Source organism: Microcoleus sp. AT3-A2 (assembly GCF_036705685.1).
Classification (GTDB): Bacteria; Cyanobacteriota; Cyanobacteriia; order Cyanobacteriales; family Microcoleaceae; genus Microcoleus.
Genome location: NZ_JAUBVF010000012.1, coordinates 57,672 through 115,342, shown reverse-complemented (window position 1 = coordinate 115,342; position 57,671 = coordinate 57,672). Strand labels below are relative to the sequence as shown.

The window sequence follows — 57,671 nt, the reverse complement described above, 5'->3', positions numbered from 1 at the left end:
GATCGTCAAACGCATTTTACAATTAGGTACTTAACCCTCGATCGCAAACAGCAAACAGTGAGCTAAACTCAGAAGTTGCCCCATCATCAAAAAACACGCTTGGTGCGCGCGTGCGAAGCTATCCCGTAGGGAATCGCTCGTACAACTTCATTCCAATTGCTAAGCAGGAGATAATTTTAATGGAACTCACAAGCAATAACACGATCGCGGAAATCTTACAAAGACACAAAGCAGAGTTACTAGCAGACTGGCTCAAAGAACTGCAAAATACCGGGCTGCGGCGGGACGACTTGATGAGAGCCAAAGAATTGCGCTCCGAGTGTCAAGAGTTCCTGCAATTGCTCCACATTGCAGTCGGGCACGGTAATTTTAGCGACATCCAGACACCCGAATGGGAAAATATGCGGGTGTTGCTAGCAGAAGTTTCGCGATCGCGCGTTCAGAGAGGCTTTACTCCTTCAGAGATAGCGAGTTTCATTTTATGCTTCAAAAAGCCATTGTTCGATCGGCTTTGTCATGAACTGACAGAAAACCGCGACGCACTTGTCGAACAACTTTGGCTTTCCACCAGTTTATTAGACCAGCTTGGCCTTTGGGTGACAGAAATTTTTCTCAAAGCTCGCGAAGAAGTCATCGAACGCCAGCAGCAAGAAATGCTCGAATTGTCAACACCCGTAGTCAAACTTTGGCAAGGCATTCTCGCTTTACCCATGATCGGGACTCTCGACAGTGCCCGCACTCAAATAGTAATGGAAACTCTGTTGCAGGAAATCATGGAAACCGGCTCCGAATTTGCGATTTTAGACATTACAGGCGTGCCGACTGTTGACACTTTAGTTGCTCAACATTTATTAAAAACTGTCGCTGCCGCCCGTTTAATGGGTACTGAGTGCATCATCAGTGGCATTCGCCCGCAAATAGCTCAAACCATAGTTCACTTGGGAGTTGACTTGCAGGATATTCTCACAAAAGCGACTTTAGCAGATGCTTTTAAAGTCGCTTTGCAGCGCCAAGGTTTAACTATAAAAAATCTTAAAGAGGAAAGATAAAAATATTTAAATTTGACATGAAACTTTAAGTAAAAATCAACACACAGGTGAATTTGTGGAACGGATACCAATACTTCAAATGGGAGAATTTCTGCTAGTAACAATTCAAGTAGATATGCACGACCGATTGGCAATGACTTTGCAAGACGATCTGACAAACCGCATAGTCAAAACAGGAGTTAAAGGTGTTTTAATAGAAATCTCTTCCCTGGAAATTGTAGATTCCTTTATCGGGCGTATTATCAACAATATCGCTAGTATGTCGCGAATTTTAGATGCGGAAACAGTTGTAGTCGGGATGCAGCCAGCGGTTGCTATTACGCTCGTTGAGTTGGGACTTTCCCTGACAGGAGTTCGCACAGCTTTAAGCGTTGAAAAGGGCATGATTTTGTTAAGAAAATCATTGAGTGTGTCTGTTGACGAGGAAGCGTAAGCAGTCGCTTAATTGTCCCCTGACTGAGGCACAGGCAGTCAAGAAACCTAGTTTGTTTGTAGATACCTTGTTGACAAAGTGAAGATTTCTTAGGACAGGACTTACGCACTCAATGGGGTTAAATCAAGGGTTTGAGATTCCTGCACTATGTTCTCTTTTGAGAGAAAATCGTAGTAAGTGCGTAATTCCTATTAGCAGAAACTAAGTTGATGATCCTAAGTCCTATATTTTGGGGAGAAGTTCTATTTTGGTACAGTAGCCGCCATGTCAAAACGTGAGACACTAGAAATCCGATCGTCATCCGATATAGTCCACGTCCGACAGCAAGTGCGAACTTGGGCTGTAGCAATGGGGTTCGGTTTACTTGACCAAACGAAAATCGTTACCGCAGCCAGCGAACTCGCCCGCAATACTGTAGACTACGGCAAAGGGGGAACTGTAACTCTCGAAACGCTCCAATTAGGAACCCGCAAAGGGCTGAGGCTGATATTTGAAGACAAGGGCCCGGGAATTCCAGACATCGAATTGGCTATGACTGACGGTTATACTTCTAATCACGGTTTGGGTTTGGGGCTCAGTGGTTCCAAGCGATTGATGCACGAATTTGAGATTGTTTCCAAAGTGGGTAAGGGGACTAAAATTGCGATCGTCCGCTGGCGGTGAGTAAGTAATACGATTTGAGAGTTGAGATTTTAGATTACAGCATTTGGGAAGGACTGAAAGCATCCAGGATACAAGCCCCCGGATGAATCCGTGGGCTTAATGCTTCAATTCTAAAATCTAAAATCTAAAATCTAAAATCGATTGAGTGAGGACGATCGGGGTTTGGAGCTTGCGTATAGTTGTATTATTTTTTAAAATTGGTATAAATAGCAACCAGCAAAACCAAGAAGTGATTCTTGGAATGCCACACCATACCCGGAGAGGGTTGGCGTATGGAGGATTTCATTATGAGAACTGGTGACATCCTCCTGCGCCAAATCAAAGATTATGGTGTAGGCTTCCCAAGAATCACTTCCTAGGTTTCCTGGTTGCTCTCTTGCGAGATTTCGCCACTTGCCTAGACTCAGTTGCCTCAGTCCCTGGTAGATCGGCTGCACAGGCGCTTTCGATTCCCGTCTGTCCAACGGTACTAATGAGGCATATTCCTCGGTTTCTGATATTCTGACCTGCTGCCACATCTCTATTCGTTGTGTATCCACAGTGAGGACAGCTATGAACTCTAACACTCAGGTCTTTTTTGACGAACCCGCCACACTCAGGACATTCTTGAGAAGTCCCCCTAGCATCAACTTCGGCAAAGAATTTCCCACGCTTCCAGCACACATACTTAACGATGGTTCTGAATTGTCCAAAAGCAGCGTCAAGCATATGCTTCCCAAACATCCCTTTGGCACTGATGCGGTAATCCAAGTCTTCCATGAAAACCATATCACCAACATCACAAAGGGCATGGGCTTGCTTGAAATGGAAGTCTTTCCTCGTGTTGTCAATTTGATGGTGAAGTCGGGCAACTTTAAGGCGTTGTTTTTCGTAGTTTTTAGACCGCTTACTTTTTCTCTTCAGTCTGCGTTGCAGCACTTTCAGCCTACCTTGCAGACGTTTAAAGAACTTTGGCGGTTTTACAAGAACACCGTCACTTGTTGCCAAGAATTTCTCCAACCCAATATCAACTCCAATGGGATGACCGTAGGGTGTTGGGTCGGGAATGTTGACATCACATTGCAGCGAAATAGATGCGTACCATTTATCGGCTTTCCTCAAGATTCGCACTTGTTTGACCACAAACCCTGTCGGGATAGGTCGATGCAAGTTGAGGGGAATCGCCCCAATCTTGGGCAGTTTAATGTGCAAATTCGTCACCGGATTCTCTTGAAACTGAGGAAACAGCAACGACTTAAACTGCCCATACTTCTTGAATCTGGGGAAGCCGAACCCTCTGTTCTGAAAATATTCCCATCCTCTATGCAACTGCTTAATAGCATGCTGGAGAACTTGAGAAGGAACCTGACTCAACTTGGGAAATTCTTTCTTAGCTTTCGGCAAGTTGTTAAGCTGTTGAATTTCGCCTGGGAACTTTAGCTCCGAAGAAATGATGTACTCTTTCTCCAGAGAGCATCTGTCAATCGGACACTTACGACTGTCACACCAATCTTTTATCTCTCTCAGTGCATAGTTAAATGCGCCTCGACAGATTTCCATCCACTCAATGAGTTGTTGCTCTTGAGCGGAGTCTGGATAGATTCGGTAGCGGTGTGTAAGTGTCAGCATTCCAGTATTATACAGTGTTTACTGGTGAGTAGTGTAGCGTTAAATGTTAATTTAAGGGACATGGAGTCCCATAAAATTAACTTGGGGGAGTCCATGTATCCCACATCAAATCAGAGATTATGGTGTGGGTCTTATAGCTTCCCCAAACCCCCACGAAAAGATAAAAAATGATAGATGCCGTAGCCCTGCCCGTAACAGAAGAAAGTCAAGTGGGAGAAGCGCGCCGAATCGCAGTCGCCCTGGCGGCCGAAGTCGGATTTAACGAGACCGATCGCGGTAAAGTAGCAATTGTTACCACCGAAGCAGCAAAAAACGTGGTCAAGCACGCCTGCGAAGGAGAAATTTTGCTGCGAACATTAAAAACAACGGCAGGATATAGCATTGAAATAGTAGCGCTAGACCGGGGGCAGGGCATGGCAAATGTCGCGCTGTGTCTACGGGACGGTTTTTCTACAGCGGGAAGCCCTGGAACTGGACTGGGGGCAATTAAACGCCTCTCTACTTTTTTTGATATTCATTCTGTACCAAAACTGGGGACAGCCTTATTAGCGCGGCTGGAACCGACCCAAAATAGCCGGGAAGCATCCCAAAACAGCAATTACTTGGAATTAGGGGTCATCCACTTACCGAAAGCAGGAGAGCAAATTTGCGGCGATTCGTGGGCTGCGGAAAATCACTGTGAGAAAAACCTGATTTTAGTTGCAGACGGGCTCGGCTACGGGAATTTGGCCCAGGAAGCGTCTCAGGAAGCAGTGCGGGTATTTGAGGAAAACGCCAAACTCGGGCCGAAAGCAATTTTAGAGAAGGCGCACGCTGCTTTAAAAAATACCAGAGGAGCGGCTGCGGCGATCGCCCAAATAGATCGTACTCAACAAACAATTTGTTTTGCCGGAATTGGCAACATCAGCGGTGTAGTTGTCACAGATAACCAAAGCCGCAGCATGGTTTCCTACAACGGCACAGTTGGACATATGATGCGAAAAGTAGCAGAATTTGTCTATCCTTGGTCGCAGCAGTCCCTACTCATCATGCACTCCGACGGTTTGGCGGCGCAGTGGAATTTAAACCGCTACCCGGGTTTAGCCTCCAGGCATCCTGCTTTAATCGCAGCCGTGCTCTACCGGGACTTCAAACGCACTCGCGATGACATGACAGTTATAGTAGCCAAGGTGAGAGAAGCAGCGTGAGTTACCCAATCCTGACGACGGAAGTCCGTTTTGAACAAGACATCGTACAAGTACGCCAAAGAGCTCGCCAAATTGCTAAAGGGCTGGGATTCGATTCCCAAGTACAAACCCGCATCGCCACAGCAGTTTCCGAAATTGCCCGCAATGCTTTCAAATATGCAGGCGGTGGCAAAGTAGAATTCATTGTGGAAGGGGAATCGCCCCAAATTTTTCGGACTCGGATTTCCGACACCGGGCCGGGAATTGCTGATTTACCGGCTGTGTTAAGCCCCAATTTTCGATCGCAAACCGGCGCGGGACTCGGTTTAGCAGCAGCGAAACGGTTGATGGACGAAGTGAAAATCGACTCGGCGCCCGATCGCGGAACGGCTGTACAATTAATTAAACAGTTTTCCAAAAATATGCCGGCGCTGAGTGCGATCGAACTAAATCAATTAGTTGACAAACTAGCGCGCCAAATTCCCGAAGATCCCTATGCCGAAATTCAGCAGCAAAATCAAGAATTACTACGCACTTTAGACGAACTCCGCCAGCGTCAAGAAGAACTCGTACAATTAAATCAACAACTAGAAGATACCAATCGCGGAGTCGTGGCACTTTACGCTGAATTGAACGATAAGGCCGAATCTCTCCGGCGCGCCAGCGAACTGAAAACCAGCTTTCTCTCCAATATGAGCCATGAGTTTCGCACTCCGCTAACGGCAATTATGAGCCTTTCTGAAATATTGTTAGATCGCCTCGACGGAGAACTTTCAGCCGAACAGGACAAGCAAGTAAATTACATTTATAAATCCGCCGAGTCTCTCGCAGAAATTGTCAACGACTCGTTAGATTTAGCCAAAGTGGAAGCCGGAAAACTAACTGTTCGCTTGGCTGATTTTGAAGTCGAAGATTTGTTCAGCGCCCTGCGAGGAATGATGCGCCCCCTGCTTCCCCAAAACTCTGCTGTTTCTATAATTTTTGAAGATCCTCTGGAACTTCCAATCCTCACAACCGACGAGGGAAAAGTTTCTCAGATTTTACGAAATCTGATTTCTAACGCCCTCAAATTTACCGAAGCAGGTGAAGTTCGAGTTGCTGCGGAAATGGGAGAGGAGGGAACAGTTACTTTTTCAGTAGCAGATACGGGCATCGGCATTGCCCCAGCCGATCAAAGGCGGATTTTTGAAGAATTTGTCCAACTCGAAAACCCCTTGCAGAAGGGCGTCAAAGGCACGGGATTGGGATTGTCTCTATGCAAAAAACTGGCGGAATTTTTGGGGGGAAGCATTAAAATCACAAGTTCACCCGGAGTGGGTTCGACTTTTTTTGTCACACTGCCGATTCTGTATCCGGGAGAGGAAGAAAACCCTTTGGAAATGTCCTCTGCTAAGGGAGATGAAATATCGCCCAAAAGCGCAAATTCTCGTAGCTTGCGGGGTTCCGGGCGATCGCCAGCGGCGGATTCAGCAGCCAAAGTTTTGATTGGGGAGGATGAAGATAGTTTTTCTGTATTTGCTGAAAAACTTGCCACCAATTCATTGTACTGCGATATAGGTCGCCAACGGCGCTGATGGTGGATGCGACTGCTCCTTGAGCAACCACAAGCAATTTTTATCGACATTAGGATACCGAATCTGACCGAATTTGAGGTTTGGGAAGGGTGGAAATGTGATCGAACTACTTGTAAAATACCTACTATCGTGATGAATTCAAAACATTTTGGATTACATCACTTTTTTGCTGTGCGGGATGCTATGCCTGCACGGTGAAAAATATTATTCCGATGCGAAGGGAAACGATATCAGGAATTATAGCTTTTGAGGACTGAAGTCCGATGCTGCGAACATAATTATTTTTTTTCACCGAATTTTATATTGTTCGTAAGAGAGTTAATTTATAGCAGGCAAGATTTATTTAATTTGCAACAGCATTTAACCTTTGTGCTGTAAAATGTATCAGTTCTCAGTTGCCGACTATATAGTAGGGACTTACCGAGGGTCTATTTTCGTGTCGGCGATCGGCTAAAATCCCTGATAAATCTTGTTCTTAGCAAAGTCTCGATTAATAAAAATAATGCAACAGTAGGCGCGTAATCCAAAACCATACAAAATAAGCCATTCCAAATTCCCAAATCTAAAATCTAAAATCTAAAATCTAAAATGGTATGACTTTCATCTCCCTTCAATATGCCCTGTTTCTGTTAGTTTTGTTCGCGGCTTACTGGTTGGTTCCGCTGCGGTGGTGGCGGCTGTTCATCATGTTGGCGGGTAGTTTAATTTTTTACGCTTCGCTGCAAATTTGGTACATTCCTCTGCTGTTAGTCGCTGCTTTGTTTAATTACTGCTTGGGGATGGCGATTGGGGAACCTCTGGATTGGCGGATTGCTAATGAATCTTGGAACCGCCGCCGTTTGTTGCTGCTGTGGATAGGAATCTCGCTGAATGTGTTGCTGCTTCTGGGCTTTAAGTATGTGCCTTTTTTATTGAGTTCGATCGGCACTGTGTTAAATTGGCCTGTAGCTATCGACGGGGCTGACTGGGTGAAAAGTCACGTCATCGCACCCCTGGGATTGAGTTTCTTTTGCTTTGAGTGCATTGCTTATTTGATTGACGTGTACCGAGGCGCGCCTGCTGCTACTTCGCTGCTGCATTTTGCTGCTTATAAGTTGTTTTTTCCCAAACTGATTTCCGGCCCGATTACTCGGTATCACAACTTGATCTATCAACTGAAAACCCAGCAATTTCCGACGCCCGATCGCATTTCGGAGGGACTTTGGACGATCGCCTTTGGTGCAGTAAAAAAAGGTCTTTTCGCAGATAACTTGGGAATTTATGTCGATTTAAGCTTTACCAACTTGCAGCGGGCGGGTAGCGAGGATTTGTGGCTGGCGATTTTTGCTTACGGGCTGCAACTTTATCTCGATTTTAGTGGCTATGTTGACATGGCGCGCGGTACTGCTTTGCTGCTGGGTTGGTATTTGCCACCAAATTTTGATTTTCCTTATTTTAGTGCCAGCATAGCTGATTTTTGGCGACGCTGGCACATGACTTTAGGCGATTGGCTACGCAATTATTTGTATTTTCCTTTGGGCGGTTCGCGAGTCGGTTTGTGGCGCACTTGTCTGAATTTGTCGATCGTCATGTTAATTGCGGGAATTTGGCACGGGGCAGCTTGGGGATTTATTGTGTGGGGGGGTTTACACGGTTTAGCTTTGGCGGTTCACAGGCTGACTGATGTGGCGTTTAAGCGGTTGCGGATCGAGTTTTTGTGGGAAAATCCGATCGGGATTGCGATCGGTTGGCTGTTGACTCAGGCGATGGTTTTTGGTAGTTGGATATTTTTCCGCCTTCCCGATTTAAAGGATTCTGGATGGGCGATTTCGCATTTGTGGGGACACACTGCTGACGTGCAGTTTGCTGAGAAAGTTTATGTAGAAGCTTTGGGTTTAGATAGAGTGAGTTTAGCTTGGATGCTGGCTGCTTTGGCTGTGGCGATGCTGGGGAATTATGCGTTGAGTCGGGGTTTAAAATTGGAGTTAAATTGGCCGATGAAATTGGTGTTAGTGCCGCTTTGTTTGTATGCGGTTTGGGTGTTGGCTCCCGAAGGCGGTTTGCCTTATATTTATTTTGATTTTTAGGGTATTCTAGCAGAAGGAAGAAGGAAGAAGGAAGAAGGAAGAAGGAAGAAGGAAGAAGGAAGAAGGAAGAAGGAAGAAGGAAGAAGGAAGAAAATCAATCGTTTCAGCCATTAACAACGTCCTAACCGTCTTGGCTGTTGCTATATTTGATTTTCCTTTTATTCCCCGTAAGGTGCGCCGAAGTGATTCCCCGCTTTGGCGCGCGGTGCCCACCCTAGAAATCACAGTCAACAGTCAACAGTCAACAGTCAACAGTCAACAATCATATCGAGGAGTGCACCCTACAACTGATAAGAGCACCAGTCACTCCAGCTACCGACATAAAGTTTAGCATCGGGAATCCCAGCGATTTCTAAAGACAGTAAATTAACGCAAGCCGTCACCCCGGAACCGCAATAAACGATGATTTCTTCCGCTTTTTCTAATTCCGTCCACCGCTGTTTTTGTTCGGATGCCGATCGCACTTTTCCAGTTTCATCCGTCACCCCTTGCCAAGGATAGTTAACCGCACCCGGAATGTGACCTGCAATGGGGTCTATCGGCTCCCGCAAACCTTCATATCTCTCACTTTCTCGCGAATCAACCAAAACCTCTCCCGGCAAGTCTTTACGCTCTTTTACCGCCTCAATATCTACCGCCAAATTCTGCTGCAATTGAGCAACAAATTTACCCTCGCGGGGTTCTGGCAAAATATTTGTTACCGGATATCCCCCCGCTTTCCAGCGGCTGAAACCCCCGTCTAACAAAGCGACTTTGCTGTGTCCCATATATCGCAGCAGCCACCATAAACGAGAGGCAAAAGCCAGTCGCGAATCGTCATAGGCGACGACTAAAGTTTCAGGTGAATTAATGCCGATCGCGCTCAATTTATCAGCTAATTCTTCAATATTTGGCAGCGGATGTCTACCGCCGTGTTTACCCACTGAACTCGCGAGATCCCGGTTTAAATCCAAATAGAAAGCTCCGGGAATGTGACCTTCTTGATATTGTTTTTGTCCCAATTCAGGGTCGGCAAGGGAAAACCGACAGTCAATAATTACAACTTGCGGATTGTCGGTATTGGTGGCTAACCATTCAGGAGAAACGATGAAGTTGTTGTCAGTCATAATTATTAAAGTCTATATTTTAACATCTATCGGGAAGGAGATTTTTTCTCTGGTTCTGCTTTTTCGGAAGCAGGTTTTTTAGGAGTTGCTTTTTCCGAAGTTTCTTTAGGCGAATTGGATTTTTTAGGAGTTGCTTTTTCCGAAGTTTCTTTGGTAGAATTGGATTTTTTAGGAGTTGCTTTTTCCGAAGGTGATTTTTCGGCGGGTGCGGGAGTTGGAGTTGGCAGAGGGGGAGTTACTGCTGCTTCTTGAGCGTAAAGCAGATATTTCTGATACTCGATTACTTTTGATTGAGCTAGTTGATGGTTGGGGCTAGAGACTGGTACTCTTCTCATTAATGAGACGGCTTCTTGCCAACGATCGATAACTGTACTCCAATCTTCCTTGGTTTTTGCCGATCGCCCCAATTCTGCTGCTTTGAGTGCGCTGTTAACGGCTTCTCGAAAAGTATCTGGTATAGTATCCGGTGCAGTTGCTAAATTTGCTGTTTCCTCGGGATTATTCCCCGCAGTTGCTGCTGGCTGGTTCAAAATTTTACCGACAAACGCCACCACCGCGATCGCCAACATACCCGTTACTAGCCCGACTACAATGAAAGTCGATCGCAGTCGGTTCTCAAATGCAGCAAGTTCCGACGGTTTTTCCTCCTCAAAATTGTTCTCCATCTCTGTGCGATCGTCCATATTAACAACAGCAGTATTTGGTACAGCTTCTCCTGCAAAGCTCTGTGGTTCAAAATTGCTGTTCTCCAAACTAAACTCTTGACTCCAAGCAGCAGCAATCTGACCGTTTTCTCGGCCTTCAACCTTCACTTTGCGAATCGAATCCGGCTGCAAATTTGTCAGCTCGGTGCGAACCAAATCAACTAATGTATTTTCTATGGGTACTTGCTCGGCCTCAAGAATTACATCCAAACAATCGCCGTCGAGATTCGCGGAGGCTGTGATGCCTTCAGATTGCAACTGGCTGTTTAGCCAAGATGCGATCGCAGTGGCGAGATTTCCCTGCTTGGCAAGTTCCTGAAAATTAAGCTCTGTCATAGCTGGACACCTGATAACGCAGAAGATAAAAGGTAAAAGGCAGAAAAAATGAAAAAGTCAGAAAGAGTTTTTTGGAGTTGAAAACACAATAACTGAAATTCAACAAATAGTATAATGTATCGTGGCAAATCCAAGCCCAAAGATGCAAATTATCACTCTCGCTACCCCTCGCATCCCTTGGGAAAAGACTTCAGTCCTTTCTACGAACCGAACTCAGGTTTGCAGTACAGCCAAAAATCTTCTCGCTGAGCCGCCAAATACCGCTGCTTCAACCTGGTAATTGATACCGGGCGCGCAAGCAAGTCCAGATACCGCAACGGCGTTAAGTTGAACCGCAAGCATCGCCCCTACAACCAGCATCCGCCTGGAAAAATCCTCGATCGCGCGGATGCGAGATTTGAGATTAAAAAATTGTGCGATCGCAGTGCCATCGGCGGACAGCGAGTGATATCATCAGTTAGTCAATATTCAAGTTTTTATAGCAAATAACTCGATCGCACAATGGTAGCAATAGCAATTTTAGCTGCTGGACGCGGCACGCGCATGAAATCTGACTTGCCTAAAGTTCTACACGAATTGGGCGGTCGATCGCTAGTTGAGCGAGTCCTCCAAAGTTGTCAAGAAATTCAAATTACCAGGCGACTTGTCATCGTCGGTTATCGAGGCGAACTCGTTAAAGAATCCCTGATTCGAGGTCAAGAATTATCAGGGAAAAATCCTCAATCTCCTCCCCTAGAATTTGTCGAACAAACTGAACAATTGGGAACAGGTCATGCCATCCAACAATTGCTGCCTCACTTAGAGGGATTTCAAGGAGACTTGCTGGTATTAAATGGGGATGTACCTTTGCTGAGGGCAGAAACTCTCAAACAATTGATGGTAATTCACAAACAGCACCAAAACTCTGCTACTTTATTGACAGCTAATTTGCCCAATCCTCAAGGGTACGGCCGAGTATTTACCGACAGTCAAAACTTAGTCCAGCAAATTGTCGAAGACCGCGACTGCACACAAGCTCAAAAGCAAAATCACCGAATTAATGCAGGTGTTTACTGTTTTCACTGGCCGGACTTAGAGAAAATTTTGCCAGAATTGAAGGCAGACAATGACCAAAAAGAATATTACCTAACTGATACGGTAAATTTCCTCAGTCCGGTGATGGCGGTGGATGTGGAAGATTATCAAGAAATATTGGGAATTAACGATCGCAAACATTTAGCTACAGCTTGCGATATTTTACAAACGCGGGTAAAGGACAAGTGGATGACGGCGGGAGTGACGCTGCTAGATCCCAACAGCATTACGATCGACGATACCGTAGAGTTGCAGCCGGATGTGGTAATTGAACCGCAAACTCACTTGCGGGGAAATACTTCGATCGCCTCTGGGAGTCGCATCGGCCCCGGCAGTTTGATCGAAAACAGTCAAATTGCAGAAAACGTGACTGTGCTTTATTCGGTGGTTTCTGACAGTATGGTTGCTGAAAATGCGCGAATTGGCCCTTACGCACACTTGCGGGGACACGCAGAAATTGGGTCGAACTGTCGCGTCGGCAATTTTGTAGAATTGAAAAATACTCAAATAGGCGATCGAACTAATGTCGCTCACTTGTCTTATTTAGGCGACGCGACTTTGGGGGAAAAAGTCAACATCGGTGCAGGGACAATTACGGCGAATTATGACGGAAAAAACAAGCACAAAACTCAAATAGGCGATCGGAGTAAAACGGGTTCTAACAGCGTGCTGGTTGCACCGATAACTGTGGGGAAAGATGTTAGTGTAGCGGCGGGTTCTGTGGTGACAGAAGATGTGCCGAATGATTGTTTAGTAATTGCCCGTTCCCGGCAAGTTGTCAAACCAGGTTGGAAGTTGAAAGAACCTAAAAAGTGAACGATTGTTCTCTTTTTATATGATGAGTTTCTACCCGCGAGTTTAGCACTCGATACCAAAGAAACCGGCTTTTTATAACTGGGGCGATCGCACTCTAGAAGAGATTTCAGTGAAAAACCCGGTTTCTGCGTAAGTTTCCAACCTTGAGAAATCGGGTGGATCGCGATCGGCTATTTTTGGTTATTTTGTTGGTGCAGATAGTTGTTAATCGCTTTAGCGATTTTTGCTTGCTGGTATGGGTTCATCGTGCGGGGTAGGGAGATGCGAGAGCCTCCACAAACTAACAATCTGATTTCGTACCAAGTGTCATTATCCCGATCTTTTGTTCGATCGACTTCCACGCCATAAATCTCGCACAGAGAGTATTCCATTACTTTACGTGCCAACAAACCCCGCTGTTTAACAGTCAAGGTGTTTAAAGTTCCATCGAAGCTGTAGGTTTCATTATTTCTCAAGACGATCACTGCGATTGCTGTAAGCAAAAATATGCCTCCTGTCCATCCCAACCAGCGATCTTCTTGGCTTAAGCGCAGCAATCGATCTTTTGCATTTTTAACATAAAAATTGATATCCGAAGCAACAGCGTCTTGGGTTCCCCAATTAGTGGAGTTAGCAGTGAAAGGAACATTGCCAATAGAAGTCAAAAGTACAACTCTGGTTTTATAGCCGCATCTTTCAACTTTAGCTCCCCGCAAAGAAGCAAGCTCAATTTCTTTGATGTTCGACCCCAGTAAATTCGATCGCACCAACTGGCAATTTCCTTGTTTTGCCTGCAATCGCTGGCAACTCAAGGTTGCTGCATGATAGTCGAAAGTCACCGATATCAGTCCAACTGCCATGAATAAACAACTAGGGAGCCAAAAATCAAATATGCTTTTAGTCTGAATTATTAATTCACTTGCTGTTTGCTTGATTATTTTCATTTATCTCCCCCTTAAATTCCAAAAATGATGTTGCAGAGCGCCTTACTAACCCCGATTAGCCGAATTGTTAACTTATATATTATTTGAAGTCGTCCTCTGCCATGACCCTTTTATTTTAGTAATAGGTTAGCACTAAAATTCCTGACCGACAACAAATGTCGCGAGTTTACCGTCGGCTTAGTTTAAGATAGCTTTCCATGATTTAAAACACATGAATCTTAAAAATATATTAATTATGTTATGTGGAATAAAACGTTAGCTTCGTGCTCCGTAGGGAAGTAATCACCCAGGTGAGTACAGGTTTACATTTGGTTACATTATCAGTTTTATTTGCGCCTACTTAATTATCGTTAGTTATTAACTTGGGCGATTCCCTACATGATAGCTACGATTCACGGACTTGCACGGCAAATACATTGCTAAGCGTGCGATTATCGCTAATCGATATATAGCTGCGAATCAAGTCAGCCATTTTGTACTGTTCTGTTAGTGAATAGCTTCTTAAACAGATGATATCGCCCCCGAACATCCACAAATGAACATAATAGCTACGATTTCCCTCGCTATCTCTTATTTCCTCTAATTCCACCGCAGAAATCTCGCGAGTTGAGCATTCGGTAACATTATGAAGCCACACACCCCGTCGTTTAATGGTCATTTTGCTAAAAGTTTTATCAAAAATATATGTTTCATCTATCGCCCCGTCCAATAAAGACAGAGAAAACAACAGAAATATGCCTCCACCTATCCAATTTGACGCTAAAATAATCTGCAATAGTCCAATGACGATGAATGGAGAAATTAATAGCAAACCATCCCAGGCGCTGGCAGTTTTAATTGTTAGTTTAGTTGGTGTTTGTTTGAGAATTTTCATGAGTTTAGTTATTGAGTTTAAAAACGAGGTTAATTACTTATATATCCGCTGTCTGCAATTTTTAAGGCACGGATTATTATTTGACACTGCTTTGGACGATCGCACTTTTGGTGTTGTCAACAGCCTTGACAGCATAAGCATCGCCCGGACGTAGCTGTAAAGCTCTGTTAAAATTGATTAAAGCGGTTTGATAGTCTCCCTGTCCGTAGTAGATATAGCCGAGTTTCATAGATTGTTTGAAGTCAGAATTTTGAGCAGCAACATGAGTAGAATTAGGGTCAGCAACAGGTGCTGCAGGAGCAGGAGCTGGCTCGGCTGCAGGAAATGACTCGAAAGCCGGAGATAACTCTTGATAGGGTGATGGAGAAGTGTTGAAATCCGAAGGAAAAGCAGAGGGAAATTGCTCGTTATATCCCTGCTCTAAATTAGATCCAGAGTCAGAGATTTTTACAAAGTTTTTGCCATAAAATACTGAAGTAGTAATGCCTCCCAATACAAACATTAGCAATCCAGCACATTGAATTAAAAAGGTTTTTCTGATTTTTTCATTACTCCAATTTTTGATATAAAAAACTAAGGATGCAAAAGGGACAAGCAAGTAAAGCACTCCCCAAATAGTTTCCTCTCCAAAAGCTTGAACTAACCCCCAAAAATAGCCAACAAGACTTAAAACTAAACCTAAAATGAAAAATAAGGCGATCGCAATACCAGGCATTTTCTCTTTCTCCCATTAATGTAGAATTATTTAGCACACTGTAAAGGTAAGGATTCCGGCACATTTTTAACCTGACACTATTTCCCCTGTTTGCTGTGTTAAAAATAGATTAGCGGTGACAACAGTTCGATCGCGCACAGCGAATGTTAGGATTTAGGTTAGGATTTTGACTAGGAACTCGATCGCGACTGCCGCAAATGATACCCTTTACCCTCGATCGACCCGAAGAACCATTTGCACGCGCAAGCAAAGGCTGGGACATCCAAAAGCTTTATACCGACTTGGCAAATGCCAAACAAGAATTCGCCCCCCACACCAGAAGAGGGCTGACACCCGTAGAAAAGCGGCATCTCTGTGGCTTGTTGTGCGGCTACAGCCCAGCCGAAATTGCGGTTTTTCTCAACAAACAAATCAAAGGTGTAGAAGTTGATTTGTCAAAAACTTTGTACCGATACATAGAAGTATTGACAAATCGGCCGCGAAATGACCTCAAAAATTGGAGAGATGCGATCGACTGGCTGGAAATAGCCGGGTATAAAACGCAGCCAAAAACCTCAACCGGCGCCTTTTTAAAAGCTACTCTCCACCATTCAGACAGGATTTTGTCTGCAGCTATCAGTCCCGACGGACAATTACTCGCAACGGGTTCAGAGGACAGTACAGTGAAAATTTGGAGTTTGCACAGCGGGGAACTGCGGCAGACGATTTTCGGACATTCAACAGCCGTGTTGCTAGTTGCTTTCAGTCCCGCCAGCAAAACGCTGCTGACACGATCGCGCGCGGGTACAGTCAAACTCTGGAACCTGCAAAACGGCCAACTCCTGAAGCGTTTGGCAGACGTACACCGCCACGAATCCGTCGCTGTCAGCCCCGACTGGCAAATTTTGGCGATCGGCACCACCTGCGGCACAATCAAGCTTCAGCACCTCAACAGCGGCCAACTGCTGCAAATTTTGGAAGGCTACCAAGGGGATGACATAAGTGCGATCGCCCTGAGTCCCAACGGCAAAATGCTAGTAGCCAGCGGCCTCAATGCAGCCAGCGGTTTCTGTCGCGCCACAGTCACTTTGTGGGAATTGCCGGGAGGCGAAGTGAGGCGAACATTTGGTAGCGAAAATTATGTAGCGATTTCTTCCGATAGCCAAATTCTTGTCAGTCATGGCGGCCAAACTATCAAACTGTGGAATTTGCAAACAGGCGAATTATTGCATTCGCTGCAAACAGGAATTCGCATCACTTCCGCCGCCGCAATTAGCCCTGATGGGAAATACTTTGCAGTGGGGTGTTTTGACGGCACTGTTAGACTTTGGAATCTTCGCGGCGAATTACTGCACACTTTAGATGGACATTCTAGCCCTGTGTCTGCGGTGGCGATCGGGCTTTTGGGCGAAACTATCGTCAGCGGCGGAGAGAATGGTACTGTTAAACTTTGGCAACTGCGGATTTAAGAATATCGATTCCGGTTGCACCGTCCGTGCTTGTTGACTGTTGACTGTTGAGTGATGACTGTTGACTGTTGAGTGATGACTGTTGACTGTTGACTGATGGCTGATGACTGATGACTGATGACTGATGACTGATGACTGATGACTGTCGGATTTGATATCAAACTAATGCCGATCGAGATACCCGACTTGTTCAAAAAGTCGGGTATCTGAACCACATACTGACAATTTCGATCGCCCTTTTAAGCAATAAAAATCAGCGTTCCCTTGCTCATTTCCAAAGTATCGCCCATTTGCATACCATTGTGAAAAGCACCCAAAATAACCTCGCTAGTTTTGCCGAAAGCGATCGCCCCGCTAGCATCAATTCCAATTGCGCCAAAATCCCGTTGACGTTCGTCAGCTTCAGTAAAAGAACGCTCAAAAGCAGCTTTCAAACTCAAACCATCCGTTACCCGAATCACAATTCGCGCGGCCAAACACTCGTCCATAATGTGCTCGCCAATCCCCGTACAGCTTACCGCCGCACTTTGGGCTGCGTAATTTCCCGCCGGCATCGCCGAGTCACTAACCCGCCCAATCCGCTCAAAACCCTTGCCACCAGTCGAAGTCGCAGCAGCCAAGCGTCCATGCACATCCAAAGCTACGACTCCGATCGTACCCATACCGGCCGGTTCGGCAACCACGTCAGCCATTGCTTTGCTAAAATTGCCTTGGCGTTCCTGCATCCACTCGTGCAAACGCAAATCCGTCATCGGATCGTAAATCGGCAATTGAAGTTCTCGCAGCAATTCCGCCGAACCAAAATCAGAGAGAACTCGATCGTCCGAATGCTGCAAAAATTGAGCAAGTTCGATCGGATGTTGAACGCGAGAAACATTAATCGCCCCGCTGAAACGCTGCATCAAACCGTCCATTAGCGAAGCACTCATCCGAATTTGACCGTCCGACTGCACTACAGAACCAGTACCGGCATTGAATCGCGGGTCATCTTCCAACAATTGGCAGCCCCGCACCACTGCATCTACGGCACTTGCACCGTCTTTCAGCAGCGGATAAACTTCCTCCAAAACATCGTAAAGCGATTTCCGCACCGCCTCAATTCCGCCTTTACTATGTAGAGAACTGCCCGCACCGCCGTGAATAACTAGCTTTGGTTGCACTTGTTGCGATGCCATAATTTATAACCTAATAACCTAAAATTTTTCCTTTGCAATCTTAGCTTTGATCGAGCAACTTGCCCTACATTCTTAATCTTGAGCCGCCAAACGGCGGCGACGACAACGTTCGGAGCAGTATTTGACCTCATCCCAGCAGTCGGCCCATTTTTTGCGCCAAGTAAAAGGTCGATCGCACACCGGGCACATTTTTGTCGGTAAATCAGATTTCGATCGTTGCTTGGCCATGTTAATTTGGACATTACATTAGTTAGTGATTAAATTTTAATCAAAACAAACAAAACAACCAATTTCTGCCTAACACCTCCCCAAATAAAAATGCTCGAAACGGCCGACGCCAACATCCGAATAGTTTTAGTCGAACCGGCAGGCCCATTGAATGTCGGTTCTGTTGCCCGCGTCATGAAAAATATGGGTTTGCACCAATTAGTTTTGGTAAATCCCCAGTGCGATCATTTAGGGGAAGAAGCCCGACTGATGGCTGTTCGCGCCGCCGACATATTGGAAACGGCTAAAGTAGTCGAGAGTTTGCCCGCTGCTTTGGTTGGGTGTGTCAGAGCGATCGCAACTACAGGAGATGATTGTCGATCGTTGCCAACACAACTAGAAGAACCCGCAGATGCCTTGCCTTGGCTCCTAGAAGCCCCCAGCGCCCTAATTTTCGGCCGAGAAGACTGCGGCTTAACCAATGCCGAATTAAACCGCGCTCAACGCCTGATCCGCATTCCCAGTAGCGATGCCTACACATCCCTAAATCTCGCCCAAGCCGTCGCTATCTGCTGTTACGAACTATACCGGGAAGAAGGAAGAAGGAAGAAGGAAGAAGGAAGAGGGAAGAAGGAAGAAGGAAGAAGGAAGAAGGAAGAGGGAAGAAGGAAGAAGGAAGAAGGAAGAAGGAAGAAGGAAGAAGGAAGAGGGAAGGAAGAAGAAGATGCCTCGTTCCCAGGCTCAGCCTGGGAAGGCATATCCAGAGGCTCTGCCTCTTCAATACCCGATGCCACAGATAATTTATCAACTTGTTACCAAGAAAAACTTGCCACCCGCCAGACAGAAAATCCCTCAATTCCCCTCGCCAGTGCTCCCTTGGAAAATTTAGAGGGATATTACCAGCAACTAGAAACGCTGTTACTCAAAATAGGATATTTGCAGCAGCACACAGCAGCAAGCCGGATGGAAAAATTTCGGCGTTTGTACAACAGGGCTTATCCGACAGTGGATGAAGTCGCCATGCTGCGGGGTGTCCTCCGCCAAACAGAATGGGCAATCAAAACTTACCCACGAGAGGCAAATTCTGATACTCTGGATGGGGCGTTACCGGAAAATCCAACGGATAGCTAGCAGAAATGCTGATAATTGGGGATGTGAGATTGAGGATTTTTTTCACAGAGAACTTTCCTTCACCCACTTGTCACCTTCATAACAGAGTTTCTTGACTAAAAACCTAAGCTTTGCGATAATTTGCGAGCAATAAACCCGGTTGCTGATACCATGCAGCGTCTGGGGTAAATCTAAAATCTAAAATCTAAAATCTAAAATTGATTGGCTGACAAGCTGAAAAATCTTAAACTTGAACTTTACATTAGTGATGAAGGAGTAAGACGTGGCAGAGCGGTTTCCCAAAGGATCGATATTATCGGTGATATCCTCGTCGATATCCTCTCCCAACTCCGGCTCAAAGCAGCCTAAGTCCGGCAAAGCAAGTCAGTCTGGCAACTCGGGCCGCCGCCGTCCTCCCCAACCGCAAAACGGCAACCCAGAAATTCGATCGCCCGAACCTGCAACTTTGCCACCGCAACAGGGCCGGGGTAGCAGAAATGGAGCCAATTCTCCCACATCTTCGGAAGAATTTACTACGCAAGACTTTTTATCCGATCCTCGATCGGCAATTAACCCCAGAAAACCCAGAACCAGCAAAACTCCGCAATCGAAGACTCGCCAACCAAGCAAAAAAGGCCTCGCTGCTGTCGATATGTTCGAGTTTCCCGATCCGACTCTGGAGCGGGAAAATGTGAGTTCGATCGCCAGCAATCCCAACAGCCAGCTCCCAACTGCCACTCAGCCTGCAACCCGTGGAAGTCGTTCCAGTTCGCCCCCAGTTCGCATTTCAGACACGGTAATCTCCGCAGATACCAAAAAACCCCCCGTGCCTAAACCGCGCCCAAAAGCGAGTCAGAGACCAGGTAAACGCTCTGCACCTCGGAGCGTGCCGCCGTTGGTGTATGCTACTCGCTTGCTGATTTTGGGAGTTGGGATAGCGGTGATTTGCGGTACGCTGCTGTCGGTGGTGAATGCCGTCAGTCGAGCATCCACGGTAGCGACAGAAGAACCAACCACCGCAGGGCAGAAAAACCCAGCCGATAGCGCATCTGCGGCATCCGCAACCCCAGAAGTGCTACAACTCAATCAAGAATTAGGAGCTTTGAAAACCCAAGTTCAGGTTTTAGCAACAGAAAATCCTAGTTTGACAGCCGGAATATTTCTAGTCGATTTAGATACTGGAAGCTACCTAAATTTTAATGGCGATACTGCTTTTGCTTCAGCTAGCACGATTAAAGTGCCAATTTTAGTAGCTTTTTTCCAAGCAGTAGATGAGGGCAAAGTGCAGTTAGATCAGATGCTGACGCTGAAGCCCGAACACATTGTCGGCGGTTCTGGGGATATGCAAGACCAGGCTCCTGGCAAGAAGTATTCGGCTTTGGAAGTTGCCCAAAAGATGATTGTTGTCAGTGACAATACGGCGACAAATATGATGATTGAGTTGTTGGGAGGTGCTGAGGTGTTGAATCAGCATTTTGCCAATTGGGGTTTGAGTACGACGGTTCTGCGTAATAAGTTGCCAGATTTGGAGGGAACTAATACTACCAGTCCGAAGGATTTGATTAATATCATAGCCCAGGTCGATCGAGGTAATGTGGTATCGGTGAAATCGCGCGATCGCATTTTGCAAATCATGCGCCAAACTAAAAATGATTCTTTGCTGCCGAAAGGTTTAGGCGAAGGTTCAATTATTGCTCACAAAACCGGCAACATTGATACAATTCTTGCGGATGCGGGTATGGTGGATTTGCCGAACGGTAAGCGTTATTTGGTGGCGGTGATGGTGAAGCATCCGCCGGAAACAGAGAAGCCAGCTCAAACATTGATTCGGGATATTTCTCGGATGAGTTACCGCTATTTGTACGGTGGGGAAACGCCAGCCGATTCACAAGTTCAAATTAAAAATTGAAAATTCAACCGGGTTTTTTCCGGCTAGTGTTGTAGACTTTATCAAACTATAAATCAGTTTGTATTATGAAACTCAACATCCGCCTTGCTTGTCTAGTAGCGCTCTCAACTTTAGCCGTTGGAGTCTTCCCTACCTTGAGTAATGCTAATCCTGCTCCAGATTTTGAGACGGACGGCGTGAGAGTGATCAACAATAATATCGAACTCAATCGGGCGAAAAACTTAGCCCGTCAAGCAGCAGAAATTGCTAATGGGGGTTTAGGCAACTATCGAGCTGAACCTTCTATGCACGGTACTTCTAAGGAATCGCCGTTTGTTGACAATGGCGATGGAACTTGGACTTTTACTTTTAAGGGTAACAAGCCTGGTTCGTCTGTCTATACTGTAGAAACGGTTGTTACGGTTTCTCAAGATGGCCGAATCAGAGTTGATTATAATGGGCGAATCCGCGAGTCAAGTGGAATTTAACAATACTTCGGACTTATATCAATTCCGGTTACACTCCTTATGATGGGGAGTGGGGGAATGTGGAATTGTTGACTTTGACTTTATCATTCCCATGCAACGGGAAACGATATGAACTTGTGAAATAGCGATCGCCCGATTAGAGAAATCCTTGATTAAGCTTTCGGAGCGGGTGATTCTCGCAACATTCTTTCGCTACTGAGATCCCGATCGATTTTCTTTATTAAGCCGAGAGCCGGACCTCTCAAATAAACGAACGAGGGCACTCCGGTCACGCTTTCAAGTTGCTTGTTACCCTGTCAGGCCAAATAGAAGCAGGTTAATAAGTTTGCTCGTGATAAGTAGTGATATCTAAAAAAGTGTAATATAAAGAGAGATAGAGTTTACTAGATAGAGATTAGCAAAAGCTATGAAACTCAAGCATTTTATCAATCTGCACAAAGGACTCAGCTTTCCATTTATTTTGACACTGATGTTCATTTACCAAAATTTTAATTTGGGTGCTTGGGTTTATCTCGCCCTGCACGGTACTTATGGTTTGTTGTGGCTGCTCAAAGACCAGATATATCCAGATAAACAGTGGGAACAAGAAATCTCTGTCGGAACGGGAATATTAGGCTTTGTGTCACTTAGCCTCTATTGGGTAGCACCTTTTATTTTGATTAGCAGTGGCTCACAACCACCTCTGCCGTTAGTGGCAGCAGCAATTTCCCTAAATATTATCGGTGTCTTTCTACACTATACTGCTGATGCACAGAAGTATTACACCCTTAAGTACCGTTCGGGACTAATAACTGAAGGATTTTTTGCCCGATCGCGCAATACGAATTACTTAGGAGAAATCCTAATCTACGCAGCGTTTGCGATGCTAGTTCAGCACTGGCTACCTTTTTTAATTCTGGCAGCTTTTATGGCTGGTGTTTTTATTCCTAACATGATAAAAAAAGATCGTTCACTCGGACGATATCCTGAATTTGCCGACTACAAAACTAGGTCTGGACTTTTACTACCACGACTATTTGTATCGACAGCTCTTGAACAAAAAAAAGACAGTTTAGAGGAGAAAGTGGGTTAAAAATAGTAATTTAGGGCGTTGCGGAATTACAATATGAGTTGATGAGGGATAATAAGGCGAATTTTTAGGAAATGCCCTGAATGCAGCTCAACTCATATCCGCAAAATAAGATCAACCTTCTAATAATAAATTTCCCGCCTTTGCCGCACAGCCTTAGCGAGTGCCCCATACCCCTTTGGGAGCTTTCACCGTCACGCTTGTAGGCGATTTAAAGCAGTCGGTAGATACTTTTAAACATCGTTTTTCAAGACACAGAGGCTCAAACCCTTGCCGCACCAGTCCTACAGCCGAAAGATTTGACCCCTCCAAAAAATACCTACCCATTCACGGAAATTCCAAGAACCAGAAAGCGATTAAACACTCGCGACTGCTAACTGTTCTGCAGCCTCTTTCTCGTTCATCTCGTCGAGTTTTTGCCAAACTTGCTGCATCAATTCATCCAATCCAACTCTACTAACGGCGGAAATCAACAAAACAGGAGCGCCGCTAATTTCTTTAATTCGGCTGATTAAATTAGCGATTTCTTCGCTTTCGAGGTCGATCGCATCTACCTTATTAAAAGCCAAAATCTGCGGTTTATCGGCTAAACCACGTCTGTAAGCCTTTAACTCTTCCTGAATTGTGACGTAATTGGCGATCGGATCTTCATCGGTAATATCAATCAAGTGCAGCAACAACCGAGTTCGTTCGATGTGCCGCAAAAACTCGTAACCCAAACCAGCACCTTCGTGGGCTCCTTCAATTAATCCCGGAATGTCTGCAAACACCGTACCGTCGCCGCTGGGTTTTCTGACTACGCCCAAATTCGGGACTAAAGTTGTAAACGGATAATCTGCTATCTTGGGGCGAGCTGCAGACAAAGCTGAAATTAAGGTGGATTTGCCAGCATTCGGCATCCCCAGAATTCCCACTTCAGCTAATAGCTTCAATTCCAAACGCAAAAATTTGTGTTCTCCTTCTTTTCCCGGCATCGCATAATCTGGAGCGCGGTTGGAATTAGTCAGAAAACACTTGTTTCCCAAACCGCCTTTGCCACCTTTAGCTACGCAAAAAGTCTGTCCGGGCGTTACTAAATCTGCTAAGATTGCCTGAGTTTCCGCGTCGTAAACTACTGTACCGCAGGGAACTTCGATCGTGCGATCGTCCCCAGAAGCCCCTGTCATATTCTTCGGCGCGCCGCGCTTCCCGTCATCGGCTTTAAAAATCCGGTTGTACTGAAAATCCAGCAGCGTTTGCAGGCTTTCCACCGCCACCATAAACACAGAACCGCCCCGCCCACCGGTGCCGCCGCTCGGCCCGCCCGCTGGTACATATTTTTCTCTGCGAAAAGCTACCATACCGTCGCCACCTTTGCCGGCTGCGACTTGAATATCTGCTCGATCGATAAATTGCATAATTTAGTCAGTAGTCAATAGTCAGTGTCAATAGTCATTAGTTATTATTATACCAGATGCAAGTATCATATTTCCCTTTTCCTTTAGTCCGCGTCGGCGGACTAAAGCCAAGTTTACTTGCGATTGACAGTTGCCGCAAAAATATAATTATACCAATTCTCAAAAGTAGTGCAGAGCGAGAGATTGTAGGCGAGCATCTGTAGGGAATCGGCAATGCCGTTTCCGGCTCCTAAATCTGCGACTTTTAATATTTTGTATAAGATTGAGGATTGTACCAAAACTTTTGTTTAATTAGTATTATCAAAGCCGATTTGATATTAGCAGGACTCACGCATAAAAACAAACTGAATAAACCGGGTTTTTCTACTGGCTTTTTCTACTGGCGCGGATGGGTGTAACGATGTTTTGTCCTAGAAAAACCCGGTTTTTGCATTTTGGACTAATTAGTAGTCATTGGTTAATAGTCACACTCACTAATCCAAGATTTCACAAGAATGACAACTGCCTACTGACAACTGACAACTGACTACTAACAATAGGACGATACATCTTCCTTACATTCATCTGCCAAATAGCAGAGAGCTCGAAAGCGCATCCCGACTAACTGTTCGTAAAGCGGGTTAATCTGGCACATCGCCGGAATGTGGACGATTTTGCGACCAAATAACACGACATCTCGCTCAAACGGACACTGGGGCGGAATAATTTTACAGACAAAGTGTGCCAATTTTGGGTCGTGAATTTCCCAGCCGTCAAGCCAGTCTTTGACGGGTTGCAGGACATTTTTGTGGTGAGGTTTAGGTAGCCGAGATGAAAGAGGTGTTCCGACTACGGGGGGGACGATCGCATCAAAGACTATTTGGCTGCTGGGCCCCTGCGGATCATCGCACTTGCTGTCTTCGATCGTGTGTCGCAGAGCTTCGATCGCCTCTACGTTGTGTCCCAAAGCTGTGCAAAACTTAGAGACTACCTCGTCTTCGCTGAGCGAGTAGGTACCGTCTGCTAGAGCTACCATGACTGCTGTCCTCAAAAAATCCTCGCCTTTGGCGGTGTCTTTCCCTAACACAGCGGCTAATTCCTCTGGGGCAATAGGTTCAAAACCGTCCTCAAAAGATACCGGGTGTAGTTCATCCTCAGTTAGATTTGCAATCATTTTTTGCTCGTCTTCGTCAAAGTTGCCGTCTGCCCAAGCAATTGTCAGCAATCCCCGCAGCCAAGCAGTAATCTCTTCGTTGGTGCAGGAAGATTTAGCGTTACTCATTAGCATTTCCACTTGGATGTACCAGTCAATTTGTTCGTTTACAGCGGACTCAATATTCCCCTCCCAATAATTTTTATTGGTTTTTTGGTCGATGGATGATCTATTTGTGGAAGGTTTGTGGCCGAAGATTGCTCCAAACGCTTGTAGTGGACGTGTTAAAAGCATATTTGTTTCTCAGCAGCATCGCTGACTAGCGAGCTAATCTATTGGCTAATCCTATTCCCTAAAAAGTCATCTATCAAGAGGAATAGGTTTGTTGAATTCATCTTAACTCTAGTTGCACCCATCAAAATGGCGATCGACTTTTATTCAAGCCCGATTGCCATTAGCAACCCGATTTTTCGCAAGAAATAAAAGGTTGGCAAGCGTGGGATCTAATCAGACACTGGGTTTCTCACCCAGGGGCGATCGAACTTCGCTCTGTTTACATTTTAATATATATTTTTGTAAATTTTTCTATGCCGGCAGCACAATATTAACAGCGAGTTGGCTTTAAGCTGTTGAAAAAAAAATATATGAGGAAAATTTTACCGCCGATAAAACGTTTTGATTGCTGTGCCCGTCTAGAAATGATTGATTTTTTTTTAACTTCGGCGGCACAAAATCCAGCGCAATTCCATTGGCGGGCGTGCGTTTGCCATCGGGAAGACATCTCGACCGGTGGCCCAACTGGGAAACCAGGGCGTCGGTGGCCAGGCTCCTTCCGGCAGGTGGTGGCGTTCATATTCAAACACCAATTCATCGGATATTTGGACTAAGGGCAACCCTTCCATGGCGGTGGCGAGTTCTTGGGGTGTAAATAAAGTAGACCAGGAGAGTTGGGCAACTTGTCGCACGAGGGCATCTGGCTGGTAGTCACCGACTGTTAAAAACGTGCTGAACAGCAACAGACCTCCGGGAGACAGGGAATCGCACATTTTAGCGAGGAAAAGCCGTACTTGATCGCTGTCTCGAAAATGCGAAATGACTTCGGCGGCAACTGCTAACTGATAGCGGGCCGGTTTCATCCGCATTAAGGGGTCGAGCACATCGCCTTCAGTCACTGTGACGGGAAGGTTTTCGGCTGTTACTGCCGCTTTCAATTGTTCTGCAAAAGCGGGAGTTAGTTCGATCGCATCTACAGAATAGCCCAATCTCGCCAGCGGCAAGGTATTGCGGCCGGTACCAGCCCCCACGTCCAAAATCCGCACTCGATCGGGTGTGCCCAATTTAGCAGCCGTTGTCATCAATTTTGCATCGGGATGAGAACCGAAAAGCGGAGGTTCTCTGGTGTCTACCCAGCTTTTGTACTGTTCTCCAACTGTTGAGGTAGTAACAATCACTTTGCAGGCTAAACCGGTTTGTGGCGGCTGCACTGATTCGTATTGCAGAATCAGCATCGATGCTGTGGAGGTGCGGTAGCCTTGTTCTAACTTGGTGGCTAAAAGCTTGCTGAGTTCGTCTCTGCGGTCTTCGGGCAGGGGTCTGTCGAGAGTGCTAAATAGATTTTCTATGGACTTGAGATAGTGGCTTAGCATTCCCGGTATGCAGGGGAAAATTAATTCTCCGCGAGCGTTTATGCGAGTATTAATTTTGTAGAGGATTGCTTGCTGGAGAATGTCGGGATTTACTACCAGCGGTAGCTGTTCTGTCTGGTTGATTGTACTTTCGGCGCCCATAAATTCCGCGAATAAGTCATTAGTTATTAGTCATTAGTCATTAGTCATTAGTCATTAGTCATTAGTCATAGGGAAGTCCTTTGAGAGCTGACTGTACAATTTAAAAGTATAAAAAAGCCGATTTTAGATTTCTTCGGTTTGGTTGCTTAGTATTTTTAAGATTTTAGAAAAGGCGATTTTAGAGCTTTATTTTGCATAAAATCCCAATCTCTAATCTCAAATCGATCGACCAAGCCCAAAACCAGATTAGGTCTGAAAATCGGAGTTAGTATCAAGATAAGCTTTGACACTCCTGGGCCTAAAGGCGTGAGGATTCTTAGTTCAAAGACTGGACTTAAATTAAGAACGTTGCCGCACCTAATCCAGAGGTCTAGTCTCCCTAAGCGTTTACGATCTCTAGGATCGAAGTTCCGACATGACCTGTCGTACCTATCCCGCGATTCAGGATGTTAATTGCAGCATTATGATCTCTATCCATTTCGCATCCACATTTACAAATATGAGTACGAGTGGATAGAGACTTCTTAACGATTTCACCGCAGTTACTACATTCTTGGCTAGTACAAGCAGGGTTTACTGCAATTGTAATCCGACCAAACACTTTTCCAAAATATTCTAAGAACATTCTGAACTGATACCAAGAAGCATCGCTAATGGACTTTGCCAGACAATGATTTTTAACCATGTTGGACACCCTCAAATCTTCATAGACTACTACATCGTTTGATGTGATTACGCACCTTGCTAACTTGATAGCATGGTCTTTACGTTGCCTACTTATTTTGAGGTGTCGCTTACCTAAAATCACTCTAGCTTTGCGGCGATTTGAACTCCCTTTTGTTTTCCGACTTACTAAGCGTTGAGCACGTTTTAACTGCACTTCACCCTTACGCAGAAATCTAGGATTAGGAATCATTTCGCCATTTGAATCGGTGTAAAACTCCTTTAGCCCTACATCTAATCCGATAGTTTTCCCTGTTGATGGGGCTAACTCAATTCTGTCTACTTGAATGCAAACTTGAGTGTAATATCCATCTGCTCTTTTAACCAGCCTCACCCGTTTAATCTGCTCTGGCTGATAGAAATTTAGGTCACGAGTGCCTTTTAACTTTAATCTCCCAATCCCGCATTTATCGGTAAAGGTGATTGACTTTCTATCTGCTGAGAGTTTCCAAGAATTGGTCTTGTACTCCACAGAACGGCAGTCTTTTTGGAAATGTGGGAAACCAACTTTTTTCCCTTTAATCCCTTTTTTGACGTTTTCATGGAATCGAGAAATACTAGCCCACGCTCTTTCTGCACTTGCTTGCCGAGCCATTGCGCCTAACTTGTTTGCAAAGTCAAACTCTTTAGCCCAAATAGCACAGTACTTAGAAAGATCGAACCAAGATTTAGCCCCACCATCCATCCACAAGCGAATAGACTTGTTGCGAATGAATTGACCAATTCTAATCGCTTCATCAATCGCTTGAAATTGGTTCGGTTTTGCATAAATCTTAAATTCTAGAGTTAGCATCTTTTTTTCTCCTGTTATTCCTATGATAAAATATCCATCATAGGAATAGATCAATTAATAAAAGTCCCCCTAGAAGAGGGAGGCTCTAACCCCGAATTTTTGTTAGCGAATTCAAATTTTATCTTTCACGGCGAGGTGGAAAAAGCGTCAAATCCTCTCGCCTTCTCCCCTCTCTCCTTCCCCTCGTCAGCCATAACAGGCAATTTATATGGGTAGCAACTTAAAGCTGGGCTTAGTTGCTGCCGGTAAAAGTCACTTGAGGGAACTTTGACTGAGCTTCAGTCATCGGGCGCCGTCTGCCTTCTTCTTGCCAGTAGTTGATTACTTCTGTCGCTTGGTTGAGGATTTCGACGCGATCGTTATCAGCAATCCAGTGTTTGGCTTCGAGTTCGTTTTTGAGGTCTTCCCACGCATCTTTGCGAGGCCAGAAAAAGTAGGATGTCAGCGGGCTAGTTCCTTTGCCGACAACTTGGTCAACGGCGAGGGCAACATTCTCTTCTAGCCAGAGAACTTTTAAGATGAACTTGGACAAGCAAACCTCCAGGGTTCCGATCGAACTTGTTAAAAATTTCTACAATCGCTAAGCGTAGCACACTCTGTTCGATAATTGGTCATCGGCCATGAAAAGTTTTGTGGCGCGGCTGGTTTTAGCGCCACTCAGGGGCTGGGAACAGATAAAATTTGGGTTCTCACCGCAATACGCTTGGGCCCGATCCCGATCCCCCCTAGCTCCCCTTAAGAAGGGGGGGGCAAGAACTTACTCTTGCGTCCCCCTTCTTAGGGGGATTTAGGGGGATATCGGAGGAATAAACAGTTTTAACCCAAGCTTATTGATTCTCACCGGCCCTAGGTACAAGGATTAGTTAAGTTGTGAACAGAGTTATTGTAGTTTTTGACATTGACGGTGTGGTGCGGGATGTGTCCGGTTCCTACCGACGGGCGATCGCCGATGCGGTGGAACATTTCACGGCGGGTGCTTCTCGCCCGAATTCTCTCGATATCGACTCTCTGAAGTCTGAGGGTGTGTGGAATAATGACTGGCAGGCGTCTTTCGAGTTTGTTTGCCGTTATTTTGAGGGGATTGGCCGATCGAGAAATGAACTCGCTCTCAACTATGACGAGTTAGTGGCTTTTTTCCAAAGTCGCTATCGCGGGCCCGATGAGAAAAATTGGACTGGTTACATTTGCGACGAACCGCTGCTGTTAAGTCCGGCTTACCTGGAAAGTTTAACGGTTGGGGGCATTGTTTGGGGCTTTTTTAGCGGGGCGATGCGGGATGAAGCTGCTTATGTTTTGTCAGGGAAATTGAGTTTAAATTCCCCCGTGTTGGTGGCGATGGAAGATGCACCGGGAAAACCCGATCCGGCTGGACTTTTCGCGGCAATTGAACAGTTGGAAAATCTGCACGGTTTAGAAAAAAATTTGCCCGTGATTTACGCGGGAGATACTGTTGCGGATATTTACACGGTTGTGAAGGCGCGGGAAGTGCAACCAAATCGGGTTTGGCTGGGGGCTGGAATTTTGCCACCTCATGTTTTGGATGATTCTGTGCGCTGCGAGGCGTATGCTGCGGTGCTGGAAAATGCGGGTGCAGCAGCGGTTTTCAGGAATGTGGAAGAGTTGACGGCTGCGCGGATTCGAGAATTAGTTCTGTTGACTGTTGACTGTTGACTGTTGACTGTTGACTGTAGAAGGAGGGGTCATACCAATTTTTTATGAGGTTGCATAGAATCCGATCCCCCCTAGCCCCCCTTAATAAGGGGAGTAGGGGGTGGGACAAGATTCTTCTCAAAGTCAACCCCTACTCCCCAACAATCAGGGGGATCGAGATATGTGCAACTTCACATTAAATTCGTATTAGTTGTCAGTTGTTAGTTGTCGAAATAACAAATAACCAATGATATCGTTTCCGGTTGTATCGGAATAATAAAATCGAGTCAACAGTTAACAGTCAACAGTCAACAGTCAACAGTCAACAGTCAACAGTCAACACTCAACTTTCCCTTTGAGATTATTGCAAGTGCAAGAATTTGTCTAATGCACTGACTGCAAGTGGTGGCCAGCGGCGGTTATTGGCAACCCAATCGAGGTCTTTGTAGCGGGAGTCGAGGCCGATGGCTGCTACCCAATTGCTCTCAGCTTCGCCGCGATTTCCTGCTTCCCAAAGACAGGCGCTGAGGGCGGCTCTCATGTCGGCAAATTGGGGGTATCTGCGGACGATGTTTTTCATGTTGCGAATTGCTTCTTTGGTTTGCCCGTTTTGATAAAGTGCGAGGGCGTGGTTGGCGCGGGCAAAGGCGTATTCGGGGGCTAGTTCAAAGGCTTTGCTGTAGTCGGCAATTGCTTGTTCCCATTTTCCTAAACCTGCTTCGGCGTTGCCTCGGTTGTTGTAGGCGGCTGGATCTTGGGAGTCTAATTCTAGTACATGATTGTAGTCGGCGATCGCATCTTCCCAGCGTCCTAAACCTTCTAAGGCGGTGCCGCGGTTGAGGTAGGGATCGGGGGCGTCGGGTGCTAGCTCGATCGCTCTTTCGTAGTCGGTAATAGCGGCTTGTAGTTTGTTTTGGCTGACTCTAGAATTGCCTCGGTTGCTCCAAGCGGCTGCTTCTGAGGGAAATTTGTCAATGATTTGAGTCCAAAAAGTTTCTGCGGCGGGAAATTTGCCTTCATTTGTAGCTTCAAAAGCTTTTTGAACGAGCTCTCCCAATTCCTGTTGGGGATCGGTGATATCTGTTGGTTGTACTTGGGCGGCAACGGGCGCGATATTTCCTAACCATACTAACCCGGTTACAATTAATACTGTAAAAAATGTGAAAAGTGAGCGAATCATTGTTGTTGGTAGTTTAAACTTTGCTAAACATATTATTAACCGAATTTGCCGGGGTTGCTTGGATAAGTTATACCAATTTTTTATGAGGTTGCATAGAATCCCATCCCCCCTAGCCCCCCTTAATAAGGGGAGTAGGGGGTGGGACAAGATTCTTCTCAAAGTCAACCCCTACTCCCCTTCTTAAGGGGAATCGAGATATGTGCAACTTCACATTAAATTAGTATTAGGGATAATTTGGTGAAAAAACGCTTGCTGATTTTGGGCGGGACGGGGGATGCTGCTGAACTGGCGGTAAGAGCGTCTCAAATTGCTGAAATAGAGGTGGTATCTTCGCTAGCAGGACGCACTCAACAGCCTTTTACCCCAAAAACGGGTACGGTGCGAATTGGGGGGTTTGGTGGGGCGGCTGGGCTGGCGGCGTTTTTGCTCGATCGCGGAGCCCGCCCCTACGGGGGCTACGCCAACGGAGACGATCGCCCGATCGACTTTTTGATTGATGCTACTCATCCGTTTGCGGCTCAGATTTCTGCTAATGCTGCTATTGCTGCTGCTGAATGTAATGTGCCCTTTTTGATGCTGGTGCGTCCTGCTTGGGAGAGGGTGGAGGGCGATCGCTGGATTGATGTTGCCAGCCACTCGGAGGCTGCAAGGGCTTTATTAGGGCTGTCTCAGCGGGTGTTTCTCACCATTGGTAGGCAGGAATTGGCTGCTTTTGCTGATTTGGATGCTATTTGGTTTTTGATGCGGGCGATCGATCCTCCGGCACTCAATACTCCTATTCCTAATGGTAAATTGTTATTAGCAAGGGGGCCTTTTTCTTTGGAAAACGAGCACCAATTACTATTAGAATATCAGATTGATACAATTGTTAGTAAAAACAGCGGGGGCGGTGCTACTTATGCCAAAATTGTTGCGGCTAGGGAACTGGGAATTCCGGTGGTGATGGTGCAGCGGCCGCCGATTGCCGATGTTGAGCAGGTTGCTGATGTTGAAGGGGCGATAGGTTGGTTAGTTAAGCAGTTATGATATCAAATTCGTTAGCATCGGAATAGTAAATTCGAGTTGACTGTTAACTGTTGACAGTGAACAGTCAACCGTCAACATCATTCCGGTGTTACCGGAAATGATATTAGTCGGGTTTAAAACATCGGCCAGGTTATGTCTTTTAGTAATAGTTGATTTCCTGGCTGGATGATTATTTGTTTTAGTTCTAGCTGCATTCTTTGAAGGTTTTAATAGGATTTGAAATATAAAATAATTTAAGTTAATAGAATTTTAGCAATTCTGCATTTATGCGGAATTGATGTTAGAGATCAAGATTCAATTTATTGAAAACTATCATTTACACCCACCATTTGCTGGATCATTTCCTTCAGCAGTTCTCATTCCTCCTAGGAGAGTTTCGACAATCACGCACTGCTTTGTACCGCCATCAGCAGGAGCAACTGTGACATAAAATGAAGTTTTATCTGGATTGCCTAGGTAGTTAAAAGTGATGGAGGGTGCATTAGGTGGATTAAGTGGATTAGGAACAAGTGAAATAGTGCCGGGTTTAATTTCGCCTCCGCTGCTGAAAGTCTCTTTTCGTAACGGTAGTGGCTGTCCTGACGAATCGACGCCAGGTGGAATGGTATCTATCGTAACTGTTGGTGGGTCAGCTACCGGATTGTTTGGAATATAATTGAATGTAACTGTGATATCGCGCTTAGTTCGCTTTGCTTCGCTTTGTGCAAATCGTAAGGATTGGAAAACGCGATCGTTGACAGTGCGAACTCTTTGTCTGTTGATGAATGCCAGCCAACTTGGAGCGGCGATCGAGCTTAATATACCTATGATCAACGCTATCACGAGCACTTCTAGAAGGGTGAATCCTCCATCGCCTTTTCTGGATGCAGTTTTCTTGAAATTATGGCTGGGCTTGGCAGCACACTTATGCAAAAGTTTTAATAATATTGGTGGGGTTTTCATGGTACTCTCCTATTGTTTATCAGCGGGCGGCGATGCGGAAATGTGTTTCAGGCATAAGTTAATTTCCTCGCGCACCTAGACCTTGTACTTGCACGCTTGCTGTTGGGAAATATGCGGGCTTTGGGTTATTGGGGTCATAGTCAGCATCGGCTTGAAGGCGGCGCAGACTATTTCCTCTGATAGTAACTCTGGCTAAATTTCTTTGTGTATCAACACAAGCGTAGAAGCTGTTTATCTTTGTTGTTCTATCTGTTACTTTTAGAGTGTCTTCTAAGATAAAGGATGTTGTAATTCCAGTTTGGGTAGTGGGATTCCCCAGAGCGGTCGTACATTCATTCCCTATGAATTCCGGCTTGGTGCCGTAGTCGATGTAATTAACTAATACATCAACGCGGTCCCAAGCAACGTTTGGGTTCGTCACCTTTTCCGTTGGCTTACTGATGTCAAAACCTGCCACATTGGGAGCACCTATGTTAAAGGCAAGACTGCGCTTTTGCCCGTCGGGATTTTTTAGATCACCATCAGCAAAGTAGCGGTTTGCTGGAATAGGATCTGTCGATTTAGTAGGATCTCGCAGTCCGTCCTGAATTTGATACCGAACAATACGGGTAGGACACGTACCTCCTGAAGGCTGACACCAAATGCCAGGGCCACCTCTAACTTGGTAGTAGGCAACTAATGATAAAACATAGGTATCGTTGCACGCACCTGCGCCTTTGAGTGGTGTGTTTTGAGCGCAACTACTGGGTTTATCACCCGGCACTATAGGAATAGAATTCTTGAGCTGCTGGCGCTTCCAAAATACCAGAATAGGAGTTCCATTTGTTGCAGCAGCAGAGGGGATGAAATTTCCCGCTACGAGTCCGGGGACACCATTTGCACTATTATCGTAAATATAAATAGCTTGGCTCAAATCTTGGGCGATGAAATCAACGGCCGCCTGAATGTCTTGCTCGGTGTTTGACTTGACTTGTTCCCTCCTGTCGGTATTCAGCATATCGACTACAAAACCGAGCATCGGCGTAATGATTAAAAACGCCATAATTGCTCCGACTAATAGCTCGACCAGAGTCATGCCCTTTTCAGTTTGAGCTAGCTCAGAGCGGTTTCGCTGATGCTGACTTTTGAGAAGCAACCTGAGTAAATTTTTCATTTTGACTTCTTCCTTTGCCAATGGGTAGGAAACATTTTTGATTAACAAGGATTTTGATTAATTATTTACACGCAGTGATGCTAATCTGGCCCGTTTTAGGATCTCGGATGCGTGAACAAAGCGATCCATAAGAACCCGGTACTGTAGAAGCAGGGATTTCTGTTTGCATTACCACCAAAGGCGCTTTAGGGTCGCCAAGAGCCGAATTAGCTACGGATTGCTGTTTAGTTTTCATCGCGCCCGAAGAAGAAAAAGCATCACCCCGGTAAACCCGCACCGTCAAGGAGTAACCTGTTGTAGTTGGATTGGCGGGGGCGGGATTACTGAGATTTTGCAGAACCCCTTGAACCAACAAGGTTTTGTTACTGCCGGGGTCACAACCAGCACCCAAATCTATACACAAAGTATTTGCACTTGTTGGAGTATCGGCACTAGATGGAAACCTGCCGATATCTGTAGATTTGATCGCCCCTGTCCTCAGAGCGTCTATGTAAGCTCTCGCCGCCTGCGTGGCGAGTTCGATCCGCCGCGCTTGTACGCGAGTCGCTACTGAGTAAGCCATCACCGGGGCGATCGCAATCATCAGCACCGAAACCACAATCATCGCTACCAATGACTCGATAATCGTGTAGCCGCTGTCTCGTGACTGAGGTAAATTTTGCTGTTGTCTTTGCTTGCTCATAAATTAGGACTCCAGTAATTGCGCGGCGGCAGGTTAGTAAGGGAAACTAGCACATTCTGTGGGGGCAATAGAAGAAGTAGCGGGGCTACCACCGTCTTCCTTGACTCCACACATCAAAGTTTTTACCCACGGGTCATTTCGAGGCACTTCCCGGAAAAACTCGGCCGGTTGACTCGTTGAGGGAGGAGTAGTGAACTTTTGAGTGAATAAATCCGGCGGCTGAGGTAACAAGCCCACGTCATAACCCCAGTTCCTCTTGGGCGGGCTGAAGTAGGGAATATCTCCTGCGCCATCAACGTTATATATGACGGGAATTACCAGTGAAGTAGTAGGTGGATTTAACCGATCGAACAGGCTTACTATCTTATCGGCTGGAGTTGAACCTAAAGGAGTTCCTCCTAGGATTGACAGATAGGGTGCTGTGCTAAAGGCGCTGCGGTTTAGCTGGATAAAAGAACCCTTGATATTAGTAGCATCAGTGCCAGCATTCCAGCTTTCCAAGAATCTGGGCAAATTTTGTAAGCCGCCGTTAAAGTCGCCGACTGTGCCGTTGAGGTTTTGAGAGGGAGTGTCGCCCGCTGCGATGACGAGATTGAAAGTTGTATTTTCAGCTCGCGCTATCCATCCCGTGTTTCTCGCAGTTTGTCCACCCTGAGTGGCAGGTGGAGTAGCTGCCACATCTCGGATCTGCGAGAAGGGCAACAATAAGGGCTGCGTTCCCTGTAAAGGTAGGACTGGGGGTTCTGGTGTTGCTCCCGCTAGTAAGGCTGGTAGTGGTGTATTGCTGCCGTCTCTGGCGTTAGCGACGCCGGTATTTACCATATAGAGGGGGCTGCTATTATTGTAAACTGGCGTGCCCGCCCCACCCGCAAACCACAGAGAATTAGCTCTGGCTGCAATGGGAGCGGGAGGATTAGTTCCTGGCGTAACAGGCGCAATAGTAGCCCCTCCCGTGATCGCCAAAGGCTGTGGAGTTGCGGGCGTTAACAATTGATTACTAGCATTTCTTGCAAAAGCGACGCGACGCGGGAATCTTTGTAATGCCGGAAGCGGGGGATCGAATGTTGAACCAGCTTGAAAAGAAGCGCCCGCAGCAGGTGCAACATAAGCCGTCGCAGCTCCCGCCGGGACTGCCTGGAATGCCGTCCGCTCACTGCCGGGTGTTAGATCCACAAACCAGTCAGCATCCCCACACTCAGAAACGGGTAGTTTCTTACAAACTTCCATCAGATACTCTGGCAAAAGCCCGCGCCGTTGAACGGGAGTCACAAAGTTGTTGAAGTAAGAACTTGTAATTTGAACGGGAGGAGGAGTGGTGGTACTTCTGTAGGTAGCGTCTGTCACCGCTATCGCATCTGCTGGTGCCTTTAAATTGCCATTAGCTAAAAAGGCCCCGCTGGAAAGTCCGTTAGTGACAAAGTTGTTGTTGAAAAATCCTCTTTGTCTGCGGCGCAGTACGGCCTCAGCACCCGCATTATTTCGCAGGTCAAAATCTCCTTCGTTCCGGAAGCCAAAACGATATTTTGCTGATAGGAGGGTGACAGCATCTGCCAGAACATTGGCCGGTCTCCAGTAGTCCCCACCACATGAGGGGAGCCTGGGGTCGCCCTGGCGACAAGCAAAGTTGGAATCGAGGTCATCTTTAGTGCGACCGTAAAAGTTGCTCCAAGTTGAATTTACAGTAGTCTTAAATTCTTCAACTTCGGTAAAAGCTGGCGGTGGCCCACCAACAGGTGCGGGGGGGATACGGCCGTGGGCATTAAATCTGCCTTGGATGTAGACTGGCAAGTTGGATACTAAGGTCAGACCTTTTTCCTTCACTACATCTGCTACGGTAGTTACACCTGTGGGAGTGTTGCCGCCCCGAAATAGAAAGTCGCCGTTAATCAGGACAATCCCGTTTGGCTTGCGAGTGGGGTCGAGGGTGGAGTCTGATGGACTGACTCTTTTGCTTGTGGCTTCATCAAGCCCAGTGGCTGGAGTGCCCGTTCGATCGCTACGATCGGGCAGGGCGTCGTCCCGGCTGGCGTAGATAATCCCGCTGTTGGGCAGCAACCACTCCCCAGCAACTGGTTTATCTTTTTCCCCCCGCAGGGCTTTGATATCTAGCTGAGTCGCACGAATTTCTAGGGGTTGCCGTTCTTCTAGGGGCTGATTGTAATTGACTTTTAATCTTGTGGTGTTGGTTAGAGGAACAGGGCCGCTAAGCGTAAAGGCTTCGTTAACGTTGGGGGTAGCAACGTTGTCACGTTCGATCGCCTTAATTTCTCTGCCACTCAAAAATGCTACTTCTTGAATTGCTCCGTGGGGAATCAAGTTGCGATTGGGAGCGATCGCCCTGCTGAGAATGTCGAGTGCACAGTATGTTGAGTCGATCGCAGCTTTTTGTGCTAGTGTGCGAGCGGTTTCAGGCACTTGTAGGGCTGTTCTCAATGGTCCGTTGGCAAACCGACCGTCAGGGAAGACTAAGCTGGCTTGTATGTCTAAAACTGGGTCGCCACCCGTCAGCAAGCCGCCAGCACCCACATTAGAACGGCCGGGTCTGGGTCTTGCTTTGTTGGGGGTGTATGTGATGCCGTTGTTAGAGCCGATGAATGCCTGCGGAGATCCTAGTGTCGCAGCCTGTCTTGCTACGTATGGCGCTGCCCCACCCTGCCCGCTGACATCAGCGGGTAGACCATTACCGACTAGACTCGTAATATTTCTGGCTGTAAAAGCATTGCTGGGGTCGTAGTAACTGCTAACACAGGCATACGGCTTTTGGTCTGGTTGGGCAGTACCAGTAATCGCGTCTGGGTTGTAGCCATTATCTGCGTAATGATAAACAGCAGTTGCCCGCATCCGCAAGTCGCCTTTGGCAAACTTCCGAGCGGTGGCAGCCTCTTCCTTAATTCCGGGAATTAGAGTAGTAGAGGCGACTGTTATAGGATCTAGACCCGTACCGTCGGCTGTGGCTCCGGCCGGCCAAGCTTCCCAACCACCTGTTGGGCTGTTGTTGTTGTATACCTGAGAACCAGGCCCGAGCGGCGACATCGGCATGGTGTCCGGCCAGACTACGGGATAATTTTCCTCCTGAGCAGTTGCTGGGTCGTCGTAAGTAGTGGAGGGCGTGGGACCGATAGCTACAGATGCGGGACCTTGTTTTGGGCCGTCTGCATCTGTCCACCTAGGCGGTGGCAGGAAGGAGTAAGTCCGATCGTACACGCCACCACTGGTAATTACCCGCAAACCGCCAGTTCCATCAAGGGGATTTCTCGGTGTTTGAGCTGCTGCTGCTTCCCAGAAACCATCTCTAAAGGGCGGAGTGGCTGAACCGGGGGTTTCTCCCCAACCATTACCGCGGTCTGTTGCTCCCACGTCAGCAATCTTCGTCACCTGCGACTTGCGGGTGCGACCAGGCTCTCCACCTGTCCAGGGGGTAGGGCCACCAACATCTTGTGGGTCTGCCGCGCCAACGAATTTGGATTGGGTGGCGTCCCATCGCTGGGCTGGTAAGTTGTTGCCTACTAATACCCTCTCGCCCAAATTTTCTTCGCTCTCAATCTTTTCCGGGTTTCTTGACGGCAGTTTAGTGAGATCGAGGGTAAGCCCTGTCGGCCCGGTGGCACTCCCTACCTGTGCATTCCCAGTTGTAGGAAGACTCCAAGCATCTATGGGTCTGAGGCGATCGCCACTTTCTTGAAGGTAAGCAGTGTAAGGTGTTACCGCCGGATCTGCTACTCCCCCGTCACTTCCCAGAGGTGCTTCTTTGAAAGGCACTTTCCGCAGCCTTTCTTTGAAATAAGATTCCAGTGCATTAGAGCGGCTTAGGGGCTGTTGGGTGCTACCTGCTGGGGGATTCACCAATCGATAAACTGAAACTGGATCATCGGTTTCAGGCTTTGACATTTGCCCCTCTACTAGCGCATTTAACCGCCGCGAGTATGCGTTGCCGTTGTAAAGTACATCAAGGCTGGTATTGGTAGGAGCTGATTGATTTGTGGGGTTAATTAGGACTTCTGGGGTTGCGTCTGGTTGCTCGGCGCTTGCTTTAGTTTTGAAAAGATGTACTACTGCGGGGTTACTATTGGTGTTACCTGCCCAACCATTGACTACGTTACCTGCAACCTGAATTCGGCTATTTTCTTGGTCGTAGAAACAAGAGCCTTTGCTGCTAACTTCAAATAATTTAACGTCTCTTGGATTATTCACCCCCGTTACTAATAAATTGCTATTTGTCAAAATCCGCCCGTTTAAATTCAGAGAAACGCCGGGAGATATGTCTAAGTCGTCTTCATAAACTACCGCATTGTTGCTGAGGGGAATGCGACTTTGGTCTTGCTGGTATTCTAGTGCGGATATGCTGGAAGTTCCCGTGAAGGCTTGATAGTTAGCACCCAAAGCAGCAGCTTCTGCTGGATCTTTAATCGGTACGTTTACTGTGTAAACAAAGAAACTTTTGCTCAGCTTACCGTCTAGCTTGTACCAGCCGGAGTCTCCCACCAACGTAGCGACGTTATCGCCTGCCCCGGCCGCCGCACAAGCGGGTTCTAAAACTCCCAAAGACATCGGCGGCGTTCTGGCGTCCAGTGGCTTTCTCGCCCTTGCGACTTCTAGAGATGTTGCATCGAGAGGAGGATTGCGAAAAAATATTCCGTAGAGGGTAAAAGTGTCAAACTTGCCGTCGTTATTTGTATCGACGGGATATCTCCAAGCTGTATTGATCGCTTCGCTTTCTACGATTCCGGCTCCGCTATTTTGAACTGGTGGTAATTTAGGATTGTTTGCGTTAGTCAGGCTTGTACCGTTGACTGGATACTTAAGTATCAAACGCTCCTCGTCACCAAACTTATACAAATCGCTAGTTCCAGTGTTTTCTGACATCATCCGGTACAATTCTGCATCGGAGGGAGTTGATGTCGGTCTTTGCGGATCTTCGTATAGCACGAACTGAATTTTCGCTTTTGCCCGATCGAGCGCCGGAGTCGCCGCCGCCAGCACCTGCTGGTTCACGCGCACGTTACGCGCCGTATTAGCCCGATCGAACGATCGGAGCGTAATCGCCACAGTCAACAATATAACTACCAGCAACACCATCGTCACCGTCGGCAGCACAAACCCCGCCATCGGTAGTCTCGCCCTCCGGCCCATAGCCATCAGGGTTTGCAGCATTGCTCTCATCAGCCGCTTGGCCCCGGATCTGGTAACACCAGCAATCCGCCGCAGCAGGGATACGATAACTTTGGATAATTTGCTCTTAAACATTGACGCCTTCCTGAATAATTTCAGAGATGGTATTGCTGGTAGTTACTGCTCGACAGTACAATCCCATCTTTATTGTTCCCATTTTTTGCAACTTGCATATCAGCCTCTTGCACAAATTTAAATCTGTACCTTGGCTGGAAAATAAAACCCACAAACCCGCAACCAAAATCGCCGCCGATAATAATATATTTTTCCGCGAAAGATTTGCCCCCCACGGATTAGATATTCCTAACTCCACTCTAATCTAGTTAAATTAAAATGTCAGTGGCCAGAGCCAGAGTGAATTCGATCACCCAAAAACAGTGATCGGGATCGTATGCGATGTATTTCCCAGCCCTTGTCTAGCGGGCTTTGTTGGTGTGTTCGCGTTGCTAGCGCTTTTCAACCACCGGAATCTACAATCACGATCGGTCGATCGAGTGGTTATGCCTGTCAGCGCGCTCAAATCTAAATTGGGCGATCGAATTTCCGTAAGGCGTCAAAGTGCGATCTCAACTCTTGCACCATAGTCAATCAGCCTTTTAGGCGCGGGCTCTCCGGCCCAACCCACAAGAAAATTGAACTATGAGTGGAACAGGCATCTTGCCTGTTCTCCAAAATAGTGCAAGATGTCAGTCAGTGCGATCGAATTGTCGTTTTACCCCCCGGCACACTGTCAGTACAAGTGCCAAATATAAACCTACCATCCCCACCCATGAAACAACCCCCCAAACCCCCCGACTTCATCATCATCGGCGCCCAAAAAGGCGGCACAACATCTCTGTACAATTACTTAATCCAACATCCCCAAATCGCCCCCGCAGCCCAAAAAGAAATCCATTACTTCGACTTCAACTTCGACAAAAGCCCAGACTGGTACTGTTCCCAATTTCCCCAGCCCCAAACAGGCGAAAATCTACTAACCGGAGAAGCCAGCCCCTACTATATTTGTCACCCCCAAGTTCCGCAACGAATCCACGATTTATATCCCAAAGTTAAAATAATCGCCCTGCTGAGAAACCCAGTAGAACGCGCAATCTCCCACTATTATTACTATATCAAAATAGGCTACGAATCCCTATCATTAGAAAGTGCGATCGCCTCCGAACCCGAAAGACTCAAAGGCGAAATAGAAAAACTTCAAACCGACCCAAACTACTACAGCTACGAACACCAACACCACAGTTATCTAACCCGCGGCATTTACGCCGATCAACTCCCAGCCTGGATAAAACTTTTTCCCAAATCACAACTTTTAATCCTCAAAAGCGAAGACTTGTATACCAATCCCTTCGGCACATACAACAGCGTCTTAGAATTTCTAGAATTGCCGCCGCACCAACTACAAACCTACGAAAAATACAACGCCACCCAATATCCCCCCATCAGCGAGACAGTATACGAGCAATTGAGAGCATATTTTCGATCGCACAACCAAAGACTAGCCGAATTGTGCGATCGAGACTTTGGCTGGGATTAATCAATATATCTCCCTTGCATCAAAGTATCGTTCCCCCTCCCCTCGAAAAGCTCCCTCTTGTCCCCCCCTTATTAAGGGGGGTTAGGGGAGATCGAAACCAAGGTATAAACGAGAAATACATGAGGACTTTAAATACTCATGCCCCCCTTAATAAGAGGCGTTAGGGACTATCGAAACGAAGCTATAAACGAGACATATTCCTGATTAAGGGGCGAAAAGAGCGATCGAACTCCACCTTACTACTTAGGCCCTCGATCCCCCCTAGCTCCCCTTAACAAGGGGGGGACAAGATTCCGATCAAAGTCCCCCTTCTTAAGGGGGATTTAGGGGGATCGAGATATGTGCAACTTCACATTAAATTGGTATAAAAACCTTTTTTGTGCCAGTTGCGCTCAGGACAAAAATATTAAGCAGCGGCCGTAGCATTTGCTTCCAGAGGCTCGATTTCTTCCGGCGTAGCGTGACGGCGCGGATCATTAAAGCTGTGTGCCGCTAGCCAGTTAGAATTTTGCGCCGCCTCGCAACCAATCACGTAAAGCGAAGATTGATTAAAAGCAGCCCAGAGAGCATCACAAGCCTCTTTATCCATCAGTGAATCGGCGATCGGGCGATCGTGAATCAGAGCAAATAAATCAAACTCATTTCGTTTTGGATTCCACTGATATTGCAAAGTAGGAGCATAACCCATTTCGATCAATTGTGCGATCGCGCGATCGGGCGTATATCCGTCCAAATGCACCCGATTGAGATAGATAGACACTTGGACATACTCATCTCTGGCAGGTAGCAGTCGGTAATTCGAGTTAGTCATCATTATTTGTCTCCGTGCAGTATTAATAAGAGCGGCCTGCAATATCGGGGCGTTTTTCAGCCTTCATTTTATGCTGAGCACATCGTCGCTTAGCATAAAGGTCTTTTTCAATTTCAGTCTCGCCAGGGGCATAAAAAGGACGGTGAGGAAGCAGTTAGGCTTCTAAATCCTCCCAAGATTTCTCTGGGTTGTCTGAATCTCTCAGTATTTGTCCCTCGCGGTTTGTTCGAGGATGCCGTTTATTCGATATAGTCGATCGGTCATCAGTCTGTTTCCTCTGTTTTGGCGATCGTCTTGACGCGCTGCGGCTTTGGCTCTAAAACGGGTTCGTTTTCCTGTAACCAAGTTTCGATGTACTCCAACAGAACCTCATTCATGCTGAGGCTACGCATGGCGCAAGATGCTTTGAACTTGGCTCTTGTCTCTTCAGGTAGATAGATTTTTACGGACACAGTTTTACTTGTAGTCAAAGTTTCCATATCGCTATATCGATTTGTCTATGTGTCTAGCGTGACACACAGGCGCGCGATCGGATAGGGTCGCTTGTCGATATAAGGACTTGTCTGCTTGTCCCTATATCGATATAAAAACAGACATAGCCAAAAAACGACAACCGCGCCGAGTTAAACGCCATTGCCATTTCCATACATTTTGCAAAAAAATGCTTGACATTCCTACCAGTCTGTGCTAGCTTGTCGAATAGTATTGTGTTTAATCCACAAATCGCAGCACTTCAGCTATGTTCACAGCCAAGTTCACAGCCAACAGCTATCTTTATTTTTGGTACAGCCAAGTTCGCCCGAAGTGAATTTGCAATTCACTGTGAACATCCGGGCGAACCGCAGACTAACACCTGCGGTTTTGTTTTTTCTACTTCTTTTCCCAACAACCAATCGAGTACAAGCGAAAACAGCAATGACATTATTCCGTAACTGGTACTACAGCTTTTATTTTTGGCCCAACAAAAGTTCTGGGTAAATTGTCGCGCTGTCTTTTCGCACCAACCCGGAACCCCTAAAAGTTCCGGGTTTTTTGTTGTCAACCACCCACTTAAATTTCCAGGAAAATACCCTCATGTTAGAAGCCAAACTCGTAACCAAATCTCATCCCGAACACCAAACAATTGTCAAACTCTCAGAAACAGTCTCAGTCGGCGGCACAGAATTATTAATCATCGGCGGCCCCTGTACCGTCGAAAGTTCCGCACAAATGGAAACAGTCGCCCGCCAACTATCCGCCGCCTCCGTGCAAGCTTTGCGAGGCGGAGTCTACAAACCCCGCACATCTCCCTATGCTTTCCAAGGCATGGGAATTGAGGGACTCGAAATTTTAGCCGATGTCAGCCGGCGTTACGGTTTGCCCGTGGTGACAGAGGTAATGTCGATCGCCCAAATCGAGCCAGTTGTCACCTATGCTGATATGCTGCAATTAGGCAGTCGCAATATGCAAAACTTCGAGTTACTAAAGGCGATCGGTCAAGCCGGAAAACCAGTCCTGCTAAAACGCGGCTTATCAGCCACAATCGAAGAATTTGTGATGGCCGCCGAATACATTCTCAGTCACGGAAATCCTCATGTAGTTCTCTGCGAAAGAGGCATCCGCAGCTTCGACAATTACACCCGAAACGTATTAGATTTAGGTGCAGTCGTAGCGCTGAAACAGTTAACTCATTTGCCAGTAATAGTAGACCCTTCTCACGCCGTCGGCAAGCGAGAATTAGTCGCACCACTAGCCAAAGCAGCGGTTGCTTGCGGTGCAGACGGATTAATTATTGAATGTCACCCGCAACCGGAAAAATCGGTTTCTGACGCGCGGCAAGCTCTTTCTTTAGCAGATATGGTAGATTTAGTTGCGAGTTTGCGGGCTTTCGCCGCCGCCGCCCACCGGTCCATACCCGATATTAATTTGCCGACCCAGGTATTGTAAAACTTCATTAACTTTCTAGCCATTTCTAGCCATTTCTAGTATAGTACAGTCAAAATAACGGCCAAACAATGCAGCTAGTTGAAAAGCACACGATCGATAGAACCCACTGGCTATACAAGCAGCTAGATAATTTGTGCTTTCTTTCTAAGAATCTTTTCAACTACGCTAACTACCTAATCCGACAAAAATTTATCCTCAAAGGAGAATACCTCGATTATTACAAAATACAGAAACTATGTCAGGGAACAATAGACTATCGAGCATTACCAGCCAAAGTATCTCAGCAAGTATTATTGAGATTACATGAAAGTTGGAAATCATTTTTTGCTGCTACCAAGGAATATACCATCCATCCAGAGAAATTCAAAGCCCGACCAAAAATACCCAGATACAAACACAAAACATTAGGCAGAAATGTCCTGACTTATACCGCTCAAGCCATCAGTAAAGAATGGCTCAAAAAAGGAATCATAAAACTCTCTTTGACTGATATATTTCTGACTACTAAAGTTCGGGTCGTAAATCAAGTCAGAATCGTCCCAAAAACTTACCATTACTCGCTGGAGGTAGTTTATGAGTCCCAGGATATAACTCAATCATCATCGATAGTTGTTGAAGGGATAGCAGGGATTGATATTGGTCTCAATAACTTAGCCACAATTACATCCAATCAAAAGGGGTTTGTCCCCCTGATAATAAATGGCAAACCGCTCAAATCAATCAATGCTTACTATCACAAAAAGAAAGCTGTATTGCAGTCATATTTGAAGGTAGAGAGAAAGACATCAAACAAAATTGACAAATTCACACACAAGCGTCATGTAAAAATAGATAATTACCTGCACAACGCTAGTCGATTCATCATCAATCATCTGGCAGCTAACCGAATCGGGACACTGGTGATTGGTAAAAACGATGGGTGGAAACAGGGCATAAATCTAGGCAAGCGGACTAATCAGAACTTCGTAGCAATACCTCATGCAAGGTTTATTGAAATGCTAATTTACAAAGCGCAGTTAGCAGGAATAGCTGTGAAAGTTATTGAAAAAAGTTACACTTCAAAGTGTTCTTTTTTGGATAATGAACCTTGTGTAAAGCATTCAGAGTACAAAGGTAAGCGAATTAAGCGAGGTTTGTTTCGTGCTGGTGATGGCAGACTTATCAATGCAGATGTGAATGGCAGTGCGAACATTGTTAGAAAAGCATTTCCCAACGCTTTTGTCGAGGGAATACAGGGCGTGGTAGTACGTCCGGTAAGGGTCACACCTTACAAAATGGTTGTCCGAGGCAAGTGTAATATTTGCCTAGAAAACCTGTAACTATTAAGTTTGAAGTGATATTCGTAGGGGATAATGTATAACTTTTAACGTCAAACTCTACAGTCGGTTTTAACTGATATCTTGCACCATTGTCAGCAACAGGCTTTCGGGCCTGTTCCACAAAAGATAAATTTTCTTGTGGAACAGGCCCGAAAGCCTGTTCATAAAAGGTTAATTGACAATGGTGCAAGATATCAGTTTTAAGCGAATTGAGCTTTGAGGCAGGGGTTTAAACCCCTGCCAGAATCGGCGAAAGCGCGTGTTTCACGAATTTAGATTAAAATAAAAAATAATACTGTCATCTACGAAATTTTGCTTAATTATGGCAATACTACTTAACGTTCCCTCGATCGTCTGTTCCGGCTGCGGTGATACAATTACCAAAGCCATCAAAACTGTTGAATCCGATGCTACTGTGAATGTGGATGTCGCAGCTAAGACTGTTACAGTAGAAGCTCAAGCTTCTGAAGAGTCAATTAAACAGGCGGTTGTTGCTACGGGCCACACCGTTAAAGATTGATATCGAGTTTGGTGAGGGCGGGTTTACGAGATTATTGGTCTTAGGCCGAGATTATTCGTAAAAGCCGCCCCTACAGAATTTTAAATTGATTACCAATGCCCAATGCCCAATGCCCAAAAGCTTAATCTGCTTCGTCTAAGTGTTCGGCGACGGCTTGGTAAAGTTCCAAAACGTGGCGATCGAGTAAACTATAAAAAACTTGTCTCCCAACCTTGCGGTAACTTACCAACCGCATCGCCCGCAATGCCCGCAACTGGTGCGATACTGCTGACTCACTCATACTCAACGCCGCAGCCAAGTCACACACGCACAGTTCTTGTTTTGCCAAAACCGACAGCAACCGCAGGCGATTCGCATCCCCCAAAAGACTGAAAAACTCAGCCATCCGCTGAGCTTTTGCGGTGTTGAGAACTTGTGTTTGGATGTCCCCGGCCCGCAAACAGTCAACTAAGTGCGATGGATCGCACGTTGGTGTATCGTTTTTTTGGTGAGGCTGACTTATCGCTCCATTAACAGCAGAGTTGGGTGACATCTTTTGCCGGCTAGTTTTAATTCTCATTTTCATTTTACTGCGATCACCAAACCTTTTGTAACAAAACTTTTACATTCCCTTGACGTATATCTGAATATGTGTTCATATATAATTACAGACAAACAACCCCACCAGGAGAATGTAAAATGACTACCGCCACCCAAACAAAATGTGCCTGTCCTTCATGTTCGTGCGTTGTCAGCCCCAGCGAAGCCATTGAAAAAGAGGGCAAAACATACTGTTCCAGTGCTTGCGCTGACGGGCACCCCAACGGTCAAGGCTGCGGCCACACCGGCTGCGAGTGCCACAAATAAATATTCGGTTTCAGAAAAGGTTAATCAACAAACTGCCAAATATATCTCAAGGGAGATGCGAACACCGCATTTCCCAATTTTTTTGCTTTTAGGTTAAACAAAAGTTAAGATAAAGCTAACTTAAGGTTAAGACTGCATTAATAGACTAAATACAGAGCGAAAAAGCACAATTGCTACTTACGCAATACAATAGAAGCAAGTTAGCGCCGCGATACTGAGTAGAAATAGTGCTATTAACAGCAGAGACCGAACCAAAAGTTGAAAACCAAAAGTTAAATTAGGAGGGGGCAATGAAAGAGCGGGAAGATTTTTTACATCCTCGCAATCGCTACTACGGTGATTTCACGCCAGAAAACTTGGCGTTTAATGCCAATTTGCAGGAGTTTGCTCAAAAAATAACTTATATTTGCTCGCTAGAAACTGGGGGTAAAATTAGCGCTGAGAAAGCCTATAAAGATATTAAGATGCTTTGGAAAGACTTAAAATCCTCTAAGAAGCAATTGGGAATTGGCCAAAAACCCCCCAGTACCGAGGAGCAAAATTCACCTTAAAGTCATCGCAGCAAACGCAGCGTTTGCAATCGAAAACCCCTGCGATTGCAAACGCTGCTTTTTGCTTCGTACCCAGCAAAGGTAAGATGCTTGCTAGTAGGCGAACTTTAGAAAGTCTATGGTTTGGGAGTTGGTGCAGTTTCTCCTGCAAAGGAAGTACAATTGCCACCGAGGCCAGAAATAATCGCGCAAGTATTAGTTTTCAGCATTCCCTGATATGTATCAGCACCTGTGCCAGGGCCGCCTAACTCGTCGCTGTAAAGTTCCTTGTCGGAAATTTCGACATTTGCCTCCCTCGCCACAGTCTCCATCAACTTCGGATTAGTTGTAGTTTCGGCAAAAATTGTTGGCACTCCTGCCGTCTTAATTTCTGAGGACAATTCGGCAATTCTTGCTGCGGTGGGCTGTTCCTCTGTCGTCACACCCTGCAAAGCTCCAGCCATCTCCAAACCGTAAGCATCGGCATAGTAACTCAGAGCATCATGAGTTGTTACTAACTTGCGTTTTTGGGCGGGAATAGTCGCAATTTGAGCTTTTATCCAAGTATCTATTTTTTGCAACTCATCTGTTAAGCTGGCTGCATTTTTTGTAAAAAGTTGAGCATTGGTGGGGGAAACTTTGATCAATTCATCCCGAATTGTTTCTACCATACGGATGCCATTTTGAGGGTTATGCCAAACGTGAGGGTCAGGGACTTTTTCGCCTTCTGCATGGGGTTGATTTTGGGCTTTCTCTTCGCCGTGTTCGTGCTCGTGTTCGCCTATCAGCGGTTTGGGAACTGCGAGTTCATGTACGGCGATTTTGGGTGCGGAATTACTGCTAGATTCAATTAACTTAATGATGCTGGGTTCGTGGTTGTAGCCGCCGTATAAAATCAGATTTGCTGTTTCAATCGCTTTGCGGTCTTCCGGCTTAGTTTGGTAGGCGTGGGGGTCGTCTCCCGGCTTAATTAGACAGGTGGTGTCGATCGAACTTTGAGCGATTTCTTTAGTTAAGTTGCAGATAACGCCAGTCGTGGCGACGACTTTGGGCAAGTTGGCGGCGGGACTGGCTGGAGTTTGAGTTGCGGCCGGACTCTCTGGCGTCCGATTGCTGGCGTTCTGTCCTCCACTGCACCCAACCACCCCGCAGCCGATTGCCAAAACAGCCGCACCGCACAATCTGCCGCTTTTTCCAGCCCAGTTCTTTAACATTTTCACCTTTGGAACGATAATCGTTATTGCTTTTTCGAGTTATCCTATTCTAGTAGCTACGAGCAAGAATCGTTCTCAAAATCTCGAATTATGTTAGAAGTGCAAGACTTAGCTGTCAATTATCGAGGAATTTCGGCCCTCAACAGCGTGAATTTCCAGTTAGAATCGGGGCAATTAACCGGTGTGTTGGGCCCCAACGGCGCGGGGAAAAGCACGATGGTGAAAGCGATGCTGGGATTGATCCCGGCCTGTCGGGGTTTGGTGAAATATCAGGGGCGGTTGTTGAAGCAACAGTTATCGCGGGTGGCTTATGTGCCGCAGCGATCGCAAATTGACTGGGATTATCCGATTACTGTGTGGAATGCGGTAATGATGGCACGAACTGTCCAGACTGGTTGGTTTCGCAGTCCCTCGAAACACTCGCAAGAATTGGTGAAAGCTGCTTTGCTGCGGGTGGGAATGTGGGATTTGCGCGATCGGCAAATTGGCGAACTCTCTGGCGGACAGCAGCAGCGGATTTTCTTAGCAAGGTCGATCGCCCAACAAGCCGATTTATTCTTCTTCGACGAACCTTTCAACGCGATCGACCAAGCCACCGAAGAAATTCTTTTCGATATTTTTGCCGAACTAAAAGCAGAAAATAAAACCCTGCTAGTAATCAGCCACGATTTAGGCGAAACTTTAAAACAGTACGACAATTTATTATTGCTAAATAAGCAGTTAATTGCAACTGGTTCCTGCCGGGAAGTCCTCACCGCCGCCAATATTCAAAAAGCCTATGGATACGATTTAAGTTTAGTTTCGGCGTAAGCAAAAAAAGATTTATCTTTAAAGTTGATTGTGGCACGGGCGTCCCGCCTGTGCAGTTGATTGTGGTTGAAAAAATCCTATTATTGACCTAATTCAATGTTAAATTTGCTAATTGAGCCGCTAAAATTCGAGTTCATGCGAAATGCGATCGCCGTCGGCGTTTTGCTGGGAATTCTCTGCGCCGTTGTTGGATCTTATTTAATTGTACAGCAAATGGGAATGATGGTTGACATGATTGCCCATTCAGTATTAGCAGGATTGCCGATTGCTTTTTATTTAGGTTTCAATATTTCGATCGGCGCGTTTATATCGGGAATTATCAGCGCGGTAATAATGACCTGGATACAATCGCAATCGCGCCTAAAAATTGATGCAGTTATGGCATTAATTTTGTCTACATTTTTAGCAATTAGCATCACGCTGATTAGCCTATTGCGGACAACTAAATTAGACTTAGACGGGTTTCTGTTCGGGAATATCTTGTCAGTTGCACCTGCCGATGTGCAGCAGACTTTTGTGATAAGTTTGATAATTTTGGCGACGGTTAAAATCTTTTACAAAGAACTGCTATTCTATACTTTTGACCCTCTGGGAGCGCAAGCGTGCGGTTTGCCTGTAAACTGGATTTATTTGGGGATGATTTCGGCGATTACGCTGACGATTGTTGCGAGTTTGCAAACTGTAGGGGCGCTATTAGTAATTTCGCTGTTAATCGGGCCGGGAATAACGGCGTATTTGTTGGTAAAAGAGCTACACTTAATGATGGGATTAGGAGCTATTATTGGGATTATAGCTAGCGTAACTGGTATGTATCTCAGCTATTATTTGAATATGCCGTCTGGTGCGGCAATTGTATTAGTTGTTTTTGGGTTATTTTTAGTAGCTTTGCTGTTCAGTCCCAGTCAAGGGATTTTGACAAGAAAGAGGGGATAACACTCCAGGACACACTTCGACACTGAGAAACCGGGTTTTTTACTCGATACGGTCTGCAACGAAGTAGACGCTGGAAAAACCCGGTTTCTGGGTTCCGTGGGTAAGTCCTAAAGTTTTCAATTGTATATGTTTTGGTCAAGCGGGTGCGTATGCGAACTTAGCGTCGCCCGAAGCCTTTGTCGCGCATAGACTTTGACCAAACAAGCAATTCGCCTCCACAGCCGCCAGCGGCGAGAAACTGGCCTTCGGGATGCCATGCGAGACAGGAAAAACCGCCCTCTGCACCTTCTAGAATTTGCAGCAATTGTTCTGCTTCGTCCCACAAACAAACTTGACCATCTGCGGCTGCGGAAGCTAATAAAAATGTGGTAGGTTGAAAGGCGATCGCATTTACAACTTTTTCATGAACTTCTAACCCCCAAGAATCCCAACCGACACTTTCATCAGCGTGTTTTTCCCACACTGAAATGCCTTCAGAACTCGCAGCAGCTAACAAAGGCGCACCCAAGGAATTAGTTTTATCCGACCAAGCTAACTCCCGAACTTTCCCCGGAAAACCCTGCATTACCCACGGTTCAAAATTGCCCCATTCACTAACAATTAGAGTATTGTCCATATTGCCGCAAGCTAAATATTCCCCTTGTGGCGACCAAGAAACTGCACCTGTGGCGGAGGGTACTGATAAAATTTCCGGGTCTTCGTCCCAGTCTTCACCATGCCAAACTTTGACACCTTGATAGCCGCTAACTGCCAGATATTGAACCATAGGATGCCATGCTAAATCTAAGATAGATGATGAGTCGAAATTGAGCGTTACTTCAACAACATTATCCTCAGCATTCCATACTTGAACGTAGCGGCCCATACTGAAAGCTAACTGGTTGCAGTTGGGACTCCAAGCTAACTTATCCACCCAGACGCGCTGGTTATCCAAATCAGCAATTAATTCCCCAGAATTAACGCGCCAAATTCGCACTTTTCCATCTTGTCCGCCAGCAGCTAGGAATTGACTGTCGCGGGAAAAAGACAAGCAATCGGCTGATTTACCCGTGGCAGTTTGTAGCGTTTGCAAGGACAATTCATTAACTGCCCCTACTTTCGCCAGCATCACTTCGCCCGCAGCGGAACAGACTGCTAAAGTTGTGCCATCCGGCGACCAAGTAACAGCAGTTATGTAGTCAGACAGCATGGCTTCGGCATGAATTTCCAGGGTTTGTTCACTTTTATTTGTCTTTTTGTTACCCATATTTATTGAATCTGAGATGTTGCACTCTTCTTAAGAACGGGCAAGATGCCCGTTCCACAAGTGATGAATTTTCTTCTTGTGGAACAGGCATCTTGCCTGTTCCTAAAAGGCTTATTAAAAATGCTTCAAGATGTCAGTTAAACCAGGCACTTACGAAAATCCTCTCGCAATTGATTTTCGTTTAAGTTGCGACCGATGAATACAAGCTCGTTTTTCGGAGTTTCGGTAGCTTTCCAAGGTCTATCTGGTCTGCCATCAAACACCATGTGTACTCCTTGGAAAACAAATCGCTTGTTGTCTCCGGCGACATTCAAAATGCCTTTAGTCCGAAAGATATTCTGGCCTTGAGTTCGCAACAATTCCTCAATCCAATCGCTAAATTTGTTGCCGTCAATGGCGCCGGATTCTACTATTGCTACCGAGGTAACAGTTTCGTCGTGTTCGTGAGTGTGTTCGCCCAAAAAGTCGGGTTCGATTTCTAATGCCCGGTTCAAATCAAATGCTTTGACGCCCAACAAAGCATCCATTTGTAATTCAGCGTTGCGCGTGCGGTGAATTTTTGCCATTGCATTCATGGCGCGAATTCGCTTTTCTAATTCTGCCAATTCTTCCTCTGTCACTAAATCAGTTTTGTTGAGCAAAACTACATCAGCGAAGGCAATTTGTTCTTGAGCTTCGTCTGCGTCCCAGTGCTGCCAGATGTGCTTGGCATCGACTACGGTGACAACTGCGTCTAGCAGCAATTTGTCCCGCATATCTTCGTCTACAAAAAATGTTTGAATTACGGGTGCGGGGTCGGCTAAACCTGTGGTTTCGATGACTATGTGATCGAATTTGTCTCGCCGCTTCATCAAGTTGCCGATAATCCGAATTAAATCGCCTCGGACTGTACAGCAAATGCAGCCGTTGTTCATCTCGAAAATTTCTTCATCGGCATCAATTATCAGTTGGTTGTCGATGCCTACTTCGCCGAATTCGTTGACGATGACTGCAACTTTTTTGCCGTGTTCCTGTGTTAAAATGCGGTTCAGTAGCGTGGTTTTGCCTGCACCCAGATAGCCCGTGAGAACGGTAACAGGAACTGATTCGATCGCCCCAGCAGTCACCATACTTGACCTCGATTATTGTACAATGATAACCATTATCGCTATTGTACACCAGACTTGCTGGCAGCGCCCACAATATTAAATAATGTTAATAAATTGTTCGTGAGAGCTTGTAGGGGCGAGTTTTACCAATAATATTTGCTGCAATTCAAAATATCGATAAACCCGCCCCTCTGAGAGGACAATTAGTTGTTAATCATAGCTGCAATTCGATCGCGCTCTAACTCTCGACCGATCAGCACTAATTTGGTTTGGCGGAGTTCGGAAGGTTGCCAAGGGCGATCGTAAAAATATTCTATGCGCGAACCCACACCTTGCAACACCATCCTCATCGGTTTCTTGGGAACCGCCACAAACCCTTTAATCCGATAGATTTCCTCCTGCTGCATCAAGGATTGCAGTTTTTTCACCAATGCTTCAGGTTCAAATTCGCGATCGGCAATAAAGAAAGTCGAGTTAATATCATCATCATGTTCGTGTTCCTCCTCAGTGTCGTGGTGACTCGGGCGAGACTCCAAATCATCCTCAACCGCCGCATTAAATCCCATTAGCACATCAGGGTTAATTTCGCCACTTTTGCAGGGAACAATTTTCACACTCGGACGCAACTCTTGTTGCAACCAGCTTTGGACTTTCTTGTGAGTTTCAGCATCTACGCGATCGACCTTCGTTAAAAGTACCATATCGGCACAGGCTAACTGGTCTTCAAACAATTCCTCGATCGGAGTTTCGTGATCTAAACTATCATCTGCTTGTCGCTGTGCCATCAAAGCATCGATATCACCGACAAAAGAACCGCTAGCAATAGCTTCGCAATCGACAACAGCAACAACACCGTCTACTGTAGCACCGGTGCGAATTTCCGGCCAGCGAAAAGCTTGAATCAAAGGTTTAGGAAGTGCGAGACCCGAAGTCTCAATTAAGATACAATCAATTTGTTCTCGGCGCTTCAACAATTCCTGCATAGTCGGCAAGAATTCCTCTTGAACAGTGCAGCAAAGACAACCATTTGTTAGTTCTACAATATTGCTGCTAACATTTTCTTCTTCGTCGCAAACTTGGCAATCGCGCAGCAATTCTCCGTCAATTCCGATTTCGCCAAATTCGTTCACCAGAACAGCAATGCGGCGACCTTGATTATTTTGCAATAAGTGGCGAATTAAGGTAGTTTTGCCGCTACCAAGAAAACCAGTGATGACAGTAACAGGGATTTTGTGCATTGATAATTTTGTGCTTATTTGATGGTGGGATATCTCGTTCCCAAGCTCTGCTTGGGAATGCTAATCTAGAGGCAGAGCCTCGCTGGAATAAACGAGCGCTTTTAATACGAGGCAGAGCCTCTGCATATGTGTTACCAGACCGAGATCGTAGGTGACAACTTAAGACTGAAATCTACAATAAAAGTCGCTTTTAAGCGAAGTCTAGATCCCCCTAAATCCCCCTTCTTAAGGGGGACTTTGAGAATATTTCTTGTCCCCCCTTTATTAAGGGGGGTTAGGGGGGATCTAGATTTCGATAACAACAAGAGAGACGATCGGTTTGACGTTAAGTTGTCACCAATGGGCAGAGCATGGTAACGAGAAAGGCTCTAATTTGCGAGCGGAGGAATCTTTGCTAAAACGCCTTTTTTCAGAGCTTGAGGGCGCTCAGACCAAGGCAACAAACCGTCCGGTTTAGCATAGTATTGACCCGCGCATTCTAGTACAGCCTCGACGCTTTCCAACTCATTTGCTGGTAAATCACCAAACAGATAAGTATACTTTCCAACAGCAGCAAAAGACACCGCACAAGAGTGACTGCAAGCACTCATGCACTCAACCTCTTGAATCTCAAACTTATCAGAAAACTCCCAATCTTTAGCGAGTTGCGACAAATTTTCCATAAATTGTTGACCGCCGCTTTTACCTTCGCGCTTGCCGTTTTTCCAAACACTAGCGCAAGCCGTGCAAACAAATAAACTGTGCTTTGTGCGTACAGCCGTGTTAATTCCATCCATCATCCGTACCTCGCAGATGCGTTCAAAAGTGAGTTAGATATCGGCGGGCATTCTGACTTGAGAAACCACAACGGTTTCATTACAGTTGCGGGACAGCGCCGGACTTGCACCGAACTTTCCCCGTTTCCTCTAACGGCTGCTCCCCGCTAGAACCGATCGCGAAATCACATCATACCGCACTTGCCGCCTTTTTGGAAAAAAGTTATGTTGGTAATGTCGATCTATCCCAAAAAAAAATAACTCTTTGTGGAACAGGCATCTTGCCTGTTGCTGACAGGATATAACCCATCTAAAAAAACTTCAATGTCGATCTATCCCAAAAAAAAATAACTCTTTGTGGAACAGGCATCTTGCCTGTTGCTGACAGGATATAACCCATCTAAAAAAACTTCACTGTTTGTGTAACAGATATCTTGCCTGTTAATGACGGGCTCGAAGCCCATCTAAAAAAACTTCACTGTTTGTGTAACAGATATCTTGCCTGTTAATGACGGGCTCGAAGCCCATCCCACAAGAACATTACTACAAACTATATGAACCCCTTCCCCGATTTTTCCACTCACGGCTATCAGATTGAAAAAGAACTCGGACACAACAGTCTCGGCGGCCGAGTTACATACTTAGCGAAAAATACGAATACTCAAAAATTAGTTGTAATTAAGCAATTTCAATTCGCTCAATTAGGTGCTAGCTGGACAGAATACGAAGCTTACGAACAAGAAATTAAAGTTTTGCAAAATCTGGATTTTCCGGGCATTCCCCGCTATCTCGATTCTTTTCAAACTGACAGCGGTTTCTGCATGGTGCAGGAATACAAAAATGCCGAATCTGCTGTCGCGCGGACTTTTTCGCCGCCGGATATCAAGCAAATTGCGATCGCCACTTTAGATATTTTAGTTGACCTGCAAGCTCAGAAACCCCCGATAATTCACCGCGACATCAAACCAGAAAACTTGTTAATAGATGACGAACTCAATGTTTATTTAGTTGACTTCGGTTTTGCGCGGTTAGGAGGTGGAAATATCGCGGCTAGCAGCGTCGTCAAAGGCACGATGGGATTCATGCCACCGGAACAAATGTTCAACCGAGAATTAACCAAAGCCTCGGATCTTTACGGCTTGGGAATAACGCTGATTTGCTTGTTAACTGGTACGAAATCTGCGGATGTCGGTAATTTAGTTGATGCCAATTATGGCATTCATTTCCGGCATTTAGTACCGCCATTGCAGCAGGGTTGGATGAATTGGTTGGAGAGGATGGTAGCGCCGAGATTGCAAGACAGATATCCATCGGCTGCGGATGCTTTAACTGCGCTAAAATCTTTGGATGTCAGCAGCTTGCCGAAAGTGATAATTGAGCGCGCTCGGCTTAAATTTACCACCACAGAATTAGGGGAAAAAATAACACGAACCGTGAGGGTAAGCAATCCAATTCCCAATACGATTTTAGCAGGTAGATGGGAAGTAGCACCGCATCCAAACGACCCGCCTCATACTCCTTACGACCATCCTTGGATCTTCTTTAAAACCTATAAGTTTGAAGGCAATGAGGTTGAGTGCCAAATTACGGTAGATTCGAGCAAATTGCTAGCAAACAAAACTTATCATCGCCAGATTATACTGCACGCTAATTCTGAGCCCGATTCCCACAAAATTGCTATTGAAGTTACAACGGCTAGTCTTCCCCAAGCTAAACAAATGCCATCTTTATCTAAAGATAGACTGAGTTTTATGTTTTTGTTTATCTTAGTCGGTTGGCTGCTGAGTAGGCAAATAGATATACAGAGTCTTTTTATGCTTGTAACTCTGTTAGTCACGGGATTTGCAGCAGCAGAAAAGACGCTCAATGCAGAAGTGAATGGAACTGAAGTAAATTCGTTTGGCTCTGTATTTGGAGCTACTTTGGGAATTACAGCAATGGTTCTTGTAGCAAAGACTTTTGAATCGATTATTGGTAGTGGTTTTACTAATAGTATAGGTAAAGCAACCGCTTTGCTAGTTTGCTTTGTGGTGTCAGCTTTAGTTGGTGCTTCAGTTGGCAGTGTTGCGAATAGTAGGGGTGTGACAATCGCGGCATTTGCAGCTTCTGGACTTGTGATTTTCTCTTCTTTGGTTTTTCTGCTGTTGGGAATGTCGGAATCACCTTTTGGAGTTGGTATGGGAGTGATCTCTTTTATTTTAGCTAGTTCTGGTTGCTGTCTGTTAGTTTATGCGTTAGCTCAACCTAGGATTCACGAGCAGCTTAAAAGAGGTTTTTTGAAGCAAGATGCTGTGGCGATCGCATTTCTCACCGCTGGCTTTTGCCTCAGTTTAGGAGCCGGATCTTCACATTTTTTAAACTTGGCAAATGAGATAGAATCGGTGGAAGCAGGTAAAATTTTAGCTGTAGCAGGAAGTGCGCTCGTCCCTCTCGCCGTCACCGCTATTCCATTACTTAACCTGATTGTTTTTAAAAGAAACAGAATCATTGCCGAATATCGTAAATCCAAGCCATATTTGATTAAACCATAACCACCGTACTTTTCTAGTAGCACATTATCTGATGAACACATACCCGGATTTTTCCAACTACGGCTATCAAATAACTCGCGAACTCGGACACAATCGCGCAGGGGGTCGCGTTACCTACCTCGCTACCGAAATTAATACAAAACGTTCCGTGGTTGTCAAACAATTTCAATTTGCCCGCACCGGTGCCCATTGGTCGGAATATCAAGCTTACGAAAAAGAAATTCAGATTTTGCGAGAACTCGAC

At 46.0% G+C, this 57,671-nt stretch carries 53 protein-coding genes and 1 riboswitch (2 of these 54 cut by a window edge); of the genes, 26 read left to right on the top strand and 27 right to left on the bottom strand.

What is annotated here, in order from left to right; all coding sequences use genetic code 11:
• The 4 genes from QUB37_RS10135 to QUB37_RS10120 all read left to right on the top strand — a co-directional run.
• On the top strand, nt 1-34 hold the end of the coding sequence (locus QUB37_RS10135) for an adenylyltransferase/cytidyltransferase family protein (protein ID WP_333161491.1). The gene continues 461 nt to the left of window position 1, outside the view; 34 of the gene's 495 nt are visible here — the last part of the coding sequence; its start codon lies beyond the left edge, outside the window; its stop codon occupies nt 32-34.
• Nucleotides 35-179: 145 nt separating this feature from the next.
• A complete protein-coding gene (locus QUB37_RS10130; protein WP_333161489.1) occupies nt 180-1,049 on the top strand; it encodes an STAS domain-containing protein in 870 nt (289 codons plus the stop codon).
• A gap of 55 nt (nt 1,050-1,104) precedes the next feature.
• Nucleotides 1,105-1,482 carry an STAS domain-containing protein gene (locus QUB37_RS10125; protein ID WP_333161487.1) on the top strand — a complete coding sequence of 126 codons (378 nt, stop codon included), beginning with the start codon at nt 1,105-1,107 and terminating at the stop codon, nt 1,480-1,482.
• A 264-nt stretch (nt 1,483-1,746) separates the two neighbouring features.
• Complete coding sequence (locus tag QUB37_RS10120) at nt 1,747-2,145, top strand: anti-sigma regulatory factor (RefSeq protein ID WP_333161485.1); 399 nt, start codon at nt 1,747-1,749, stop codon at nt 2,143-2,145.
• Between the two features lie 348 nt (nt 2,146-2,493).
• On the opposite strand, the gene QUB37_RS10115 is transcribed toward QUB37_RS10120, so the two are convergent.
• The gene (locus QUB37_RS10115) at nt 2,494-3,753 is read right to left on the bottom strand and encodes a transposase (protein ID WP_333161483.1); all 1,260 of its coding nucleotides are present in this window, start codon (nt 3,751-3,753) and stop codon (nt 2,494-2,496) included.
• 167 nt (nt 3,754-3,920) lie between these two features.
• Between QUB37_RS10115 and QUB37_RS10110 the strand changes: the two genes are divergently transcribed.
• The 3 genes from QUB37_RS10110 to QUB37_RS10100 all read left to right on the top strand — a co-directional run bounded on the left by QUB37_RS10110 (nt 3,921) and on the right by QUB37_RS10100 (nt 8,559).
• Complete coding sequence (locus QUB37_RS10110) at nt 3,921-4,940, top strand: ATP-binding SpoIIE family protein phosphatase (protein ID WP_333161481.1); 1,020 nt, start codon at nt 3,921-3,923, stop codon at nt 4,938-4,940.
• On the top strand, nt 4,937-6,493 hold the full coding sequence (locus QUB37_RS10105; protein WP_333161479.1) for an ATP-binding protein: 1,557 nt from the start codon (nt 4,937-4,939) through the stop codon (nt 6,491-6,493). The genes QUB37_RS10110 and QUB37_RS10105 overlap by 4 nt, the downstream gene beginning before the upstream one ends.
• Before the next feature lie 593 nt (nt 6,494-7,086).
• Complete coding sequence (locus QUB37_RS10100) at nt 7,087-8,559, top strand: MBOAT family protein (RefSeq protein WP_333161477.1); 1,473 nt, start codon at nt 7,087-7,089, stop codon at nt 8,557-8,559.
• 281 nt (nt 8,560-8,840) lie between these two features.
• Here QUB37_RS10100 and QUB37_RS10095 read toward each other — a convergent pair whose 3' ends face one another.
• Nucleotides 8,841-9,665, bottom strand: a complete 825-nt coding sequence (locus QUB37_RS10095; protein ID WP_333161475.1) for a sulfurtransferase — start codon at nt 9,663-9,665, stop codon at nt 8,841-8,843.
• Nucleotides 9,666-9,691: 26 nt separating this feature from the next.
• Nucleotides 9,692-10,705 (bottom strand): hypothetical protein, encoded by a 1,014-nt coding sequence (locus QUB37_RS10090; protein ID WP_333161473.1) that lies wholly within the window; start codon nt 10,703-10,705, stop codon nt 9,692-9,694.
• A 327-nt stretch (nt 10,706-11,032) separates the two neighbouring features.
• On the opposite strand from QUB37_RS10090, the gene QUB37_RS10085 reads away from it, so the two are divergent.
• A complete protein-coding gene (locus QUB37_RS10085; RefSeq protein WP_333161471.1) occupies nt 11,033-11,194 on the top strand; it encodes a hypothetical protein in 162 nt (53 codons plus the stop codon).
• A gap of 12 nt (nt 11,195-11,206) precedes the next feature.
• On the top strand, nt 11,207-12,595 hold the full coding sequence (gene glmU / locus QUB37_RS10080; RefSeq protein ID WP_333161470.1) for a bifunctional UDP-N-acetylglucosamine diphosphorylase/glucosamine-1-phosphate N-acetyltransferase GlmU: 1,389 nt from the start codon (nt 11,207-11,209) through the stop codon (nt 12,593-12,595).
• A gap of 170 nt (nt 12,596-12,765) precedes the next feature.
• Here the strand turns inward: glmU and QUB37_RS10075 are convergent, their stop codons facing one another.
• The 3 genes from QUB37_RS10075 to QUB37_RS10065 all read right to left on the bottom strand — a co-directional run bounded on the left by QUB37_RS10075 (nt 12,766) and on the right by QUB37_RS10065 (nt 15,107).
• A complete protein-coding gene (locus QUB37_RS10075; protein ID WP_333161468.1) occupies nt 12,766-13,518 on the bottom strand; it encodes a hypothetical protein in 753 nt (250 codons plus the stop codon).
• Nucleotides 13,519-13,903: 385 nt separating this feature from the next.
• Entirely contained in the window at nt 13,904-14,392 is a 489-nt protein-coding gene (locus tag QUB37_RS10070) for a hypothetical protein (protein WP_333161466.1), read from the bottom strand.
• A 76-nt stretch (nt 14,393-14,468) separates the two neighbouring features.
• Entirely contained in the window at nt 14,469-15,107 is a 639-nt protein-coding gene (locus tag QUB37_RS10065) for a tetratricopeptide repeat protein (RefSeq protein WP_333161464.1), read from the bottom strand.
• A 197-nt stretch (nt 15,108-15,304) separates the two neighbouring features.
• Here QUB37_RS10065 and QUB37_RS10060 point away from each other — a divergent pair, with 197 nt between their 5' ends.
• A complete protein-coding gene (locus QUB37_RS10060; protein WP_333161462.1) occupies nt 15,305-16,555 on the top strand; it encodes a WD40 repeat domain-containing protein in 1,251 nt (416 codons plus the stop codon).
• Here the strand turns inward: QUB37_RS10060 and QUB37_RS10055 are convergent.
• The 3 genes from QUB37_RS10055 to QUB37_RS10045 all read right to left on the bottom strand — a co-directional run bounded on the left by QUB37_RS10055 (nt 16,552) and on the right by QUB37_RS10045 (nt 17,958).
• On the bottom strand, nt 16,552-16,770 hold the full coding sequence (locus QUB37_RS10055) for a hypothetical protein (RefSeq protein WP_333161460.1): 219 nt from the start codon (nt 16,768-16,770) through the stop codon (nt 16,552-16,554). The two genes, QUB37_RS10060 and QUB37_RS10055, sit on opposite strands and share 4 nt — an antisense overlap.
• A 24-nt stretch (nt 16,771-16,794) precedes the next feature.
• The gene (locus QUB37_RS10050) at nt 16,795-17,730 is read right to left on the bottom strand and encodes an isoaspartyl peptidase/L-asparaginase (RefSeq protein WP_333161458.1); all 936 of its coding nucleotides are present in this window, start codon (nt 17,728-17,730) and stop codon (nt 16,795-16,797) included.
• 72 nt (nt 17,731-17,802) lie between these two features.
• Nucleotides 17,803-17,958 (bottom strand): DUF2256 domain-containing protein, encoded by a 156-nt coding sequence (locus QUB37_RS10045; protein ID WP_006631540.1) that lies wholly within the window; start codon nt 17,956-17,958, stop codon nt 17,803-17,805.
• A gap of 90 nt (nt 17,959-18,048) precedes the next feature.
• On the opposite strand from QUB37_RS10045, the gene QUB37_RS10040 reads away from it, so the two are divergent.
• From QUB37_RS10040 to QUB37_RS10025, 4 genes are all read left to right on the top strand, one after another.
• Entirely contained in the window at nt 18,049-19,068 is a 1,020-nt protein-coding gene (locus tag QUB37_RS10040) for an RNA methyltransferase (protein ID WP_333161456.1), read from the top strand.
• A 262-nt stretch (nt 19,069-19,330) separates the two neighbouring features.
• Nucleotides 19,331-20,956, top strand: coding sequence for a serine hydrolase (locus QUB37_RS10035; RefSeq protein ID WP_333161454.1), 1,626 nt, complete (start codon nt 19,331-19,333; stop codon nt 20,954-20,956).
• Nucleotides 20,957-21,021: 65 nt separating this feature from the next.
• Nucleotides 21,022-21,423 (top strand): hypothetical protein, encoded by a 402-nt coding sequence (locus QUB37_RS10030; RefSeq protein ID WP_333161452.1) that lies wholly within the window; start codon nt 21,022-21,024, stop codon nt 21,421-21,423.
• A gap of 406 nt (nt 21,424-21,829) precedes the next feature.
• The gene (locus QUB37_RS10025; RefSeq protein WP_333161450.1) at nt 21,830-22,495 is read left to right on the top strand and encodes a DUF1295 domain-containing protein; all 666 of its coding nucleotides are present in this window, start codon (nt 21,830-21,832) and stop codon (nt 22,493-22,495) included.
• Between the two features lie 353 nt (nt 22,496-22,848).
• Here the strand turns inward: QUB37_RS10025 and obgE are convergent, their stop codons facing one another.
• The 5 genes from obgE to QUB37_RS10000 form a co-directional block, all read right to left on the bottom strand.
• Nucleotides 22,849-23,889 (bottom strand): GTPase ObgE, encoded by a 1,041-nt coding sequence (gene obgE, locus QUB37_RS10020; protein ID WP_333161448.1) that lies wholly within the window; start codon nt 23,887-23,889, stop codon nt 22,849-22,851.
• A 529-nt stretch (nt 23,890-24,418) separates the two neighbouring features.
• The gene (locus QUB37_RS10015; RefSeq protein ID WP_333161446.1) at nt 24,419-25,315 is read right to left on the bottom strand and encodes a Mo-dependent nitrogenase C-terminal domain-containing protein; all 897 of its coding nucleotides are present in this window, start codon (nt 25,313-25,315) and stop codon (nt 24,419-24,421) included.
• A 419-nt stretch (nt 25,316-25,734) separates the two neighbouring features.
• On the bottom strand, nt 25,735-26,808 hold the full coding sequence (locus QUB37_RS10010; protein ID WP_333161445.1) for a class I SAM-dependent methyltransferase: 1,074 nt from the start codon (nt 26,806-26,808) through the stop codon (nt 25,735-25,737).
• Nucleotides 26,809-27,187: 379 nt separating this feature from the next.
• On the bottom strand, nt 27,188-28,324 hold the full coding sequence (locus tag QUB37_RS10005) for a transposase (protein ID WP_333161443.1): 1,137 nt from the start codon (nt 28,322-28,324) through the stop codon (nt 27,188-27,190).
• A 232-nt stretch (nt 28,325-28,556) separates the two neighbouring features.
• Nucleotides 28,557-28,868, bottom strand: a complete 312-nt coding sequence (locus QUB37_RS10000; protein WP_263053625.1) for a 30S ribosomal protein PSRP-3 — start codon at nt 28,866-28,868, stop codon at nt 28,557-28,559.
• 326 nt (nt 28,869-29,194) lie between these two features.
• On the opposite strand from QUB37_RS10000, the gene QUB37_RS09995 reads away from it, so the two are divergent.
• Nucleotides 29,195-29,995 carry a TIGR01548 family HAD-type hydrolase gene (locus tag QUB37_RS09995; RefSeq protein ID WP_333161441.1) on the top strand — a complete coding sequence of 267 codons (801 nt, stop codon included), beginning with the start codon at nt 29,195-29,197 and terminating at the stop codon, nt 29,993-29,995.
• A gap of 340 nt (nt 29,996-30,335) precedes the next feature.
• Here QUB37_RS09995 and QUB37_RS09990 read toward each other — a convergent pair whose 3' ends face one another.
• The gene (locus tag QUB37_RS09990) at nt 30,336-31,154 is read right to left on the bottom strand and encodes a tetratricopeptide repeat protein (RefSeq protein WP_333161439.1); all 819 of its coding nucleotides are present in this window, start codon (nt 31,152-31,154) and stop codon (nt 30,336-30,338) included.
• Between the two features lie 237 nt (nt 31,155-31,391).
• Between QUB37_RS09990 and QUB37_RS09985 the strand changes: the two genes are divergently transcribed.
• Complete coding sequence (locus tag QUB37_RS09985; RefSeq protein ID WP_333161437.1) at nt 31,392-32,180, top strand: cobalt-precorrin-6A reductase; 789 nt, start codon at nt 31,392-31,394, stop codon at nt 32,178-32,180.
• A 312-nt stretch (nt 32,181-32,492) separates the two neighbouring features.
• Here QUB37_RS09985 and QUB37_RS09980 read toward each other — a convergent pair whose 3' ends face one another.
• The 4 genes from QUB37_RS09980 to hpsA form a co-directional block, all read right to left on the bottom strand.
• On the bottom strand, nt 32,493-33,122 hold the full coding sequence (locus QUB37_RS09980) for a GspH/FimT family pseudopilin (RefSeq protein WP_333161434.1): 630 nt from the start codon (nt 33,120-33,122) through the stop codon (nt 32,493-32,495).
• Nucleotides 33,123-33,180: 58 nt separating this feature from the next.
• Nucleotides 33,181-34,275: a hormogonium polysaccharide secretion pseudopilin HpsC gene (gene hpsC / locus QUB37_RS09975; RefSeq protein ID WP_333161433.1), complete on the bottom strand. Its 1,095-nt coding sequence runs from the start codon at nt 34,273-34,275 to the stop codon at nt 33,181-33,183.
• 61 nt (nt 34,276-34,336) lie between these two features.
• Nucleotides 34,337-34,957 (bottom strand): prepilin-type N-terminal cleavage/methylation domain-containing protein, encoded by a 621-nt coding sequence (locus tag QUB37_RS09970; RefSeq protein ID WP_333161431.1) that lies wholly within the window; start codon nt 34,955-34,957, stop codon nt 34,337-34,339.
• A gap of 33 nt (nt 34,958-34,990) precedes the next feature.
• A complete protein-coding gene (gene hpsA / locus QUB37_RS09965) occupies nt 34,991-40,201 on the bottom strand; it encodes a hormogonium polysaccharide biosynthesis protein HpsA (RefSeq protein ID WP_333161429.1) in 5,211 nt (1,736 codons plus the stop codon).
• Between the two features lie 568 nt (nt 40,202-40,769).
• On the opposite strand from hpsA, the gene QUB37_RS09960 reads away from it, so the two are divergent.
• Nucleotides 40,770-41,660: a sulfotransferase domain-containing protein gene (locus QUB37_RS09960; protein WP_333161427.1), complete on the top strand. Its 891-nt coding sequence runs from the start codon at nt 40,770-40,772 to the stop codon at nt 41,658-41,660.
• Between the two features lie 406 nt (nt 41,661-42,066).
• Here QUB37_RS09960 and QUB37_RS09955 read toward each other — a convergent pair whose 3' ends face one another.
• Together QUB37_RS09955 and QUB37_RS09950 are read right to left on the bottom strand one after the other, a co-directional pair.
• Nucleotides 42,067-42,474, bottom strand: coding sequence for a hypothetical protein (locus tag QUB37_RS09955; RefSeq protein ID WP_333161425.1), 408 nt, complete (start codon nt 42,472-42,474; stop codon nt 42,067-42,069).
• A gap of 260 nt (nt 42,475-42,734) precedes the next feature.
• Nucleotides 42,735-42,950 (bottom strand): plasmid partition protein ParG, encoded by a 216-nt coding sequence (locus QUB37_RS09950; RefSeq protein ID WP_333077478.1) that lies wholly within the window; start codon nt 42,948-42,950, stop codon nt 42,735-42,737.
• Nucleotides 42,951-43,545: 595 nt separating this feature from the next.
• On the opposite strand from QUB37_RS09950, the gene aroF reads away from it, so the two are divergent.
• The 3 genes from aroF (at nt 43,546) to QUB37_RS09935 (ending at nt 46,236) form a co-directional block, all read left to right on the top strand.
• Nucleotides 43,546-44,397 (top strand): 3-deoxy-7-phosphoheptulonate synthase, encoded by an 852-nt coding sequence (aroF, locus tag QUB37_RS09945; RefSeq protein ID WP_333161423.1) that lies wholly within the window; start codon nt 43,546-43,548, stop codon nt 44,395-44,397.
• 68 nt (nt 44,398-44,465) lie between these two features.
• The gene (locus QUB37_RS09940; protein WP_333161421.1) at nt 44,466-45,716 is read left to right on the top strand and encodes a transposase; all 1,251 of its coding nucleotides are present in this window, start codon (nt 44,466-44,468) and stop codon (nt 45,714-45,716) included.
• A gap of 322 nt (nt 45,717-46,038) precedes the next feature.
• Nucleotides 46,039-46,236, top strand: a complete 198-nt coding sequence (locus QUB37_RS09935) for a heavy-metal-associated domain-containing protein (RefSeq protein ID WP_333161419.1) — start codon at nt 46,039-46,041, stop codon at nt 46,234-46,236.
• 121 nt (nt 46,237-46,357) lie between these two features.
• On the opposite strand, the gene QUB37_RS09930 is transcribed toward QUB37_RS09935, so the two are convergent.
• Nucleotides 46,358-46,768 (bottom strand): metalloregulator ArsR/SmtB family transcription factor, encoded by a 411-nt coding sequence (locus tag QUB37_RS09930; RefSeq protein WP_333161538.1) that lies wholly within the window; start codon nt 46,766-46,768, stop codon nt 46,358-46,360.
• A 146-nt stretch (nt 46,769-46,914) separates the two neighbouring features.
• Here QUB37_RS09930 and QUB37_RS09925 point away from each other — a divergent pair, with 146 nt between their 5' ends.
• Both QUB37_RS09925 and QUB37_RS09920 read left to right on the top strand, forming a co-directional pair.
• Entirely contained in the window at nt 46,915-47,082 is a 168-nt protein-coding gene (locus QUB37_RS09925) for a metallothionein (protein WP_333161417.1), read from the top strand.
• A gap of 290 nt (nt 47,083-47,372) precedes the next feature.
• Nucleotides 47,373-47,633: a DUF7219 family protein gene (locus QUB37_RS09920; protein WP_006631574.1), complete on the top strand. Its 261-nt coding sequence runs from the start codon at nt 47,373-47,375 to the stop codon at nt 47,631-47,633.
• Nucleotides 47,634-47,749: 116 nt separating this feature from the next.
• Here QUB37_RS09920 and QUB37_RS09915 read toward each other — a convergent pair whose 3' ends face one another.
• Nucleotides 47,750-48,826 (bottom strand): metal ABC transporter solute-binding protein, Zn/Mn family, encoded by a 1,077-nt coding sequence (locus QUB37_RS09915; RefSeq protein ID WP_333161415.1) that lies wholly within the window; start codon nt 48,824-48,826, stop codon nt 47,750-47,752.
• 90 nt (nt 48,827-48,916) lie between these two features.
• Between QUB37_RS09915 and QUB37_RS09910 the strand changes: the two genes are divergently transcribed.
• Nucleotides 48,917-49,636 carry a metal ABC transporter ATP-binding protein gene (locus tag QUB37_RS09910; RefSeq protein ID WP_333161413.1) on the top strand — a complete coding sequence of 240 codons (720 nt, stop codon included), beginning with the start codon at nt 48,917-48,919 and terminating at the stop codon, nt 49,634-49,636.
• Between the two features lie 96 nt (nt 49,637-49,732).
• Nucleotides 49,733-50,569, top strand: a complete 837-nt coding sequence (locus tag QUB37_RS09905) for a metal ABC transporter permease (RefSeq protein WP_333161411.1) — start codon at nt 49,733-49,735, stop codon at nt 50,567-50,569.
• A gap of 157 nt (nt 50,570-50,726) precedes the next feature.
• On the opposite strand, the gene QUB37_RS09900 is transcribed toward QUB37_RS09905, so the two are convergent.
• The 4 genes from QUB37_RS09900 to QUB37_RS09885 all read right to left on the bottom strand — a co-directional run bounded on the left by QUB37_RS09900 (nt 50,727) and on the right by QUB37_RS09885 (nt 54,920).
• Entirely contained in the window at nt 50,727-51,815 is a 1,089-nt protein-coding gene (locus QUB37_RS09900; RefSeq protein ID WP_333161409.1) for a WD40 repeat domain-containing protein, read from the bottom strand.
• A 137-nt stretch (nt 51,816-51,952) separates the two neighbouring features.
• Entirely contained in the window at nt 51,953-52,924 is a 972-nt protein-coding gene (locus tag QUB37_RS09895; RefSeq protein ID WP_333161407.1) for a GTP-binding protein, read from the bottom strand.
• A gap of 182 nt (nt 52,925-53,106) precedes the next feature.
• Nucleotides 53,107-54,141 (bottom strand): cobalamin biosynthesis protein CobW, encoded by a 1,035-nt coding sequence (gene cobW / locus QUB37_RS09890; RefSeq protein ID WP_333161405.1) that lies wholly within the window; start codon nt 54,139-54,141, stop codon nt 53,107-53,109.
• 368 nt (nt 54,142-54,509) lie between these two features.
• A complete protein-coding gene (locus QUB37_RS09885; RefSeq protein WP_333161403.1) occupies nt 54,510-54,920 on the bottom strand; it encodes a DUF1636 domain-containing protein in 411 nt (136 codons plus the stop codon).
• Between the two features lie 22 nt (nt 54,921-54,942).
• Nucleotides 54,943-55,089: riboswitch (cobalamin riboswitch) on the bottom strand.
• 361 nt (nt 55,090-55,450) lie between these two features.
• On the opposite strand from QUB37_RS09885, the gene QUB37_RS09880 reads away from it, so the two are divergent.
• Entirely contained in the window at nt 55,451-57,427 is a 1,977-nt protein-coding gene (locus QUB37_RS09880) for a serine/threonine-protein kinase (protein WP_333161401.1), read from the top strand.
• 31 nt (nt 57,428-57,458) lie between these two features.
• On the top strand, nt 57,459-57,671 hold the 5' end (the start) of the coding sequence (locus tag QUB37_RS09875) for a serine/threonine-protein kinase (protein WP_333161399.1). 1,083 nt of this gene lie beyond the right edge of the window; only the first 213 of its 1,296 coding nucleotides appear in the window; its start codon is at nt 57,459-57,461; the stop codon falls past the right edge of the window.

What these genes read in the sequence shown, in the direction of transcription:
- cobW (WP_333161405.1), bottom strand. Translation starts at nt 54,141, where the DNA reads ATGCACAAAATCCCTGTTACTGTCATCACTGGTTTTCTTGGTAGCGGC.
- QUB37_RS09895 (WP_333161407.1), bottom strand. Translation starts at nt 52,924, where the DNA reads ATGGTGACTGCTGGGGCGATCGAATCAGTTCCTGTTACCGTTCTCACG.
- QUB37_RS10115 (WP_333161483.1), bottom strand. Translation starts at nt 3,753, where the DNA reads ATGCTGACACTTACACACCGCTACCGAATCTATCCAGACTCCGCTCAA.
- QUB37_RS09920 (WP_006631574.1), top strand. Translation starts at nt 47,373, where the DNA reads ATGAAAGAGCGGGAAGATTTTTTACATCCTCGCAATCGCTACTACGGT.
- QUB37_RS09880 (WP_333161401.1), top strand. Translation starts at nt 55,451, where the DNA reads ATGAACCCCTTCCCCGATTTTTCCACTCACGGCTATCAGATTGAAAAA.
- obgE (WP_333161448.1), bottom strand. Translation starts at nt 23,889, where the DNA reads ATGCAATTTATCGATCGAGCAGATATTCAAGTCGCAGCCGGCAAAGGT.
- QUB37_RS10100 (WP_333161477.1), top strand. Translation starts at nt 7,087, where the DNA reads ATGACTTTCATCTCCCTTCAATATGCCCTGTTTCTGTTAGTTTTGTTC.
- QUB37_RS10090 (WP_333161473.1), bottom strand. Translation starts at nt 10,705, where the DNA reads ATGACAGAGCTTAATTTTCAGGAACTTGCCAAGCAGGGAAATCTCGCC.
- QUB37_RS10120 (WP_333161485.1), top strand. Translation starts at nt 1,747, where the DNA reads ATGTCAAAACGTGAGACACTAGAAATCCGATCGTCATCCGATATAGTC.
- aroF (WP_333161423.1), top strand. Translation starts at nt 43,546, where the DNA reads ATGTTAGAAGCCAAACTCGTAACCAAATCTCATCCCGAACACCAAACA.
- QUB37_RS10030 (WP_333161452.1), top strand. Translation starts at nt 21,022, where the DNA reads ATGAAACTCAACATCCGCCTTGCTTGTCTAGTAGCGCTCTCAACTTTA.
- QUB37_RS09970 (WP_333161431.1), bottom strand. Translation starts at nt 34,957, where the DNA reads ATGAGCAAGCAAAGACAACAGCAAAATTTACCTCAGTCACGAGACAGC.
- QUB37_RS10015 (WP_333161446.1), bottom strand. Translation starts at nt 25,315, where the DNA reads ATGCTTTTAACACGTCCACTACAAGCGTTTGGAGCAATCTTCGGCCAC.
- QUB37_RS09915 (WP_333161415.1), bottom strand. Translation starts at nt 48,826, where the DNA reads ATGTTAAAGAACTGGGCTGGAAAAAGCGGCAGATTGTGCGGTGCGGCT.
- QUB37_RS10045 (WP_006631540.1), bottom strand. Translation starts at nt 17,958, where the DNA reads ATGGCCAAGCAACGATCGAAATCTGATTTACCGACAAAAATGTGCCCG.
- QUB37_RS09950 (WP_333077478.1), bottom strand. Translation starts at nt 42,950, where the DNA reads ATGGAAACTTTGACTACAAGTAAAACTGTGTCCGTAAAAATCTATCTA.
- QUB37_RS09905 (WP_333161411.1), top strand. Translation starts at nt 49,733, where the DNA reads ATGTTAAATTTGCTAATTGAGCCGCTAAAATTCGAGTTCATGCGAAAT.
- QUB37_RS10040 (WP_333161456.1), top strand. Translation starts at nt 18,049, where the DNA reads ATGCTCGAAACGGCCGACGCCAACATCCGAATAGTTTTAGTCGAACCG.
- hpsA (WP_333161429.1), bottom strand. Translation starts at nt 40,201, where the DNA reads ATGTTTAAGAGCAAATTATCCAAAGTTATCGTATCCCTGCTGCGGCGG.
- hpsC (WP_333161433.1), bottom strand. Translation starts at nt 34,275, where the DNA reads ATGAAAAATTTACTCAGGTTGCTTCTCAAAAGTCAGCATCAGCGAAAC.
- QUB37_RS10060 (WP_333161462.1), top strand. Translation starts at nt 15,305, where the DNA reads ATGATACCCTTTACCCTCGATCGACCCGAAGAACCATTTGCACGCGCA.
- QUB37_RS09955 (WP_333161425.1), bottom strand. Translation starts at nt 42,474, where the DNA reads ATGATGACTAACTCGAATTACCGACTGCTACCTGCCAGAGATGAGTAT.
- QUB37_RS09930 (WP_333161538.1), bottom strand. Translation starts at nt 46,768, where the DNA reads ATGTCACCCAACTCTGCTGTTAATGGAGCGATAAGTCAGCCTCACCAA.
- QUB37_RS10050 (WP_333161458.1), bottom strand. Translation starts at nt 17,730, where the DNA reads ATGGCATCGCAACAAGTGCAACCAAAGCTAGTTATTCACGGCGGTGCG.
- QUB37_RS10005 (WP_333161443.1), bottom strand. Translation starts at nt 28,324, where the DNA reads ATGCTAACTCTAGAATTTAAGATTTATGCAAAACCGAACCAATTTCAA.
- glmU (WP_333161470.1), top strand. Translation starts at nt 11,207, where the DNA reads ATGGTAGCAATAGCAATTTTAGCTGCTGGACGCGGCACGCGCATGAAA.
- QUB37_RS09925 (WP_333161417.1), top strand. Translation starts at nt 46,915, where the DNA reads ATGACTACCGCCACCCAAACAAAATGTGCCTGTCCTTCATGTTCGTGC.
- QUB37_RS10025 (WP_333161450.1), top strand. Translation starts at nt 21,830, where the DNA reads ATGAAACTCAAGCATTTTATCAATCTGCACAAAGGACTCAGCTTTCCA.
- QUB37_RS10110 (WP_333161481.1), top strand. Translation starts at nt 3,921, where the DNA reads ATGATAGATGCCGTAGCCCTGCCCGTAACAGAAGAAAGTCAAGTGGGA.
- QUB37_RS10070 (WP_333161466.1), bottom strand. Translation starts at nt 14,392, where the DNA reads ATGAAAATTCTCAAACAAACACCAACTAAACTAACAATTAAAACTGCC.
- QUB37_RS09940 (WP_333161421.1), top strand. Translation starts at nt 44,466, where the DNA reads ATGCAGCTAGTTGAAAAGCACACGATCGATAGAACCCACTGGCTATAC.
- QUB37_RS09900 (WP_333161409.1), bottom strand. Translation starts at nt 51,815, where the DNA reads ATGGGTAACAAAAAGACAAATAAAAGTGAACAAACCCTGGAAATTCAT.
- QUB37_RS09885 (WP_333161403.1), bottom strand. Translation starts at nt 54,920, where the DNA reads ATGATGGATGGAATTAACACGGCTGTACGCACAAAGCACAGTTTATTT.
- QUB37_RS10095 (WP_333161475.1), bottom strand. Translation starts at nt 9,665, where the DNA reads ATGACTGACAACAACTTCATCGTTTCTCCTGAATGGTTAGCCACCAAT.
- QUB37_RS10065 (WP_333161464.1), bottom strand. Translation starts at nt 15,107, where the DNA reads ATGCCTGGTATTGCGATCGCCTTATTTTTCATTTTAGGTTTAGTTTTA.
- QUB37_RS09935 (WP_333161419.1), top strand. Translation starts at nt 46,039, where the DNA reads ATGGCAATACTACTTAACGTTCCCTCGATCGTCTGTTCCGGCTGCGGT.
- QUB37_RS09980 (WP_333161434.1), bottom strand. Translation starts at nt 33,122, where the DNA reads ATGAAAACCCCACCAATATTATTAAAACTTTTGCATAAGTGTGCTGCC.
- QUB37_RS09910 (WP_333161413.1), top strand. Translation starts at nt 48,917, where the DNA reads ATGTTAGAAGTGCAAGACTTAGCTGTCAATTATCGAGGAATTTCGGCC.
- QUB37_RS09990 (WP_333161439.1), bottom strand. Translation starts at nt 31,154, where the DNA reads ATGATTCGCTCACTTTTCACATTTTTTACAGTATTAATTGTAACCGGG.
- QUB37_RS10075 (WP_333161468.1), bottom strand. Translation starts at nt 13,518, where the DNA reads ATGAAAATAATCAAGCAAACAGCAAGTGAATTAATAATTCAGACTAAA.
- QUB37_RS10010 (WP_333161445.1), bottom strand. Translation starts at nt 26,808, where the DNA reads ATGGGCGCCGAAAGTACAATCAACCAGACAGAACAGCTACCGCTGGTA.
- QUB37_RS10130 (WP_333161489.1), top strand. Translation starts at nt 180, where the DNA reads ATGGAACTCACAAGCAATAACACGATCGCGGAAATCTTACAAAGACAC.